The 56,312-nt window shown below is 66.8% G+C and carries 52 protein-coding genes and 1 tRNA gene (1 of these 53 running past the window's edge); 36 read left to right on the forward strand and 17 right to left on the reverse strand.

Translation table 11 applies throughout. The features are described 5' to 3' along the window. Positions 1-152: 152 nt before the first annotated feature. Positions 153-1,751 (forward strand): carboxyl transferase domain-containing protein, encoded by a 1,599-nt coding sequence (locus U1H82_RS01185; protein ID WP_375339476.1) that lies wholly within the window; start codon positions 153-155, stop codon positions 1,749-1,751. An 86-nt stretch (positions 1,752-1,837) separates the two neighbouring features. On the opposite strand, the gene U1H82_RS01190 is transcribed toward U1H82_RS01185, so the two are convergent. After that, on the reverse strand, positions 1,838-2,296 hold the full coding sequence (locus U1H82_RS01190) for an endonuclease domain-containing protein (protein ID WP_322963099.1): 459 nt from the start codon (positions 2,294-2,296) through the stop codon (positions 1,838-1,840). Between the two features lie 27 nt (positions 2,297-2,323). Here U1H82_RS01190 and U1H82_RS01195 point away from each other — a divergent pair, with 27 nt between their 5' ends. Continuing rightward, positions 2,324-4,177 (forward strand): acetyl/propionyl/methylcrotonyl-CoA carboxylase subunit alpha, encoded by a 1,854-nt coding sequence (locus U1H82_RS01195; protein WP_322963100.1) that lies wholly within the window; start codon positions 2,324-2,326, stop codon positions 4,175-4,177. Beyond that, a complete protein-coding gene (locus U1H82_RS01200) occupies positions 4,174-4,623 on the forward strand; it encodes a MaoC family dehydratase (protein WP_322963101.1) in 450 nt (149 codons plus the stop codon). The genes U1H82_RS01195 and U1H82_RS01200 overlap by 4 nt, the downstream gene beginning before the upstream one ends. Here the strand turns inward: U1H82_RS01200 and U1H82_RS01205 are convergent, their stop codons facing one another. Continuing rightward, positions 4,624-6,687 carry a TonB-dependent receptor gene (locus U1H82_RS01205; protein WP_322963102.1) on the reverse strand — a complete coding sequence of 688 codons (2,064 nt, stop codon included), beginning with the start codon at positions 6,685-6,687 and terminating at the stop codon, positions 4,624-4,626. It lies immediately after the preceding gene. A 258-nt stretch (positions 6,688-6,945) separates the two neighbouring features. Between U1H82_RS01205 and ccmC the strand changes: the two genes are divergently transcribed. The 6 genes from ccmC to U1H82_RS01235 all read left to right on the forward strand — a co-directional run bounded on the left by ccmC (position 6,946) and on the right by U1H82_RS01235 (position 11,658). Further along, the gene (gene ccmC / locus U1H82_RS01210; RefSeq protein ID WP_322963103.1) at positions 6,946-7,671 is read left to right on the forward strand and encodes a heme ABC transporter permease CcmC; all 726 of its coding nucleotides are present in this window, start codon (positions 6,946-6,948) and stop codon (positions 7,669-7,671) included. A gap of 97 nt (positions 7,672-7,768) precedes the next feature. Next, positions 7,769-8,203, forward strand: coding sequence for a cytochrome c maturation protein CcmE (gene ccmE / locus U1H82_RS01215; RefSeq protein ID WP_322963104.1), 435 nt, complete (start codon positions 7,769-7,771; stop codon positions 8,201-8,203). Next, the gene (locus U1H82_RS01220) at positions 8,200-10,134 is read left to right on the forward strand and encodes a heme lyase CcmF/NrfE family subunit (RefSeq protein ID WP_322963105.1); all 1,935 of its coding nucleotides are present in this window, start codon (positions 8,200-8,202) and stop codon (positions 10,132-10,134) included. Before ccmE ends, U1H82_RS01220 begins: the two co-directional genes overlap by 4 nt. Further along, positions 10,131-10,658, forward strand: coding sequence for a redoxin family protein (locus U1H82_RS01225; RefSeq protein ID WP_322963106.1), 528 nt, complete (start codon positions 10,131-10,133; stop codon positions 10,656-10,658). The genes U1H82_RS01220 and U1H82_RS01225 overlap by 4 nt, the downstream gene beginning before the upstream one ends. Then, positions 10,655-11,032: a cytochrome c-type biogenesis protein gene (locus tag U1H82_RS01230; RefSeq protein ID WP_322963107.1), complete on the forward strand. Its 378-nt coding sequence runs from the start codon at positions 10,655-10,657 to the stop codon at positions 11,030-11,032. Before U1H82_RS01225 ends, U1H82_RS01230 begins: the two co-directional genes overlap by 4 nt. Further along, positions 11,032-11,658 (forward strand): tetratricopeptide repeat protein, encoded by a 627-nt coding sequence (locus U1H82_RS01235; protein ID WP_322963108.1) that lies wholly within the window; start codon positions 11,032-11,034, stop codon positions 11,656-11,658. The genes U1H82_RS01230 and U1H82_RS01235 overlap by 1 nt, the downstream gene beginning before the upstream one ends. A 4-nt stretch (positions 11,659-11,662) precedes the next feature. Here the strand turns inward: U1H82_RS01235 and U1H82_RS01240 are convergent, their stop codons facing one another. Together U1H82_RS01240 and ald are read right to left on the reverse strand one after the other, a co-directional pair. Continuing rightward, positions 11,663-11,875, reverse strand: coding sequence for a DUF3072 domain-containing protein (locus tag U1H82_RS01240; RefSeq protein ID WP_219020562.1), 213 nt, complete (start codon positions 11,873-11,875; stop codon positions 11,663-11,665). 270 nt (positions 11,876-12,145) lie between these two features. After that, entirely contained in the window at positions 12,146-13,252 is a 1,107-nt protein-coding gene (ald, locus tag U1H82_RS01245; protein WP_307003119.1) for an alanine dehydrogenase, read from the reverse strand. Between the two features lie 128 nt (positions 13,253-13,380). On the opposite strand from ald, the gene U1H82_RS01250 reads away from it, so the two are divergent. The 3 genes from U1H82_RS01250 (at position 13,381) to U1H82_RS01260 (ending at position 16,835) form a co-directional block, all read left to right on the forward strand. Next, a complete protein-coding gene (locus U1H82_RS01250) occupies positions 13,381-13,824 on the forward strand; it encodes an Lrp/AsnC family transcriptional regulator (RefSeq protein ID WP_058734030.1) in 444 nt (147 codons plus the stop codon). Positions 13,825-14,001: 177 nt separating this feature from the next. After that, entirely contained in the window at positions 14,002-15,675 is a 1,674-nt protein-coding gene (locus U1H82_RS01255; protein ID WP_322963109.1) for an amidohydrolase, read from the forward strand. Positions 15,676-15,752: 77 nt separating this feature from the next. Continuing rightward, positions 15,753-16,835: a choice-of-anchor A family protein gene (locus U1H82_RS01260; protein ID WP_322963110.1), complete on the forward strand. Its 1,083-nt coding sequence runs from the start codon at positions 15,753-15,755 to the stop codon at positions 16,833-16,835. Positions 16,836-16,917: 82 nt separating this feature from the next. Here the strand turns inward: U1H82_RS01260 and ctrA are convergent, their stop codons facing one another. From ctrA to U1H82_RS01275, 3 genes are all read right to left on the reverse strand, one after another. Next, positions 16,918-17,619, reverse strand: a complete 702-nt coding sequence (gene ctrA, locus U1H82_RS01265; protein ID WP_322963111.1) for a response regulator transcription factor CtrA — start codon at positions 17,617-17,619, stop codon at positions 16,918-16,920. A gap of 99 nt (positions 17,620-17,718) precedes the next feature. After that, on the reverse strand, positions 17,719-18,813 hold the full coding sequence (locus tag U1H82_RS01270) for an AI-2E family transporter (protein ID WP_322963112.1): 1,095 nt from the start codon (positions 18,811-18,813) through the stop codon (positions 17,719-17,721). Next, entirely contained in the window at positions 18,810-19,733 is a 924-nt protein-coding gene (locus U1H82_RS01275) for a LysR family transcriptional regulator (RefSeq protein WP_322963113.1), read from the reverse strand. Before U1H82_RS01275 ends, U1H82_RS01270 begins: the two co-directional genes overlap by 4 nt. A 153-nt stretch (positions 19,734-19,886) precedes the next feature. On the opposite strand from U1H82_RS01275, the gene U1H82_RS01280 reads away from it, so the two are divergent. Together U1H82_RS01280 and wrbA are read left to right on the forward strand one after the other, a co-directional pair. Next, positions 19,887-20,621, forward strand: coding sequence for a pirin family protein (locus U1H82_RS01280; protein ID WP_322963114.1), 735 nt, complete (start codon positions 19,887-19,889; stop codon positions 20,619-20,621). Positions 20,622-20,650: 29 nt separating this feature from the next. After that, positions 20,651-21,253: an NAD(P)H:quinone oxidoreductase gene (gene wrbA / locus U1H82_RS01285; protein ID WP_042484900.1), complete on the forward strand. Its 603-nt coding sequence runs from the start codon at positions 20,651-20,653 to the stop codon at positions 21,251-21,253. Positions 21,254-21,333: 80 nt separating this feature from the next. On the opposite strand, the gene U1H82_RS01290 is transcribed toward wrbA, so the two are convergent. After that, entirely contained in the window at positions 21,334-22,104 is a 771-nt protein-coding gene (locus tag U1H82_RS01290; protein ID WP_322963115.1) for a M15 family metallopeptidase, read from the reverse strand. A gap of 49 nt (positions 22,105-22,153) precedes the next feature. Here U1H82_RS01290 and U1H82_RS01295 point away from each other — a divergent pair, with 49 nt between their 5' ends. Together U1H82_RS01295 and arfB are read left to right on the forward strand one after the other, a co-directional pair. Next, positions 22,154-22,798, forward strand: a complete 645-nt coding sequence (locus U1H82_RS01295) for an RluA family pseudouridine synthase (RefSeq protein WP_322963116.1) — start codon at positions 22,154-22,156, stop codon at positions 22,796-22,798. Positions 22,799-22,810: 12 nt separating this feature from the next. Next, on the forward strand, positions 22,811-23,236 hold the full coding sequence (gene arfB, locus U1H82_RS01300; protein ID WP_322963117.1) for an alternative ribosome rescue aminoacyl-tRNA hydrolase ArfB: 426 nt from the start codon (positions 22,811-22,813) through the stop codon (positions 23,234-23,236). Between the two features lie 213 nt (positions 23,237-23,449). On the opposite strand, the gene U1H82_RS01305 is transcribed toward arfB, so the two are convergent. Continuing rightward, on the reverse strand, positions 23,450-23,827 hold the full coding sequence (locus U1H82_RS01305; protein ID WP_322963118.1) for a hypothetical protein: 378 nt from the start codon (positions 23,825-23,827) through the stop codon (positions 23,450-23,452). 125 nt (positions 23,828-23,952) lie between these two features. On the opposite strand from U1H82_RS01305, the gene U1H82_RS01310 reads away from it, so the two are divergent. From U1H82_RS01310 to U1H82_RS01340, 7 genes are all read left to right on the forward strand, one after another. Beyond that, a complete protein-coding gene (locus U1H82_RS01310; protein ID WP_322963119.1) occupies positions 23,953-24,915 on the forward strand; it encodes an ArsR/SmtB family transcription factor in 963 nt (320 codons plus the stop codon). Then, the gene (gene metF / locus U1H82_RS01315) at positions 24,912-25,853 is read left to right on the forward strand and encodes a methylenetetrahydrofolate reductase (protein WP_322963120.1); all 942 of its coding nucleotides are present in this window, start codon (positions 24,912-24,914) and stop codon (positions 25,851-25,853) included. Before U1H82_RS01310 ends, metF begins: the two co-directional genes overlap by 4 nt. Positions 25,854-25,910: 57 nt before the next feature. Further along, positions 25,911-26,957 (forward strand): homocysteine S-methyltransferase family protein, encoded by a 1,047-nt coding sequence (locus tag U1H82_RS01320; RefSeq protein ID WP_322963122.1) that lies wholly within the window; start codon positions 25,911-25,913, stop codon positions 26,955-26,957. 143 nt (positions 26,958-27,100) lie between these two features. Further along, the gene (gene metH / locus U1H82_RS01325) at positions 27,101-29,719 is read left to right on the forward strand and encodes a methionine synthase (RefSeq protein WP_322963123.1); all 2,619 of its coding nucleotides are present in this window, start codon (positions 27,101-27,103) and stop codon (positions 29,717-29,719) included. A gap of 179 nt (positions 29,720-29,898) precedes the next feature. Then, positions 29,899-31,113: an EAL domain-containing protein gene (locus tag U1H82_RS01330; RefSeq protein WP_322963124.1), complete on the forward strand. Its 1,215-nt coding sequence runs from the start codon at positions 29,899-29,901 to the stop codon at positions 31,111-31,113. 73 nt (positions 31,114-31,186) lie between these two features. Further along, positions 31,187-31,906 carry a guanitoxin biosynthesis heme-dependent pre-guanitoxin N-hydroxylase GntA gene (gene gntA, locus U1H82_RS01335; RefSeq protein WP_322963125.1) on the forward strand — a complete coding sequence of 240 codons (720 nt, stop codon included), beginning with the start codon at positions 31,187-31,189 and terminating at the stop codon, positions 31,904-31,906. Further along, positions 31,903-32,517 (forward strand): DUF1989 domain-containing protein, encoded by a 615-nt coding sequence (locus U1H82_RS01340; RefSeq protein ID WP_322963126.1) that lies wholly within the window; start codon positions 31,903-31,905, stop codon positions 32,515-32,517. Before gntA ends, U1H82_RS01340 begins: the two co-directional genes overlap by 4 nt. A 97-nt stretch (positions 32,518-32,614) precedes the next feature. Here U1H82_RS01340 and U1H82_RS01345 read toward each other — a convergent pair whose 3' ends face one another. Then, positions 32,615-34,306 carry an alkaline phosphatase family protein gene (locus U1H82_RS01345; protein WP_322963127.1) on the reverse strand — a complete coding sequence of 564 codons (1,692 nt, stop codon included), beginning with the start codon at positions 34,304-34,306 and terminating at the stop codon, positions 32,615-32,617. A 67-nt stretch (positions 34,307-34,373) separates the two neighbouring features. Between U1H82_RS01345 and U1H82_RS01350 the strand changes: the two genes are divergently transcribed. The 4 genes from U1H82_RS01350 (at position 34,374) to U1H82_RS01365 (ending at position 39,812) form a co-directional block, all read left to right on the forward strand. Next, the gene (locus U1H82_RS01350; protein WP_322963128.1) at positions 34,374-36,395 is read left to right on the forward strand and encodes a protein-disulfide reductase DsbD family protein; all 2,022 of its coding nucleotides are present in this window, start codon (positions 34,374-34,376) and stop codon (positions 36,393-36,395) included. 209 nt (positions 36,396-36,604) lie between these two features. Beyond that, positions 36,605-38,098, forward strand: a complete 1,494-nt coding sequence (locus U1H82_RS01355) for a circularly permuted type 2 ATP-grasp protein (RefSeq protein WP_322963129.1) — start codon at positions 36,605-36,607, stop codon at positions 38,096-38,098. Then, positions 38,098-39,033, forward strand: a complete 936-nt coding sequence (locus U1H82_RS01360) for an alpha-E domain-containing protein (RefSeq protein ID WP_322963130.1) — start codon at positions 38,098-38,100, stop codon at positions 39,031-39,033. The genes U1H82_RS01355 and U1H82_RS01360 overlap by 1 nt, the downstream gene beginning before the upstream one ends. Continuing rightward, the gene (locus U1H82_RS01365) at positions 39,033-39,812 is read left to right on the forward strand and encodes a transglutaminase family protein (protein ID WP_322963131.1); all 780 of its coding nucleotides are present in this window, start codon (positions 39,033-39,035) and stop codon (positions 39,810-39,812) included. Before U1H82_RS01360 ends, U1H82_RS01365 begins: the two co-directional genes overlap by 1 nt. A gap of 161 nt (positions 39,813-39,973) precedes the next feature. Here U1H82_RS01365 and U1H82_RS01370 read toward each other — a convergent pair whose 3' ends face one another. Beyond that, positions 39,974-40,771 carry an arginyltransferase gene (locus U1H82_RS01370; protein ID WP_322963133.1) on the reverse strand — a complete coding sequence of 266 codons (798 nt, stop codon included), beginning with the start codon at positions 40,769-40,771 and terminating at the stop codon, positions 39,974-39,976. Positions 40,772-40,886: 115 nt separating this feature from the next. Further along, positions 40,887-42,143 (reverse strand): threonine ammonia-lyase, encoded by a 1,257-nt coding sequence (locus U1H82_RS01375; protein WP_322963134.1) that lies wholly within the window; start codon positions 42,141-42,143, stop codon positions 40,887-40,889. Positions 42,144-42,405: 262 nt separating this feature from the next. Between U1H82_RS01375 and U1H82_RS01380 the strand changes: the two genes are divergently transcribed. The 4 genes from U1H82_RS01380 (at position 42,406) to U1H82_RS01395 (ending at position 46,443) form a co-directional block, all read left to right on the forward strand. Further along, positions 42,406-44,301, forward strand: coding sequence for a potassium transporter Kup (locus U1H82_RS01380; protein ID WP_322963135.1), 1,896 nt, complete (start codon positions 42,406-42,408; stop codon positions 44,299-44,301). Further along, positions 44,298-44,810 carry a 2'-5' RNA ligase family protein gene (locus U1H82_RS01385; RefSeq protein ID WP_322963760.1) on the forward strand — a complete coding sequence of 171 codons (513 nt, stop codon included), beginning with the start codon at positions 44,298-44,300 and terminating at the stop codon, positions 44,808-44,810. The genes U1H82_RS01380 and U1H82_RS01385 overlap by 4 nt, the downstream gene beginning before the upstream one ends. A gap of 55 nt (positions 44,811-44,865) precedes the next feature. After that, a tRNA-Met gene (locus U1H82_RS01390) sits at positions 44,866-44,942 on the forward strand. 277 nt (positions 44,943-45,219) lie between these two features. Next, on the forward strand, positions 45,220-46,443 hold the full coding sequence (locus tag U1H82_RS01395; RefSeq protein ID WP_322963136.1) for a GGDEF domain-containing protein: 1,224 nt from the start codon (positions 45,220-45,222) through the stop codon (positions 46,441-46,443). A gap of 7 nt (positions 46,444-46,450) precedes the next feature. On the opposite strand, the gene fdhD is transcribed toward U1H82_RS01395, so the two are convergent. The 3 genes from fdhD to U1H82_RS01410 are packed head-to-tail and all read right to left on the reverse strand — an operon-like array spanning position 46,451 to position 50,045. Next, positions 46,451-47,257, reverse strand: coding sequence for a formate dehydrogenase accessory sulfurtransferase FdhD (gene fdhD, locus U1H82_RS01400; protein WP_322963137.1), 807 nt, complete (start codon positions 47,255-47,257; stop codon positions 46,451-46,453). After that, positions 47,254-47,760, reverse strand: coding sequence for a molybdenum cofactor guanylyltransferase (mobA, locus tag U1H82_RS01405; protein ID WP_322963138.1), 507 nt, complete (start codon positions 47,758-47,760; stop codon positions 47,254-47,256). Before mobA ends, fdhD begins: the two co-directional genes overlap by 4 nt. Continuing rightward, positions 47,757-50,045 (reverse strand): FdhF/YdeP family oxidoreductase, encoded by a 2,289-nt coding sequence (locus U1H82_RS01410; RefSeq protein ID WP_322963139.1) that lies wholly within the window; start codon positions 50,043-50,045, stop codon positions 47,757-47,759. Before U1H82_RS01410 ends, mobA begins: the two co-directional genes overlap by 4 nt. Positions 50,046-50,163: 118 nt before the next feature. Here U1H82_RS01410 and trxB point away from each other — a divergent pair, with 118 nt between their 5' ends. Next, a complete protein-coding gene (gene trxB, locus U1H82_RS01415; RefSeq protein WP_061781258.1) occupies positions 50,164-51,132 on the forward strand; it encodes a thioredoxin-disulfide reductase in 969 nt (322 codons plus the stop codon). A gap of 139 nt (positions 51,133-51,271) precedes the next feature. On the opposite strand, the gene U1H82_RS01420 is transcribed toward trxB, so the two are convergent. Beyond that, positions 51,272-51,727 (reverse strand): universal stress protein, encoded by a 456-nt coding sequence (locus tag U1H82_RS01420; protein ID WP_322963140.1) that lies wholly within the window; start codon positions 51,725-51,727, stop codon positions 51,272-51,274. A 131-nt stretch (positions 51,728-51,858) separates the two neighbouring features. On the opposite strand from U1H82_RS01420, the gene U1H82_RS01425 reads away from it, so the two are divergent. The 4 genes from U1H82_RS01425 to lpdA are packed head-to-tail and all read left to right on the forward strand — an operon-like array spanning position 51,859 to position 55,294. Next, positions 51,859-53,193 (forward strand): pyruvate dehydrogenase complex dihydrolipoamide acetyltransferase, encoded by a 1,335-nt coding sequence (locus tag U1H82_RS01425; protein WP_322963141.1) that lies wholly within the window; start codon positions 51,859-51,861, stop codon positions 53,191-53,193. Positions 53,194-53,213: 20 nt separating this feature from the next. Beyond that, positions 53,214-53,426, forward strand: coding sequence for a hypothetical protein (locus U1H82_RS01430; RefSeq protein ID WP_322963142.1), 213 nt, complete (start codon positions 53,214-53,216; stop codon positions 53,424-53,426). Next, entirely contained in the window at positions 53,423-53,821 is a 399-nt protein-coding gene (locus tag U1H82_RS01435) for an acyl-CoA thioesterase (RefSeq protein ID WP_322963143.1), read from the forward strand. Before U1H82_RS01430 ends, U1H82_RS01435 begins: the two co-directional genes overlap by 4 nt. A gap of 60 nt (positions 53,822-53,881) precedes the next feature. Beyond that, complete coding sequence (gene lpdA / locus U1H82_RS01440; RefSeq protein ID WP_322963144.1) at positions 53,882-55,294, forward strand: dihydrolipoyl dehydrogenase; 1,413 nt, start codon at positions 53,882-53,884, stop codon at positions 55,292-55,294. A gap of 511 nt (positions 55,295-55,805) precedes the next feature. On the opposite strand, the gene U1H82_RS01445 is transcribed toward lpdA, so the two are convergent. After that, positions 55,806-56,312 carry the 3' portion of an isochorismatase family protein gene (locus U1H82_RS01445; RefSeq protein WP_322963145.1) on the reverse strand. 63 nt of this gene lie beyond the right edge of the window, so only the last 507 of its 570 coding nucleotides appear in the window; its start codon lies off the right edge, out of view; it ends in the stop codon at positions 55,806-55,808.

Consider the following 56,312-nt stretch of genomic DNA (forward strand, 5'->3'; position numbering starts at 1 on the left):
CCAACGGGGGGCCAATCCACCCCCAGCCACCCCCCCCCCTCCGCGGTGGGGGGGGGGCCCCGCCGCGACGCGGTGGTGGAGGGGCGAGGGGCTTGCCCCTCCACCATGCTGCGCATGGTCCCCCTCCCCAAGCACAGCTTGGGGAGGATTTGATGGGGGCAGTTCTTTCTAGCCGCATTGCGCGTGACAATGCGGCCTTCCGTACCAATGCTGACCACAACCGCGCGCTGGCCGAACGTCTCCGCGCCGACGTCGCCAAGGCGGGGCTCGGCGGCAGCGAATCCTCCCGCGATCGCCATATGTCACGCGGCAAGCTCCTACCCCGCGACCGGGTGGAGCAGTTGCTCGACGCCGGTTCGCCGTTCCTCGAAATCGGCCAGCTTGCCGCCAACGGCCTTTACGACGATGCCGTCCCCGGCGCGGGGCTGATTGTCGGGATTGGGCGGGTCGAAGGCCGACAGGTGATGATCGTCGCCAATGATGCGACGGTGAAGGGCGGCACCTATTATCCGCTGACCGTCAAGAAGCACCTCCGCGCCCAGGAGATCGCGCTCGAGAACCGGCTGCCGTGCATCTATCTGGTCGATAGCGGCGGCGCGAACCTGCCGCATCAGGCGGAGGTGTTTCCCGACCGCGATCATTTCGGCCGCATCTTCTTCAACCAGGCGCAGATGTCGGCGGCGGGCATTCCCCAGATCGCCTGCGTCATGGGCAGTTGCACGGCGGGCGGGGCGTACGTCCCCGCCATGTCGGACGAGACGGTGATCGTGCGCGGGCAGGGGACGATCTTCCTCGCCGGGCCCCCGCTGGTGAAGGCGGCGACGGGCGAGGTCATCTCGGCCGAGGAACTGGGCGGCGCTGACACGCATGGCCGCAAGTCGGGCGTGGTCGATCATGTCGCCGAGAATGACGATCATGCGCTGTCGATCGTCCGCGACATCGTCGAGACGTTGCCGCCGCAGACCTTGCCTGAGGTGAACCTGGCCGAAGTCGACGAGCCGCTTTATCCGGCCGAAGAGCTTTACGGCCTGATCCCGCAGGACGTGCGCGCGCCCTATGACGTGCATGAGGTGATCGCCCGGCTGGTCGACGGATCGCGCTTCCACGCGTTCAAGGCGCTCTACGGCGCGTCACTTGTCTGCGGCTTCGCGCATATTCATGGCAAGCCGGTCGCCATACTGGCGAACAATGGCGTGCTGTTCTCGGAGAGTGCGCAAAAGGGGGCGCACTTCATCGAACTGGCATGCCAGCGGCGCATCCCCTTGCTGTTCCTCCAGAACATCTCCGGCTTCATGGTCGGTGGGCGCTACGAGGCGGAGGGGATCGCCAAGCATGGCGCCAAGCTGGTGACGGCGGTCGCGACGGCGCAGGTGCCCAAGATCACCGTGCTGATCGGCGGCAGCTTCGGGGCGGGCAATTATGGCATGTGCGGGCGGGCCTATGGCCCTCGTTTCCTGTTCACCTGGCCCAATGCGCGGATCAGCGTGATGGGCGGCGAACAGGCGGCGAGCGTGCTGGCGACCGTCCACCGCGACGCGGACAACTGGACGGCGCAAGAGGCGGAGGCGTTCAAGGCCCCCATCCGCCAGCGTTACGAGGATGAAGGCAATCCCTGGTACGCGACCGCGCGGCTGTGGGACGACGGCATCGTCGATCCGGCGCAGACGCGGGATGTGCTGGGCCTTGCGCTGGATGCGTGTCTGAACGCGCCGATCGCGGAGGCGCCCCGGTTCGGGGTGTTCCGGATGTGATGCGAGGGGGGATGCCCCTCCACCACCGCTTCGCGGCGGTCCCCCTCCCCAAGCATAGCTTGGGGAGGATTGAAGAAGAGCACACCTTAATCCTCCCCAAGCTGTGCTTGGGGAGGGGGACCGTCCGCAGGACGGTGGAGGGGCAGGCGGTCGCGAGCCTGTGTCATGATGTAACGGATGACTGTATCCAGATCGCGAAGCACGTCGCGGGCTGGGATCCGCAAGACGGCTACCCCATGCCCGGCCAGGAACGCATCCCGCCGCACGCCACGCTCCGGCTGGTCCCCGCGCTCATGGACTTCGCCATCCACCTCAACCGCCACCCGCGCCACCGGGCAGTAAAAGTCCAGCACATACGCCCCCGCCGGATGCTGCCGACGAAACCGCAGGTTATCGGGGCGCTCGCGCAGGACGCGCCACAATACGACCTCCGGCAGCGTCATGTCCCGCCGCAGTCCCCGTGCTTTCCGTACCGTCCGGCCCGGCTTCGTCGGTATTCCCATCGCCCCTCCACCATGCTCCGCATGGTCCCCCTCCCCAAGCATAGCTTGGGGAGGAATGAGGATTAAAGCATGTTCTCTTCCCTCCTCATTGCCAATCGCGGCGAGATCGCCTGCCGTATTATCCGCACCGCGCGGGAAATGGGCCTGCGCACCATCGCCGTTTACTCCGAGGCGGATGCGCAGGCGTTGCATGTCCGGTCGGCCGATGAAGCCGTCCTCATCGGCCCCGCCCCGGCACGCGAAAGCTATCTCGACGCCGCCCGCATCCTCGCCGCCGCCAAGGAGAGCGGGGCGGAGGCGATCCATCCCGGCTATGGTTTCCTGTCGGAAAATGCCGATTTTGCCGAGAAGGTCATCGCTGCGGGCTTGATCTGGGTCGGCCCCGACCCCGACAGCATCCGTGCCATGGGCCTGAAGGATGCCGCCAAGGCGCGGATGATCGCCGCCGGCGTGCCGGTCACCCCCGGCTATCTGGGCGAAGACCAAAGCCCCGACCGCCTCGCCGCCGAGGCCGATGCGGTCGGCTATCCCGTTCTTATCAAGGCGGTCGCAGGCGGCGGCGGCAAGGGCATGCGCCGCGTCGACGATCCCGCCGCTTTCGCCGAGGCATTGGCGTCGTGCCGTCGCGAGGCGGCGGCTTCGTTCGGTGACGACCGGGTGCTGATCGAGAAATATATTCTCTCTCCCCGCCATATCGAGGTGCAGGTCTTCGGCGATCGCCATGGGCATGTCGTCCATCTGTTCGAACGCGATTGCTCGCTGCAACGCCGCCACCAGAAGGTGATCGAGGAGGCCCCCGCGCCGGGCATGGACGAGGCGACCCGCCAAGCCGTGTGCGCCGCCGCCGTCCGCGCCGCGCAGGCGGTGGACTATGTCGGGGCGGGCACGATCGAGTTCATCGCCGACGCTTCCGAAGGCTTACGCGCCGACCGGGTCTGGTTCATGGAAATGAACACCCGGCTTCAGGTCGAGCATCCCGTCACCGAGGCGATCACCGGCGTCGATCTGGTCGAGTGGCAGCTGCGCGTCGCAGGCGGCGAGCCGTTGCCGATGGCGCAAGCCGACCTTGCCATCCACGGCCACGCGATCGAGGCGCGGCTCTATGCCGAGGACCCCGCCAAGGGCTTTCTCCCCGCGATCGGCACGCTGGAGGTGTTCGATCTGGGTGACGATCCCGCGATCCGCATCGACACCGGGGTCGTGGAGGGCGCGGAGATCACCCCCTGGTACGACCCGATGATCGCCAAGGTCATCGCCCATGCCGACACCCGCGACGAAGCCCGCGAGGCGCTGGCCGATGCGCTGGACGAGGCGGTGATCTGGCCGGTGCGTACCAATGCCGGGTTCCTGGTCGAGGCGCTCGACCATCCCGACTTCGCCCGTGGCAATGTCGATACCGGCCTGATCGCCCGCGAGGGCGAGGCGCTGATGCCGCCGACCGAGCCGTCCGAAGAGGCGCTAGCCGAGGCAGCTGTCGCGCTGATCGGGCAGGACGCGCTGTCGGGCTTCCGCCTCAATGCCCCATCCCGGCGGAGCGCGCGGTTCCTGCTCGACGGGCGGCCGATCACCGTCGATTTCAGCGAGGCGGGGGAGGTGCCCCCTTCGCCGACCGACGAAGTGCTGATCTCCGAGGGCGGGCAAAGCTGGTCCTTCACGCGCTGGCGCGCCGATGGGCTGGCGGCGGGCGGGGCAGGCGATGGTGCGATCCTGTCGCCCATGCCCGGCCGGATCATCGCCGTCGCCGTGACCGAGGGGCAGGCGGTCAGCGCGGGCCAGCCGCTCGTCACGCTGGAGGCCATGAAGATGGAGCATGTCCTGACCGCGCCTTTCGACGGCATCGTCACCGACCTGAAGGCGGACACCGGCGGTCAGGTGGCCGAAGGCGTCGCGCTGGTCCGTATCGTCGCGGAGGATGCGGCATGAGCGGGCGTTACTTCGACGAGTGGACGATCGGCGACCGGATCGAGCATCCCATCCGCCGCACGGTGACCGAGACGGACAATCTGCTCTTCTCGACCATGACCCATAATCCCCAGCCGCTGCATATCGATGCCGAGGCGGCGCGGGCCAGCGAGTTCGGGCAAATCCTCGTCAACGGTACCTTCACCTTCTCGCTGATGGTCGGATTGTCGGTGGGGGAGACGACGCTGGGGACGCTGGTCGCCAATCTGGGCTATGACGAACTGGTCATGCCCGCGCCGGTGTTCCTGGGCGACACGCTGCGCGCGACGAGCGAGGTGACGGCCTTGCGCGAAAGCCGCTCGCGGCCGGGCGCGGGCCTGGTGACGTTCCGGCATGAGGCACTGAACCAGCGGGACGCGGTGGTGTGTCGGTGCCTTCGAACGGCGCTGGTGAAGAAGCGCGGCTGATTACAACCGCGTTCGAACCCCGATCCACACGGTTCGGGGCGTCGCCCGCTCGATCAACCCTGCGCCGCTATAGGCCGCCTCGACTCGCGCATCGGCCAGATTTTCCGCCCGCGCTTCGATCAGCCAGCCGCGAACGACCGGCACCGCCGCATAGGCGTCCAGCGTCGTTGCGGGCGCGAGCGAGCGGCTATTCTGATCATCCTCGAACTGGCGGCCGACATGGCGGATGGTTCCGCTGAGCGCTGCACCGCGATGCGCGACCGCCAGCGTCGCGGATAGCTGGTCGCGCGGCGTCTGGGCGGGGCGCAACCCGTCGAGCGGCGCGGCGGCCCCCGACGCCTCGACCCGTGCATCGACGTGCGACCAGGAGCCGCGCGCGCTGATCGGTCCGGCGGTCCAGTTCGCCTCCAGCTCGAACCCGGCCGAGCGGATCGCGTCGAGATTCTGCCGCATCCGGTACACGCCGTTCGCCGCGACGAAGCCGACGCCGGGGAATGTCCCCGGCCCGCGTCCGATCGTCACATTGGCGATCGCGTCGGTCAGCCGGTTCAGGAAATAGGTCCCCGACAGCCGAAGGCCTGCCGCCGGGATCAGGTCGAAGCCGCCCTCGATCCCCTCGACCCGTTCCGGGTTCAGCGCGGCATTGGCGGCGGTCGCGTCGGCTCCGGCGCGGAACGGCCGGTACAGCTCGTTGAGCGTCGGCAGCCGCCACCCACGATAAGCCGCCGCGCGCAGGATTAGCGGCGCGACGGGCTTCACCGCCACGCCCAGCCGCCCGGTAAATTCCTGCCCCGACCGATCGGGAAAGCCGGTGTCGGTCAGCGCCGCGCCGGTCGCCAGCGCCACCTCGTCCAGCCGTCCATCCCGGATGCGCCAGTCGTCCACCCGCGCGGCGGCGGTGAGGGTCAGCATACCCGTCTCGGCACTGCCATCGGCGAACAACCCCATGGTGCGTGTCGCGCCGCCCGCCTCGCGCCGCCGGGTGGGAAGGCCCGCGACATAGGTGTAGAGTTCCTGCGTCCGCCCGCTGGTGTCGCGGATATCGCCGCCCAGCCGCAGCTTGACCGCGTCGCCCAGCGGCGGCGACACCTCCACCCGCGCGCCGAGCCCGGTGGCGGGGACATTATACTGGTCCAGCGTCAGCGCCGCCGTCGTCCGCGCGGTGTTGACGCTGGCATAGCGCGAGGCGAAAGCCCGTGTCTGCACATAGCCCAGCGCCGACCAGCCCCAGCCACCCCGCCCGACCAGCCGGATGCTGGCATCCGCGCCGTCCGAGCGATTGTCGGTGAAATCGGTCCCCCGATCACGCGCGTCATGGAAGGCGGCGAGCGTCATCTGCAATTCGGTCGAAGGCGCGATCCCGACCACGCCGCGCGCCGCGCCCGAATATTGTTCATAGGGGGCGGGACGATCGACCGGCCCGCGCTGGCCCGCGACGATCGGGATGAAGCCATTGCCGCGGGCATAGGCGCCCGAGACGGTCAGGAATCCACCACCCCGCACCAGCGAGGCCGAGCCTTGCGCATCGACCGAATTCCGGCTGCCATAGGCGACCGCCAGGTCGAGTGGGGCAAGCTGATCCGGCGTCGCGCTGTCCATCTCGATCGTACCCGCCAGCGCGCCGGGGCCCCAGAAGCCCGATCCGCCACCGCGCGTCACCCGGATGCGCCCCAGCCGCCCGGTGGCATAGGCGGGGAAGACGACCCAACCGCCGAACGGATCGGCCTGCGGCACACCGTCGAGGATCAGCAGCGCCCGGCTCGATGCATTGCCGCCCAGCCCGCGCAGCGTGATTCCTTGCGAGGTGGGATGCGCCGAGCGACTGTCCGAGCGGCGGAACTGCTGAAGCCCGGCGACATCGGCCAGGACATTCTCCAACCGCTGCGACGCGTTCTGGGTGATCCGCGTGCGGTCGATCGTGACCACGTCCAGCGCGCGGTCGCCCGGTTGATCCGCTAGACCCCGGCCGGTCACGATGATGGTTTCGGGTTCTGTGGTTTGGGCGAAAAGGGGCGTGGGGGCGAACGCGAGGGCGAGCAGCGGCAGGCGGCGGAATGTGGGCATGATGTGGCGGTGGTCCCCTTTGTTCCCCTGATAGGGATGTCGTGGAAGGAAGACGAATCAGGATATTAATGGGTTCATTCGCCAATGAGTCTCACGCCCCTCCCGTAAACGGGAGGGGATGGGGGAGGGTGGGCCACAAGCAACAGTCTCTGTGAGACCCCATGCCCTCCCCAAACCCCTCCCGCCTGCGGGAGGGGCTTAATAAGGAGGGAGAAGGCGGATGACGCGCTCGAAAAACCGCCTTACAGTCCCGTCATCGTGGCCACCCTGCACTCCCTTGCGAACCCTGCGCGTTTCCTGAAGATCGCTCGTCCGCTGACCGGGATTTTCCTGGGGGCGGGTATTGCGCTGATCGCAGTCGCGGTCTGGGCAGGACTGACCCAGACGCCGCCCGATTATCTTCAGGGCGAGACGGTACGTATCCTATATATCCATGTTCCCGCCGCCTGGCTGGGCATGGGCGGATGGAGCGGGATTGCGCTCGCCAGCCTGTCGCTGCTCGTCTGGCGGCATCCGCTGGCGCAGGTTGCGGGGCGTGCGATCGCCTGGCCCGGCGCGGTGTTTACGGCGCTCTGTCTGGCGACCGGATCGATCTGGGGGCGGCCGACCTGGGGGACGTGGTGGCAATGGGACGGGCGGCTGACCTCGATGCTGCTGCTGCTGTTCGTCTATCTCGGCTATATCGCGCTCGCTCGTGCCGATGCGGATCGCGGCGGCGACGGGCGTATTCCGGCGCTCTACGGCTTGGCGGGCACCGCACTCTTGCCGGTGATCCGCTATTCGGTGGTGTGGTGGAACACGCTGCATCAGGGCCAGTCGATCGGGCTGACCGGCTCCAGCATCGACAGGTCGCTGCTCTGGCCGCTGCCGATCAGCTTGAGCGGCTTTACCTTCCTGTTCGCCGCGATCGTGCTGATGCGGATGCGCACCCTGCTCGCCAGGGCCAAGGCCGAGGCGCGGATGCGGCGGATGGCGCGCGCATGAACCAGATGGCGTTCGTCGCGGCCGCCTATGCGGTCATGCTGGGGGGCGCGAGCGTGCTGACCCTCGTCAGCTATCTGGCGATGAAGCGCGCCGAGAAATGACGCCCAAATCCCAACGTCTCACGCTGGCGCTGCTGGCGCTGGCCGCGATCGTCGCGGCGGTGCTGCTCGCTATGTCGGCGATGAAGGACCAGGCGGCGTTCTTTTACACCCCCTCCGATGCGCAGAAACAGGGCCTGCCGCTGGGCCGCGCGGTCCGGCTGGGCGGGATGGTCGAGGCAGGGTCGGTCCACCGCGCGCCCGATGGGGTGACGGTGCGTTTCGTCGTCACCGACGGCAAGGCGACGACGCCCGTCACCTTCGCCGGGATCACGCCCGACCTGTTCCGCGAGAAATCGGGCGTGGTGGCGGAGGGGCAGTTCCAGCCCGATGGCCGCTTCGTCGCGACCAACCTGCTCGCCAAGCATGACGAGAAATACATGCCTCCCGAAATCGCAGGCAATATGCACGAGAGCCGGAGCCTGGAGCCGTGATCGCCGAAGCGGGCCTCGCCGCACTCTGGTTCGCCGCGATGCTGGCCGGGTTGCAGCTGCTGCTCGGCGTCCTTGCCTTGCGGCGCAAGGATGCGGCGGGCGAGCAGGCGATGACGGCGATCGGGCCGGTCGCGATCGTGCAGGGTGCGCTGGTCGCGATCGCCATGGCGGCGCTGATCGCTGTGTTCCTGAACACCGATTTGTCGGTCAAGTTGGTCGCCGAGAACAGCCATTCGGCCAAGCCCTGGATCTATAAATTCGCTGGAGCCTGGGGCAATCACGAAGGATCGATGCTGCTCTGGGTGACGATCCTGGGCGCGGGCGGCGCGCTGGTCGCGTGGAAGGAGCGCACGCTCGACCGGGCGACCCATGTCGCGACGCTGGCGGCGCAGGGGGCGATCGCGCTGGGCTTCTATGCCTTTCTGCTGTTCGCCTCCAACCCGTTCGCGCGGCTGAACCCCGCGCCGATCGAGGGGCAGGGGCTCAACCCGCTGTTGCAAGACCCCGGTTTGGCCTTCCATCCACCGACGCTCTACGCGGGCTATGTCGGGCTGTCGGTCGCCTTTTCCTTTGCGGTCGGCGCGCTGGTCACGGGGCAGGTGGGGCCAGCCTTTGCCCGTGCGATGCGGCCCTGGGTGCTGGGCGCCTGGGTGCTGTTGACCATCGGGATCACGGCGGGGTCTTACTGGGCCTATTATGAGTTGGGCTGGGGTGGCTGGTGGTTTTGGGACCCGGTCGAGAATGCCTCGCTGATGCCGTGGCTGGCAGCGACCGCCCTGCTGCATTCGGTCAATGTGCTGGCGGCGCGCGATGGCCTGCGCGCCTGGACCGTCATGCTGGCGGTCGTGGCGTTTTCCATGTCGATGATCGGCACCTTCCTGGTCCGCTCGGGCATATTGACCAGCGTCCATGCCTTTGCCGTCGATCCCCGACGCGGGGCGTTCATCCTGGGGCTGCTGGGTCTCTATATCGGGGGGGCGCTGGCGCTGTTCGGCGCGCGCATCGGGCAGGTGCGCGCGGGCCGCAGCTTCGCCTTTGTCAGCTGCGAAGGCGGGCTGGTCGTCAACAATCTGCTGCTCTCGGTGATCCTGGGCATCGTGCTGATCGGCACGCTCTATCCGCTGGTCGCGGCCGGGTTCGGCGTGCGACTGTCGGTCGGGCCGCCCTTCTTCCACGCCGCCGCCGGGCCGATCGCGCTGGTGCTGGTCGCGGTGATGGCTGTCGGGCCGTCCTTGCGCTGGCGGCAGGATGACGCCGAGGCGGTGCTGATCCGCATGTTGTGGCCGATGGTCGCGGCGGCGGGGACCTTTGCGCTGATGCTGACCCTGACCGGCGGCATGAGCGTCTTGTCGCTGCTCGGACTGTCCTTCGGCGTCGGCCTGATCGTCGCCAGCGTGTTGCCGATCGCCCGGCGCAACTGGCGGCGCACGCCCCTGCCGATCTGGGGCATGGTCGTCGCGCATGTCGGGCTGGGCGTCAGCATGATCGGCATGGCCTGCGACAGCGCCTTTACCGCCGAGCGGCTGGTCGCGCTCTATCCGGGGCAGGCGACGATCGTCGGCCCGTGGCGGGTGCAGCTCGACCGCATCTATCCCAATGTCGGGCCGAACTGGTCGGCGCTGGAGGCCAGGCTGACCGCGACGCGCGATGGCAACGGCGCAACGCTGCGCCCGCAACAGCGCTTCTTTACCGATCCGCCGACCACGACCAGCGAAAGCGCGATCGCCACCCGCTGGGACGGCCAGCTCTATACCGTGCTGGGCCAGCGGGACGCCGCGACCGGGCGCTGGCAGTTGCGGCTGTGGTGGAAGCCGTTCGTGACGCTGATTTGGGCAGGCGGCGCGCTGATCGCGCTGGGCGGGGCGCTGGCGCTGTTCGGGCGCTGGTTCAAGGGATGGCAGCAGCGGCGACGGGAGGCCCTGTGGGGATGAAGCGCGGGTTGATCTGGTTGCCATTGGGGCTGTTCGGGGTGTTGTTCGCGGTGGTTGCGGCCGGGCTGATGCGGCCTGCCGATACGACCGTCCATTCGACGCTGGTCGACAAGCCGCTGCCCGCCTTCCGCCTCGACCCGATGGTGGCGAGCAAGCCGGGCCTGTCGAGCAGCGATTTCGGCCATGGCCGCCCGCGCCTGCTCAACGTCTTTGCCAGCTGGTGCATCCCCTGCATCGCCGAGGCGCCGCAACTGATGGCGTTGAAGGCGCGCGGCGTGCCGATCGACGCCATCGCGATCCATGACAAGGGCCCCGCAATCGCCGCTTTCCTGCGTCGCAACGGCGATCCTTACGGCGCGATCGGCGATGACAGCCGCAGCCGGGTACAGATGTCGCTCGGTTCGTCGGGGGTGCCGGAAACCTTCCTGATCGACGGGCGCGGGCGGATCGTGCGGCAATATATCGGCGATATCCGCGCCGATCAGGTCGACCAGATAGTCCGCGACGTGGCCGCCGCGCGATGAGCCTGTCGCTCGCTCTGTTGCTGGCCGCGGGGACGCCTGCGGTCGATTACGGCAATACGCAGCTGCCCGACCCCCGTGCCGAGGCGCAGGCTCGTGCGCTGATGGGCGAACTGCGCTGCGTCGTGTGCCAGGGCCAGTCGATCGCCGACAGCGACGCCGACATGGCCGCCGATATGCGCGCGCTGGTCCGCCAGCGGATCGCGCGCGGTGAGAAGCCCGAGGCGATCCGCCACTGGCTGATCGAGCGCTATGGCGATTATGTCAGCTATGACCCGCCCTTGTCCGGGGCGACGGCCCTTCTCTGGGCCGCGCCGCTCCTGCTGCTGGCGATCGGGGCGTGGATCGCGCGGTCGAGCTTTCGGAAGGGGCGCTGATGGGCTGGCTGATCCTGCTGCTGCTTGCCGCGGGGGCGATGGGCGCGGCGCTGTGGCTGCGCTTTCCCCGGCCGCTCTGGACGATGCTGGGGGCCGCGCTGGCGCTGGGCGGGGTCGGCTATGCGTGGCAGGGGCGGCCGACTTTGGCCGCCAGTCCGCCCGCGCCGCGCCCTGATTCGCTGCTGGACAATGACTCCATCGCCGAGCTGCGTGGCCAGCTGATCGGGCGTTATGGCGACGAGGCGGCGATGTTCACCGCCGCCGATGCGCTGTCCCGGTCGGGGAATAAGCGGACGGCGGTGCAGATCATGCTGGGCGCGGTCGGCGGCAAGCGGGACAGCGTTCCCTATTGGACCGAACTGGGCAATGTCCTGTTCGCGCATGACGGTTATCAGATGTCGCCCGCCGCGCAATTCGCCTTTCGCCGGGCCCGCACGCTGGGGCCGAGGGACCCTGCGCCCTTCTTCTTCGAAGGGCTGGCCTGGATGCGGGTGGGCGACTTCCGCAAGGCGCGGACGTTCTGGGCCCGCGCCCTGCAACTGTCGCCTGAGAACGCCCCCTATCGCCCGGCGATCGCGCAGCGGTTGATGCTGCTCGACCAGGCGATACGGATGATGGGGGAATAGGGGCTTACTGGCCCCGGCCGGTCTTGGCCTGAAGCGCGTCGATGCGCTTGGATGCGTCCGCCTTGGTCAGGGTATCGTCGAACGGTTCGCCCGCCTCTTCGGACAGGGTCTTCAGATAGCTGGCCTGCGCACCGGTCATCTTTTCGTCGCCGGTGGTCCAGTCATCGGGGTCCTTCTCGGCGTTGGAGAAGGGTTCGGTCTTGGGGTTGTCGGTCATCGAGTGATCCTTTCAGGGGGATCAACGGCGATGTTCCAGTTTTGTTTCTTTTTGTTCGCGCGGAGGCGCGGAGACGCGGAGATGGTGCATCCAGCCGCAAGGCTGGCCTCCAACCGCCAGGGTGAGGAAAATCCGTCGGCGGAACAGACACCGGCCGCCGACCCCATCCCGAACCCCTCTGCGTCTCCGCGCCTCCGCGCGAACTTAATCGTCTTGCCCTGTGGCGGATGGCGGGGCTTGCGCTTCGACTCCGCTCAGAGCGAACGGGGTTTAGCCCGCCCAGGCCTCGAACGGCAGGTCGAGCGCTTCGGCGACCGCTGCGTGGCGGATCTTGCCGCCTGAGACGTTCAGGCCGTTCGCCAGGTGCGCGTCCGCCTTCATCGCGGCCTCGGCGCCCATGTTCGCCAGCTTCACCGCGAAGGGCAGGGTCGCGTTGTTCAGCGCGAAGGTCGAGGTGCGGGCGACAGCGCCGGGCATGTTGGCGACGCAGTAATGGATCACGCCGTCGACCTCGAACACCGGGTCCTGATGGGTGGTGGCATGGCTGGTCTCGAAGCAACCACCCTGGTCGATCGCGATGTCGACCATCACCGAGCCGCGCTTCATCGTCTTCAGCATGTCACGGGTGACGAGCTTCGGGGCCGCCGCGCCGGGCACCAGCACCGCGCCGATGACGAGATGGGCGTTCTTCACCGCCGCCGCGATTGCCGCCTTGGAGGCATAGGCGGTCTTGATCTGGCTGGAGAAGAACATGTCCAGCTCGGCCAGACGGTCGTTGTTGATATCATAGATGGTGACATCGGCGCGTAAGCCCACGGCCATCTGCGCTGCATTCACGCCCGAGACGCCGCCGCCCAGGATGGCGACCTTGGCAGGCGCCACGCCGGGCACGCCGCCGAGCAGGATGCCACGGCCGCCCTGCTGCTTTTCGAGATAGTGGGCGCCGACCTGCACCGCCATGCGGCCCGCGACTTCCGACATCGGCTTCAGGAGGGGTACGCCGCCACGGGGGCTGGTGACGGTTTCGTACGCGATGCAGGTCGCACCCGACTTCATCAGGCCTTCCGCCTGTGGCTTGTCGGCGGCGAGGTGGAGATAGGTGAACAGGACATGGTGCGGGCGCAGCATCGCGACCTCGACCGCCTGGGGCTCCTTGACCTTCACGATCATCTCGGCCTGGTCGAACACCTCGGCGGCGGTCGCGACGATGCGCGCGCCCGCGTCGATATAGTCCTGGTCCTCGAAATCGATGCCGCTACCGGCCTTGGTCTCGACGATGACCTCATGCCCGGCGGCGACCAGCTCGGCGACCGACGGCGGGGTCAGGCCGACGCGATATTCGTGGTTCTTGATTTCCTTGGGAACACCGACGCGCATGCTGCACTCTCCTGAAAAATGTTGCCCCGATAATAGCGCCGACGGGGCGGGAGAGGTGTGCAAAGCGGTCCCGCAGCATCGTATAATTTGGGATATCCGTGCGTGGATCGGCGGTATATCGGGATGAAATGTCCGACGCGATCGACCGCCGCATCCTGGCCCAGTTGGCCCGCGATTCCGACCTGACCAGCGCCGCGCTGGGCGAAAAGGTCGGCCTGTCGGCCAGCGCCGCGCATCGCCGCGTAGCGCAATTGCGCGAAAGCGGGGTCATCACCGGCTATCGCGCGATCCTGAGCCATGAAGCGCGCGGGCGGCCCTCGACCGTGATGGTCAACGTCACGCTGAAGGACCAGCGGCAGGACACGATGGCCGCGTTCGAGCGCGAAATCCTGCGCTGTCCCGAGATCGTCGAATGTTTCCTGATGAGCGGCGAGGCGGACTATATGATCCAGGTCGAGGTGCGCCGCGACGACAGTTACGAGCGCATCCACCGCGAGACGCTGGCGCGGTTGCCGGGGGTGACGCGGCTGGCCTCGCACTTCGTGATTCGCGAGGTGGTGCGGCGGTCGTGATGCAATAATTCCTCCCCTGCAAGGGGAGGTGGCAGGCCGAAGGCCTGACGGAGGGGTGTCGCCCTCTCGATAGCGGGACACCCCTCCGACGCGCTGCGCGCGCCACCTCCCCTTGCAGGGGAGGAATGATGATGCCTGGTGCTTCCCACCCTTCCATTCTCCCGATAGGGAACGGCCATGGTAAAGCAGGCTTTCTCCTCTCGCATCCTCCGCACCGCGCTCGCCACGCTGGCGATCGTGCTGACCCCCGCCGCGGCGTTCGCCGATGCGCTGATCGATAACGTCACCGGCCTGACGCTGGACAAGGATGGCAAGGTCATCCGCTTTACCGGTCTGCTGCTGACCCCGGACGGCAAGGTCGTGAAGCTGCTGGGCGCGAAGGACAAGCGGCCCGAAAAGCTCGACTGGCGCGCGGACATGAAGGGGCGGGTGCTGCTGCCCGGCTTCGTCGATTCCCATGGCCATGTCATGGGGTTGGGTTTCCGCAAGATCGAACTCGATCTGGCTGGCACCAAATCGCTGGACGAAGCGCGCAGCCGGATCATGGCCTATGTCGCGGCCAACCCGGAGCGGAAATGGATTCTGGGCGGCGGCTGGAACCAGGAAAGCTGGGCGCTGGGCCGCTTCCCGACCGCCGCCGATCTGGACGCCGCCGTCTCCGACCGCCCGGTCGTGATGGAGCGGGCGGATGGCCATGCGCTCTGGGCGAACGGCGCGGCGATGAAGGCGGCCGGGATCACGGCCAAGACGGTATCCCCCGCAGGCGGCCGGATCGAGAAAGTCGGCGGACAGCCCTCCGGCGTGTTCGTCGATGCCGCGATGGCGCTGATCCAGAAGGCGATCCCGCAGCCGCTCGCCAAGGACCGCAACGCCGCGTTCCTGAAGGCGCAGAACGAGTTGTTGGCGCATGGCATCACCGCGACCACCGACATGGGCACGACGCTGGACGACTGGATGACCTATCGCCGGATGGGCGACCTGGGAAATCTGCGCGTGCGGATCATGAGCTATGGTGGCGGCGTCGACGATAGCGTGCGGATCGGCGGCACCGGGCCGACGCCGTGGCTGTACAACGACAAGCTGCGGCTGGTGGGTGTGAAGCTGTACGGCGACGGCGCACTGGGATCGCGCGGGGCGTGGTTGAAACAGCCCTATGCCGATGCGCCCGGCCAGTCCGGCCTGGGCTTCATGTCGGACGACGTGATCCGCAACCTGATGAGCCGTGCGGCGATGGACAAATATCAGGTCGCGGTTCACGCGATCGGCGACAAGGCCAATGCCCAGGTGCTGGGCGCGATCGAGGAACTGGCCGAGACCTATAAGGGCGATCGGCGCTGGCGGATCGAGCATGCGCAGATCGTCGATCCGGTCGACCTGCCGCGTTTCGGCAAGCACGGCATCATCGCCTCGATGCAGCCGGTCCATGAAACCAGCGACCGCCAGATGGCCGAGGCGCGGCTGGGCCCCGCGCGGCTGGCGGGGGCCTATGCGTGGAATTCGATGCTGAAGAACGGCGCGACCCTGGTGTTCGGTTCGGACTATCCGGTCGAGAGCCCTGACCCCTTTGCAGGCTGGGCGGCGGCGATCACCCGGCAGGGCCCCGACGGCCAGCCCTATGGCGGTTGGCAGCCGCAGGAGATTGTCGGGCGTGAGGCGGCGTGGCGCGCCTTCACGATGGACGGCGCCTATGCCGGGTTCGCCGAGACTGTGTTCGGTCGGCTGGGGCAGGGGCAGCAGGCGGACTTCATCATCGTCGACCGCAACCCCCTCGACATCAACCCCAGCGAATTGCGCGGCACCAAGGTCGAGGAAACCTGGATCGGCGGGCAGAAGGTGTGGGAGCGCCGCTGAAGACGCTACCCGAAACGGGACAGGCGTTAATCAGCAAGCTAATGATTTGGCAGGATTTTCTGCCTATCGCGGGTGTCATGAAACATCGCCTTCTCTTCGCCGGGCTGGTTGCGGCCGCCATTCCGTCGCTCGCCGCCGCGTCGCCGGTGGTCGGGATCGACGCGCTGAAGGAATGGAACCTCATCGTGCTGGGCGACCTGACCTCCAGTTCGGAGGTCGAGGGGCGGACCTTCGTCGGCGGCAACCTCAGTGGCAATGCGTCCAATTATCAGATTCGCAACCTAACCACCTCAAGCTATGCGGTGCCCGGCCTGACGGTGGTCGGCGACGTGCTGGGCGGCGCGAAGAATCTGAACAACGGTTCGGGTGCGCTGGTCGGGGGTAATGTCGCAAGCGGGTTCAACCTGAACGGCGGCGTCCAGACGGTGAAGGTGGGGGGACTGCTGTCCAACACCAACATCAACCAGAATATCGTCCATTCGGGCCTGGGCCTGAGCGATCCGGGCTTCGTCACCGGGCTGGCCCAGCAGAAGACGTTGCTGACCAGCAGCATGATCGACCTGTCGAACAGCTATGCCGGGTTGGCGGCGACCGCGCAGGTGGCGATCAGCGGCAACCGCGCGACCTTCAATGCGGTGGCGGGGACCAATGGCGTCGGCGTGTTCAACCTGACCGCCGCCGACCTGTCCCGCTTTGGCGAGATCGCGTTCAACACGGGCGGCGCGGATACGGTGATCGTCAATGTCCGCGGCACCGCGATCCGGCTGGACGACAATTTCCTGAACACTGCGTCGGGGCTGGGCGAGCATGTCATCTGGAACTTCCCCGACGCGACCAGCCTGGAACTGACGACCGCCTGGAAGGGATCGGTGCTCGCCCCCGAGGCGGCGGCGGTGACCGGTAATTATATCGAGGGCTCGGCCGTGTTCGGCAGCCTGATCCAGAATGGCGAGTTCCACCTGGGCACCTATATCGGGACCTATTCGCCGACCGCGCCCAATCCGCCGAGCAGCTCGGGCGGCACGGGAAGCAGCGGCGGATCGCCCACATCCATACCCGAGCCTGCAAGCATGGCGTTGATGGCGGCGGGTCTGGCGTTGCTGACGATGGCGATACGTCGGCGGGGCCAGGAACGCCGCTTCGTCCTTGCTGCAAGCTGAAAGGCGCTTGCCCGGCCCAGCCCAAAGAAAAAGGCCGGTCCGCCCCCGCGAACCGGCCTTTTCGCTATCCTGAGACCGAGGATCAGGCGACTTCGGCCTGCTCCGCCTCGTCGGGCTCGCGCAGCACATAGCCGCGGCCCCAGACCGTCTCGATATAATTCTCACCGTCGCAGGCCAGGCTCAGCTTCTTGCGCAGCTTGCAGATGAAGACGTCGATGATCTTCAGTTCCGGCTCGTCCATCCCGCCATACAGGTGGTTGAGGAACATTTCCTTGGTCAGCGTCGTGCCCTTGCGGAGCGAGAGCAGCTCAAGCATCGCATATTCCTTGCCGGTCAGGTGGACGCGGGCATTGTCCACCTCCACCGTCTTGGCGTCGAGATTGACCGCCAGCTTGCCGGTGCGGATGATCGACTGCGAATGGCCCTTGGACCGGCGGACGACTGCATGGATGCGCGCGATCAGCTCTTCGCGGTGGAAGGGCTTGGTAACGTAATCGTCGGCGCCGAAGCCGAAGCTGCGCACCTTGGAATCCATCTCGTTGATACCCGACAGGATCAGCACCGGGGTCGAGACGCGGGCGACGCGCAGGCGCTTCAGCACGTCGTAACCGTGCATGTCGGGCAGGTTCAGGTCGAGCAGGATGATGTCGTAATCATACAGCTTGCCCAGATCGAGGCCTTCTTCGCCCAGGTCGGTCGTGTAGACGTTGAAACCTTCGCTGCCGAGCATCAGCTCGATCGCTTTGGCCGTCGTCGGTTCATCCTCGATCAGCAATACGCGCATCGACAGTCCCCATTTGCGAGTGATCGCCCCCGTGCCCCGGCGATCGGACGCTTCAATCATTAACCAAGGTGGGTGTGAACGTAAAAGGTTAATTCGTCCCTAACCCGGATTAACTTCCTCTTCTTTCACGCGGGCGCCGGGACCCAACAGCGTCTGATGTCGCACTGCGGGAATATTTTCTCCCAGAACTTCACGCAAATACAGGCTGCGGATCAGGGTGAAGACCACGATCAACAGGGCAGCCGAAAAGAACAGGCCGAACAGGCCGAAAATGGTGCCGATCCCGACGATCGCGAACAGGGTGACGGCGGGCGGGATGGCGACCACCCGGCTGGTGACGAAGGGCGTGATGGCGTTGGTCTGGATCAGGCGCACCACCGCAAAGGTCACGAGCGTCCCGATGATCGCCCCGTTCCCGCCCTGCGCCGCCAGCCCGAGGGCCGGCAGCATCGCGGCGATCGGTCCGACATAGGGGACGAACTCGCTCAGGCCCGTCAACAGGCCCAGCGCGGCGGCCGACGGCACCCCCGCGATCGCCAGGCCGACGCCGACCAGCACGCCCATCGTCGTCATCTGGATCAGCTGCGCCCGCAGCCACAACCGCAGGGTCGATCCCGTATCGAACAGCGCGTCCTCCATGGCGGGGCGCATCGAGGGTGGGATCAGGAGCAGGAAACCGCGCTCGTATATCTTCGGATCGGCGGCGAAGAACAGCGCACCGACCAGCAGCAACAGGCAGTTGAGCACGAACTCCCCCGCGCCCGACACGATGCCGCCGATATCCTGCGCCACGCGGCTGCCCGCATAGGCGGCGCGCACCGCGTCGACGACCTTGTCCCCGACCGGCGATTGCGAGGCCCAGGCGGCCAGCTGGTCGATCAGGATCGGCAGCTGGGTGACCAGCGTGTTCAATTGCTGGCGAAAGGCGACGCCGAACAGCCACGCCAGGAACCCCAGCACCGCCAGCACCGTCGCGACCGACAGGGTCAGTGATCGCTTCGGCCCGATTGGCAGGTGATCGGCGTAAAGATCGGCGATCGCATGGATCACGATCGCCCCCAGGATCGATCCGAAGGCCAGGATCAACAGGTCGCCCGCGCGGAACAGCGCGGCGGTGATGCCCAGGATCAACAGGGTCAGGACGATCCGGCGGATGAACCGCGCATCGCTCTCGTCGGGACGTAGCCGGTTCATCGCATCGCCTCCGTCGCTTGCGCGGTCAGGCAGGGGTCGCGCACCCGGTCAGCCAGCCAGGCGATCAGCGCCTCGACCCGTGCGGGGCGCAAGGGGCTGGGCGGGGTGAGCAGGTGCAGCCCGATCGGCGGCGGCGTCCAGTCCTCCAGGATCGCGACCACCCGGCCGGAGGCGAGATGCGGCCCGATGATGAAGCCGGGCAGCCGCGCGATGCCGATCCCGGCGGCGACGGCGGGGACCAGCGCATCGCCGCTATTGGCGGTCAGCGGCCCCTGCGGTCGCACCGACACCTCGGCGCCGTTCGGGTGGCGGAAGCGCCAGGGGCCGGTGACGTTGGAATAGCTGAGCAGCCGGTGCTCACCCAGTTCGTTGGGATGGCGGGGCGTGCCATGCTCGGCCAGATAGGCGGGCGAGGCGATGATATGCGTCGAAATCCCGCACAGCCGCCGCGCACGCAGCGAACTGTCGGGCAGGTCGGCGATACGCAAAGCGATGTCATAACCCTCCGCGACGATATCGACCCGCGCGTCCGACAGGCTGAGTTCGATCTCGATTCCCGGATGCGCCGCCAGGAAGTCGGCGATGACGGGGGCGATATTGGCCACCCCGAACGACATGGGCGCGGCCAGCCGGATGCGACCGGCGGGTGCACTGGCGGCGTCGCGCGCGGCTTCCTCGGCGGCGCGGGCTTCAGCCAGGATGCGTGCGGCATGCTCGGCCAGCGGCTTGCCCGCCTCGGTCAGCGCCAGGCGGCGCGAGGTGCGGTGGAACAGCGACTGGTTGAGCTGCGCCTCCAACCGGGTGATCGCCTTGGACACGGTGGCCTTGGACAGGCCGATCGCATCGGCGGCGGCGCTGAACGAGCGATGCTCGACCACGGCGGCGAAGATGGCCCAGGCTTCCAGATCCGGCAGACGCATCGATACCCCTTATGGCCCCGCGTTATGGCCCAGCGCGACGCCATGGCGGCCCGGCTTCGCGCTACAATGAACGTGGAAACGATCGGTTTCCAGCGTTTCCGTTTACGCGACCATAATCGACCTTATCTTGTGGGCAACCAAGGGAGAAATTCCATGACTGCCATTACCGCTGGCGCCGACATCGATCGGGGCATCGACCGCCGCAGCTTCGAAAGCCTGGGCCATGCGAACCATGGCTGGCTGGACGCGCGGCACCATTTCTCGTTCGCCAATTATTATGACCCGGCCCGCATGGGCTGGGGTGCGATCCGGGTATGGAATGACGACGTCATCGCCCCCAATGCAGGCTTTCCGCCGCATCCCCATGCCGACATGGAGATCATCACCTATGTCCGCACCGGCGCGATCACGCACCAAGACTCGATGGGCAATGTCGGCCGCACCGCGGCGGGCGACGTTCAGGTGATGAGCGCGGGCTCGGGCGTGCGCCACGCCGAGTATAATCTCGAAGCCGAACCGACGACGCTGTTCCAGATCTGGATCGAGCCGCGCAGCCGGGGCGGCCAGCCGAGCTGGGGCGCCAAGCCGTTCCCCAAGGGCGAGCGCTCGGGCAAGTTCGTGACGCTGGCCAGCGGCTTCGACGAGGATGGTGACACACTTCGCATTCGTGCCGATGCCCGCGTGCTGGGCGCTACCTTACGCGCCGGGGAAAGCCTGACCCATGCGCTGGGCGAGGGGCGTCATGCCTATCTGGTCCCGGCCACGGGACGGATCGAAATCGACGGTGTGCCGTTCGCGGCTCGCGACGGTGCGGCGCTGACAGGTGGCCGGACCGTGACGATCACGGCGATCGAGGATGCCGAGATCGTTCTGGTCGATTCCGAATAATTTGCGTTTTCTGGAAGGGAGTATCTGACATGGCCAAGGTTCTGGTCCTTTATTATTCGTCCTATGGTCACATCGAGAAGATGGCCGACGCCATCGCCGAGGGTGCGCGCGCCGGTGGTGCCGAGGTGGATATCCGCCGCGTCGCCGAAACCGCGCCCCCGGAAGTGGTCGCCGCCGCGCACTTCAAGACCGACACCGCGCACCCCGAGATCGAGGGCCCCGACGCGCTGATGAACTATGACGCGATCATCGTCGGCACCCCGACGCGCTATGGCCGCATGGCCAGCCAGATGGCGGCCTTCTGGGACACGACCGGCGGCGTGTGGATGAAGGGCGGTCTGGTCGGCAAGGTCGGCGGCGCCTTCACCTCGACCGCCAGCCAGCATGGCGGGCAGGAAACAACGCTGTTCTCGGTCCTGACCAACCTGATCCACCACGGCATGACCATCGTCGGGCTGGATTACGGCTTCCAGGGCCAGATGGGCGTGAAGGAAGTCCATGGCGGCACGCCCTACGGCGCCTCGACCCTGGCCGATGGCGACGGCAGCCGCCAGCCGAGCCAGGTCGATCTGGACGGTGCCCGCTATCAGGGCAAGCGCATCGCCGAAACGGCCGCCAAGCTGTTCGGATGATGTGACGCGACGGGGGTGCCGATGGGTGCCCCCGTTTCGCCGATCCATGCCTCCCGCGATAGCAGGGGCAGCAAAAACATTTAGCGCCGCTTGCCCTTCTTGACCGGCGCAGGCGGCTGAACCACCGGCACCGGCGGCTGGGCCGTCACCACGACCTTCAACGGATCACGTATCCCCGGATCGGCGGGAAACTGCGCCCGCGCCTTGGCGAAGATCGCCCGTGCCTGTGCTGCGCCCGGTTCGGAAGGACTGGTGCCGACCCAGCGCCAGTGCCAGGGCTCCCACTTCACCCGCTGCTTGTTGCCCGCGGGAAAACTCATCTCGAACCCGAAGCGCGGGGCATTGGCGATCAGCCAGCGTGCGGCGGGCGAGGCGGCCATGCACGCCTCGGCATCCGGGCAACCATGTGCCGGGCGCACCGCGAAGTCGATCGCATAGCCCGTCGCATGCTCGCTATGCCCCGCAGGCGCGACCGAGATGGCGCGCTCGGCGGCGGACACGCTGTGGTCGCGGCAGAAGATGTTGCGTTGGCGCGCGACCTCGCGGTGGCAGGATAACCCGCGCAAGGTGCCGCCGACCGCAGGATCGGCCTTTGCGGCGGCCAGCAGCCGCTGCAGATCGGCGATCATCGCGCGGTGCACCCGGCAATAGGGCTTCAGTTCGAACCCGGCCGGGGCCGGAACGATGTCACCGGGCGGCGCGTCGCCATAGGGGAAATGCCCGGCGACCCGGCCATCGGGGCCGGGCGGGGGCAGTGCCCCGTCGCAGGTCTGCGCCTGCGCGACGACGGGCATCGCGATGAGCGACAGCAGCCCCAAAAGGCGGCAGAAAGCGGCAAGAGCGGTGGGCATGACGCGCGCGCCTCTGGCATGTCGGCGCTGGCGGTGGCAAGGGAGCGCGATGCACGGAGATCGCGTTCTATTCATCGACGGCGAAGCGCTGGTGATCGACAAACCGGCGGGCTTGCCCGTCGATCGGCCCCGCGACGGGTCGATCAGTCTTGAAAACCATCTGGAATCGCTGAAATTCGGGTTCAAGCGCTGGCCGCATGCGGTGCACCGGCTGGACCGCGACACCAGCGGCTGTCTGCTCCTGTCGCGCAATCCCAAGGCGCATGCCCGGTTGCAGCAGGCGTTCGAGACCGGGCTGGTCGAGAAGCGCTATCTGGCGGTGCTGGCGGGAATCGTCGAGGGCGAGGGGATGATCGACCTGCCGCTGGCCAAGGTGTCGACTCGCGAAACGGGCTGGCGGATGGTTGCTGATCCGGCGGGCAAGGCGGCGCGGACCGGCTGGCGGGCGCTGCGTCATGCCGACGGGCGGACATTGGTCGAGTTTCGTCCCGAAACCGGGCGGACCCACCAGATTCGCGTCCACGCCGCCACCGGCCTGGGGGCGGCGGTCGTCGGCGATCAAGTCTATGGTGCGGGCGAGGCGGGCGGTATGCTGCTCCACGCCGCCAGCCTGACGGTGCCGCGCGGGGAAACCAAGGACCCGATCATTGCCGAGGCGCCGATCCCCGACCGCTTCGGCGCGTTCCGCGATTAGGGCGGACCGGCGATGGCGCTGATCCCCGTCACCCGCGCCATCGCGATCGACGAGCGCGAAATCGCCGAGAGCTTCACCCGCGCCTCGGGGCCGGGCGGGCAGCATGTCAACACGACCGACAGCGCGGTCCTGCTGCGCTTCGATGTGGGAGGCTCGCCGAGTTTGCCCGAAGCGGTGAAGCTGCGCCTCGTCGTGCTGGCGGGGCAGCGGTTGAGCAAGGACGGCGTCCTGACCCTGCGCGCCGATGCCAGCCGATCGCAGGAAATGAACCGGCGCGAGGTGCGCGAGCGGCTGATCGACCTGATCCGCGAGGCGACGATCGTGCCGAAGAAGCGGCGACCCACGAAACCGACGCGGGCCTCGCAGACCCGGCGGGTGGATGCCAAGAAGGGCCGCGCCCAGGTCAAGGCGGGGCGGGGGAAGGTCCGGATCGACTGAACGCGCTGGGGCGTGACCTATTCCTCCCCAAGCTCGCTTGGGGAGGGGGACCGCTCGCGTGAGCGAGTGGTGGAGGGGCATTCGCGCAGCAGCCACCGACGACACCCCTCCGTCAGGCCTTCGGCCTGCCACCTCCCCTTGCAGGGGAGGAATGAAAAACGGGCCGACGAAACCTCGCCGACCCGCTTCCACAATCCGAAAGGGAAAAGCCCTTTAGCGGCGGACATCCTCGCCTGCGCGGACCAGCGCGTTGCCGGTCGCCTCGCGGGCCTTGGCCGTGCCGTTTTCGATCTTGTCGCCGGCACGGTCCAGACTGCGATCGATATCGTCGCCCGCCCGATCGGCATGGGCAGCGGCGCGATCACCGGCGCGGTCCAGCTTGTCGCCGGCGCGGTCCATGGCGTTCTCGGCCGAGTTCAGCGCCTTGGCCGTCGCCGCCTCGACATCGTCGGAGGCGTTCTGCGTCGTCGCCTTGACGTCCGAGCCGATCGCGTCGGCGGCCTCCTTGGTCTGCTGCTGGCTGTTTTCGCTGCATGCGGCCAGCGACATGGCGGCGGCACCGGTCAGGGCGAGGATCAGGGCCTTCTTCATGGCAAACACTCCCGTTTCAAACATATGATCGGCGTGCCAACGCAGATTATCCGTTTCGGGTCCGTGTCGGCCGAAATCTGTTCGCTGCGTTGACCGCATATAAAGATATCTTTATATCGTGATCCATGGCGAATGCGCTCGAAATCTTTCGCGCTCTGGGCGATCCGACGCGGCTGCGCATATTGGCGCTGCTCCGCTCGATGGAACTGTCCGTCGGCGAACTGGCGCAGGTGCTGGGCCAGAGCCAGCCGCGCGTCAGCCGCCATGTGAAGATCCTGGTCGACGCCGAACTGGCCGAGCGGCGCAAGGAAGGCAGTTGGGTCTTCGTCGCGCTGGGCGACCGGGAGGCGGTGGAGCCGGTGATGGCGGCGCTCGACCGCTGGACGGCGGAGACGCCCGACCCCTGGGTGGTGGCCGATGTCGCGCGCCTCGCGGCGGTGCGCGCCGACCGGGCGGCAAGTGCGGCGGCCTGGTTCGAGGATCATGCGGGCGAGTGGGACGCGATCCGCTCGCTCCATGTCGCGGACAGTGAGATCGAGGAGGCGATGGCGGGCCTGATCGGCGAGGGCGATCTGGGCGCGCTGATCGATATCGGCACCGGCACCGGGCGGATGCTGGAATTGTTTGGCGAGCGGGCGGAGAGCGCGCTGGGCATCGACCGTTCGTCGGAAATGCTGCGGCTGGCGCGCGCCAAGCTGCATGGCCGCGCCAACACCGAATTGCGGCAGGCGGACCTGTACGCGCTGCCCATGGGCGACGGTGCGGCGGACATCGCGATCCTGCACCATGTCCTCCACTTCGCACAGCAGCCGGGGGCGGCAATCGCCGAGGCGGCGCGGGTGCTGGGGCCGGGCGGGCGCTTGCTGATCGCCGACTTCGCCCCGCATGATCGCGAGGAATTGCGGCAAAAGGCGGCGCATAGCCGTCTGGGCTTTGCCGATGAACAGATGGCGAGCTGGTTCGGCCCCGCCGGGCTGACGCTGGCCGAGACAAGGACGCTGGAGGGCGGCGAGCTGACCGTCAAACTCTGGCTGGGTGTGAAGAAGGGGCTGCGGCCCGTCGAGACGAATAGGGTGAGGGCGGCATGACGAACACGATTCTGACGCAGGCAGAGGCCGCGCTGGCGCATGACGAACCGCTGTTCGCCGATGTCGGCGGCGACATCGCGGTCAGCTTCGAATTCTTCCCGCCCAAGACGGAGAAGATGGACGCGCAGCTCTGGGATGCGATCCGTACGCTGGAGCCGCTTGGCCCCCGCTTCGTCTCGGTGACCTATGGGGCTGGCGGCTCGACCCGCGAGCGGACCCACGCCACCGTCGCGCGTATCCAGCGCGAGACGACGATGGACGCCGCCGCGCACCTGACCTGCGTCGAGGCGACCCGCGAGGAGATCGATCAGGTTGCGCAGGAATATTGGGCGGCGGGCGTGCGGCATATCGTGGCGCTGCGCGGCGATCCGCCCGCCGAGGGTGCGCGCTTCGTCAGCCATCCGGGCGGATACGAGAATGCCGCCGATCTGGTCGCGGGCCTCAAGAAGCTGCACCCGTTCGAGATTTCGGTCGCGGCCTATCCCGAATGCCATCCGGACTCGGCCGACAGCCAAGCGGACATCGATAACCTCAAGCGTAAGATCGACGCGGGCGCGACCCGCGCCATCACGCAGTTCTTCTTCTCGCCCGAAGCCTATTTCCGTTTCCGCGATGCCGCCGCAGCGGCCGGGATCACGGCGGAGATCGTGCCGGGCATCCTGCCGGTGTCGAACGTCGCGCAGACCCGCAAGTTCGCCGCCATGTGCGGTGCGCGCATCCCCGACTGGATGGACCGGCTGTTCGAGGGGCTGGACGACCATCCCGCCGCGCGCCAGCTGGTCGCCGCGACCATCTCGGCCGAGATGTGCCGCCGGTTGTACGCGGGCGGGGTGAAGGGGTTCCACTTCTACACCCTCAACCGCGCCGAACTCGCCTATGCGATCAGCCATTTGCTGGGTGTGCGCGGCAAAAAGGCCGAGGCGGTAGCGGCGGCGTAACCTCTGCGCCCTAGACGAATGCCAATAGGCTCCTCACGCGAGGGGCAGGAGTAGATCATGACGACCCGCGACACGTTCCTCGCCGAAGCCGCCAAGCGCATCCTCATCACCGACGGCGCGTTCGGCACCGAGATCCAGAACTGGAAGCTGGACGAGGCGGCCTATGCGGGGACACTGGGCCTGTCCCACGACCAGAAGGGCAATAACGACATCCTGGCGCTCACCAAGCCCGAGGTGCCCGAGTCCATCCACCGCGCCTATTTCGAGGCGGGGGCGGACATCGCCGAGACCAACACCTTCTCCGCCAACCGGATCAGCCAGGCCGATTACGGGGCCGAGCATCTGGTCCGCGAAATCAATATCGAGAGCGCGAAGCTTGCCCGGCGTCTGGCGGACGAATATCAGGCGAAGGATGGCCGCCCCCGCTTTGTGGCAGGTGCGATCGGGCCGACCAACAAGACGCTGTCGCTGAGCCCGGACGTCAATGATCCGGGTTACCGCGAGATCGACTTCGATTTCCTGAAGGACGTGTACCGCGAGCAGATCGACGCGCTGGTCGAGGGCGGCGCGGACTTCATCCTGATCGAGACGGTGTTCGATACGCTGAACGCCAAGGCCGGGATCATGGCGACGATCGAGGCGGGCGAGGCGCTGGGCCGCGAGATTCCGATCATGCTGTCGATGACGCTGACCGACCTGTCGGGGCGCAACCTGTCGGGCCATACGGTCGAGGCCTTCTGGCATGCGGTGCGCCATGCCAAGCCGCTGACCATCGGGCTGAACTGCTCGTTCGGCGCGGAACAGCTGCGCCCGCATGTGAAGACGCTCTCCGAGATTTGCGACACGCTCATCATGATCTACCCCAATGCCGGGTTGCCCAACGAACTGGGCGCCTATGACGAGGCGCCGGTGACGACCGCTGGCCTCGTCGGCGAATGGGCGGTCGAGGGACAGGTCAATGTGCTGGGCGGCTGCTGTGGCTCGACGCCCGCCCATATCAAGGCGATTGCCGACAAGGTTCGCGGCATGAAGCCCCGCGCCATCCCGACCCCGCCGGTCGTCACCCGCCTCGCGGGGCTGGAGCCGTTCACGATGGCGGCCTGACCTAATAGCCCTCTCCCCACCGGGGAGAGGGTTGGGTGAGGGGAAGGTGTCTCGCAGAGACCGGCCTCTCGACAGCGTGACACCCCTCCGTCAGGGCTGCGCCCTGCCACCTCCCCTTGCAGGGGAGGAATAGAGATCGAGATATGACCCAGACCGCATCCTCCACCAATTTCGTCAATGTCGGCGAGCGGACCAACGTCACCGGATCGGCGGCGTTCAAGAAGATGATCCTGGCGGGCGATTACACCCGCGCGGTGGAGGTGGCGCGTAGCCAGGTCGAGAATGGCGCGCAGGTGGTCGACGTCAACATGGACGAAGGGCTGCTCGACGCCGAATACGCCATGACCACTTTCCTCAAGCTGATCGCCGCCGAGCCGGACATTGCGCGCGTGCCGATCATGATCGACAGCTCGAAATGGAGCGTGATCGAGGCGGGGCTGAAATGCGTGTCCGGCAAGCCGATCGTCAATTCGATCAGCATGAAGGAAGGCGAGGAGGCGTTCCTGCATTATGCCCGCCGCTGCATGGCGTACGGCGCGGCGGTGGTCGTCATGGCGTTCGATGAGGTCGGGCAGGCGGATACCAAGGAGCGCAAGGTCGAGATCTGTTCGCGCGCCTACGACCTGTTGATGGGCATCGGCTTTCCCCCTGAGGACATCATCTTCGACCCCAATGTCTTCGCGGTCGCGACCGGCATCGAAGAGCATAACAATTACGGCGTCGACTTCATCGAGGCGTGCCGCGAGATCAAGGCGCGCTGTCCGCACGTCCATATCTCGGGCGGCCTGTCGAACCTGTCGTTCAGCTTCCGCGGCAACGAGCCGGTGCGCCGCGCCATGCACTCGGTCTTCCTCTACCACGCCATTCCGGCGGGCATGGACATGGCGATCGTCAATGCGGGCCAGCTCGACGTGTACGACACGATCGACCCCGAATTGCGCCAGGCGTGCGAGGACGTGGTCCTCAACCGCGACCCGGAAGCGGGCGAGCGGCTGGTGGCGCTGGCCGAGCGCTATCGCGGCACCGATGCGGTGGCCGAGAAGCAGGCCGCCGAATGGCGCAGCCTGCCCGTCACCAAGCGGCTGGAATATGCGCTGGTCAAGGGCATCGACGCGCATGTCGTCGATGATACCGAGGAATGCCGCCAGCAATTCGCCCGCCCCATCGAGGTGATCGAAGGTCCGCTGATGGACGGCATGAACGTCGTCGGCGACCTGTTCGGCTCCGGCAAGATGTTCCTGCCGCAGGTGGTCAAATCCGCCCGCGTCATGAAGAAGGCGGTCGCGCACCTGCTTCCCTTCATCGAAGCGGCCAAGGAGCCGGGCGCCAAGGGCAAGGGCAAGATCGTGCTGGCGACCGTGAAGGGCGACGTGCACGATATCGGCAAGAACATCGTCGGCGTCGTGCTTCAGTGCAACGGCTTCGAGGTGGTCGACCTGGGCGTCATGGTCCCCTGGTCGAAGATCATCGCGGCGGCGAACGAGAATGACGCCGATATGATCGGTCTGTCGGGCCTCATCACGCCTTCGCTGGACGAGATGGTGACGGTGGGCGAGGAGATGCAGCGGGCGGGCATGACCATGCCGCTGCTGATCGGTGGTGCGACGACCTCCAAGGTCCACACCGCGCTGCGCATCGCGCCTGCTTATTCGGGGCCGGTGGTGCATGTCCTCGATGCCAGCCGCGCGGTCGGCGTGGCGACGACGCTCGTCTCCGATACCCAGCGCGACCCTTATGTCGCGCAGGTCGCGGCCGATTACGAAGCGGTCCGCAAGGCGCGCGAGGGCAAGGGCGCCAATGCGCTCCTGCCGCTGGAGGAGGCGCGCGCGCGCGGCTTCGTCGCCGACATGGCGCTGAAGGCGGGTGAGCCGAAGCAGCCGGGCGTGCATGTCTATCAGGACTGGGACCTGTCCGATCTGCGCGACTATATCGACTGGACGCCATTCTTTCGTGCCTGGGAACTGGCGGGTAATTTCCCGGCGATCCTGACCGACGAAGTCGTGGGCGAGAGCGCCAGCGGGCTCTATGCCGATGCGCAGGCCATGCTCGACACGATGATCGCCGAGAAGTGGCTGACCGCCAAGGGCGTCGCTGCGCTCTGGCCCTGCCGCCGGGACGGCGACGATGTGATCCTCACTCCCTCTCCCCTGCGGGGTGAGGGGCGGGGTGAGGTCCGCATCCCCTTCCTGCGTCAACAGATCGCCAAGCGCGAAGGCCGCGCCAATATGTGCCTGGCCGACTTCATCGATCCGGCGGGCGACTGGATCGGCGGTTTCGCGGTCGGCATCCACGGCATCGACGCGCATATCGCGCGGTTCCGTAGCCAGCATGACGATTATAACGACATTCTGCTGAAGGCGCTGGCCGATCGTCTGGCGGAAGCCTTTGCCGAGCGGCTGCACGCGCATGTCCGCACCGACCTGTGGGGCTATTCGGCGGGCGAGCAGCTGACCAACGACGCGCTGATCCGCGAGCAATATCGCGGCATTCGCCCGGCACCCGGCTATCCGGCCTGCCCGGAGCACAGCATCAAGCGGACGCTGTTCGATTTGCTGGGGGCCGAAGAGGCGGTCGGGCTGGAGCTGACCGACAGCTTCGCGATGCTGCCGACCGCGGCGGTCAGCGGCTTTTACTTCGGCCATGCCCAGGCGGAGTATTTCGGCGTCGCGCGGATCGGCGAGGATCAGGTCGTGGACTACGCCGCCCGGCGCGGTGTCGACGTTGCCCAGGCGACGCGGTGGCTTCGCCCTAATCTGGATTGATGATGATGTATAAGATGATGATCGGTTTGTGTCGTAAGTTCTTATAAAATCTATAAATCGTGGTTAATGATCGCCATGGTGTCTTGCAAGGGTAAGACGATCCGCTAACCCTTTGCGCCAGATTGGGAGCATCGCCAGGCGCATGAAAGCCGTTGCGATGCGCTCGCTGACGGAGGGGCATGGTATCGGTGCCGATCGAGCCATTTGAGATCGAGATCAGCAATCTCGAACTGATCGCGGCATGTTGGGGGCCGGACGTGGCGGATCATGTCGCGCGCCGGATCGCGGTCCGGCTGCGCGAGAACGGGCTACGGATCGAACAGGATACGACCCAGCGGCGGTTTCGTATCGCCTCCGACGCGCATCATGATCGTCCGGTCCCGTGGGAACGCCTGTCCGACCTGTCCTGTCGCCTGACCGCCGAGCCGATTTCGATCGCGCCGATCACCGGCGAGGCGGGCGCGGCGGTCCATGCCGTCATGACCTGGCAGAATGACGCGCCGCTGCGCTATCGCGGACCGCGCGACGTGCGCCGCGATCATGGCGATGGCTGGTTCGCGCTTTACCGGAGCGACATGCAACAGGTCGCCCAGGCTTTTCGCTGTGCGGGTGAGGGGCGGATGACCGCCCACTGGCAACCGGTCCGTCATTATGCCGAGCCGTCGCGAATCCTCTATCATGAAGGGCTGGCCCGCTTCGACGATCCCGGCGCGGCGCTGTCGCCCGCGACGATCTTTACCGCGCTGGAGAGGATAGGGACGGCGACCACCTTCGACTGGCTGATGGTGCGTCATGTGCTGGCCGAATTGCGCGCGCATCCGGAGGCGGTGCTGGCGGTCAACATCTCGGCCAATTCGGCGCATCTGAACGGCTGGTGGCGCGGCGTGCTGGCTGATTTGGTCGACCAGCCCGCTCTCGCCGCACGGCTGGTGGTGGAGATCACCGAGACCGAGCCGATCGTGCATATCGATGATGCGGTGGCCTTTGCGCAGGCGCTTCGGGCCACCGGCGCGACGCTGGCGCTCGATGATTTCGGGGCGGGCTTCACCTCGATCCGCGAGTTGATGGACCTAGTCCCGGCACTGGTGAAGATCGACGGCCTGTTCCTTCGGCGTGCGACCCGTGAGGAAGCGCCCTGTCACAGCCTGCCGCATCTGATCGGCCTGATCCGCGAATTGGGCGGGACGGTGATCGTCGAGGGGGTCGAGAGCCAGGCCATGGCCGACCTCGCCTTTGTCAGCGGCGCGGTCTGGCAGCAGGGCTATCACCATGGCCGCCCGGCGGCCGCCCGCAGCGACGGCGACCAGAGGGAATCCCTGTCACGGGTGATGTCCGGCAAGGCCCGAACATGGTCCACCGAAGCCGCCAACTTGATCCCTATCAATATGCCTTAGAAACGATCGCCAATCATTTGGTATTACGGCATCTTTCGGAACGTCCTTCGGCTTCGCGGCGTTGGGGCATCCCATGTCAGACACTGCAAGCAGTTTATTTCCCGCCCATGACCCCAGCGAGCCGGAATCGGCCGCGCTGCTGCGCGAACATATTGCGGCGGCGGACTTTCCGTGCGTCGGGGCCAAGGCGGCGATGGCGCGGGGGACGCTGGAAATCCTGGGTGCCCGCGATATTGCCAGCGCCTGGGACGATCTGCGCATTCACGACACGCTGCGCCGCTTCGCCGAACGCTATCGCGCCGAGCCGCAGCTGTTCCGCAGCCTGGCGGTGGTGTTCGCCGGGCCCGACGAACTCGACGAGGCGTCGTTCGAGCGCGCGGTGTGGTCGCGCATCCAGTCGCTGTCCGACAAGGATGTCTGGCTGGGGCAGGATTGGGATACGCGCGTCAGCGCCGACCCTGAAGATCCGCATTTCTCGCTGTCCTTCGGCGGCGAGGCGTTCTTCGTGGTCGGCCTCCACCCCAATGCCAGCCGCCCCGCACGACGCTTTCCGCGCCCGGCGATGATCTTCAACCTGCACGACCAGTTCGAGACGCTGCGCGCGCAGGGCAAATATGAGACGATGCGCGAAAAGATCATGATGCGCGACGAGGCGCTGGCGGGCTCGCGCAACCCGATGCTCGCGCGGCATGGCGAGATGAGCGAGGCGCGCCAATATAGCGGCCGCGTGGTCGAGGAGGGCTGGCGCTGCCCCTTCCACTATGCGGGCGCGCCGGGAGAGGCCAAGCCGTGACCAGCCGGACCGTGGAAATTCCGCCGCGGAGCGGGGACGCCTTTCGCATGGCCAAGGGCGACAGCCTGACCGTGATCGATCCGCGCGGGCGGCAGGTGGCGGACCTGCTCGCCTTCAATGCCGAGGATATGGACGAGGTCATCTCGTCGGGCCGGACGCTGGATTATGCCGAGACGATCCGGCTGACCAAGGGGCATAAGCTCTATTCCAACCGGTCGCGGGTGATGCTGGAGATCGTCGAGGATACGGTCGGCATGCACGATTTCCTGCTGACGCCGTGCTCGGTCGATACGTTCGACCATTTCTATCCCGACCTGCCACGTCACCGGGGCTGCTTCGGCAATCTGGCGGCGGCGCTGGAGCCCTATGGCGTGGTGCCGGACCGGATTCCGGTGGCGTTCAACTGCTTCATGAACGTGCCGGTCGATGGGGCCACCGGCAAGCTGGAGGTGCTGCCGCCGCTGAGCGGGCCGGGGGACCATATCCGCTTCGTGGCGCATATGGACCTGGTGATCGGGCTGACGGCATGTTCGGCGCCCGCCTCGAACGGGGGGAGTTTCAAACCGATCGAGTATCTGGTGGAACACACCCAGGAAATTCCTCCCCTGTAAGGGGAGGTGGCAGTCCGTAGGATTGACGGAGGGGTGTACCCATCGGCGGGGACACCCCTCCACCACCGCTTCGCGGCGGTCCCCCTGGAATAGCGGATTACCGCTTGCACGTATCCGCCGCACCTGGGTCGAGGTCCAGGCAACGCCCGTCCACGCCCGGCATCGGCAGGCCGATCGTCGCCGCCAGCGTCGGCGCGATGTCGACGGTTTCCACGGACAGCGGCTGTTCGAACCCCGCCATGCCCTTGCGCCAGAACAGGATCGGTACGCGCCGGTCATAATCCCAGGGCGAGCCATGGGTCTCGACATAGCCGGGGATCGGTTCTTCGATGGTCGTCACGCGCGGCTTGAGCAGGATCAGCAGATCGCCCGAGCGCGTCGGATCATAGGAGGACCGCGCCCTTTCCTTCAGCGTCCAGGTTTCCGGCGGCGTGGTCGGCCAGGGGGGCGCGGCGATTTCGTCGCGGGTCAGCGCGGCGGCGACCTGTGGCAGGGCTTCGTAACGGCGCTTGGCCTCGGCCAGCACCTTGGCGCGGGTCGCGGCGGGCAGGTTGCGGTTGATATAGATGTCACCCTCCGCGCTCATCAGGAGCGGCGGATCGTTGGGCAGGCCCAGCGCCTTGGCGATGGCAGCCGACATCGCCTTGGTCTTGGCCTCGGGCGCGACATGGCTTTCCATCGGCATGGCGCGTTGCTGCTGCCGCTCGGTCATGTCGTGCGCGCCGTGGTCGGCGGTCAGCATCACCTCATAATCCACACCGGTCGCATCCAGCACGTCGAAAAAGCCCGCCAGCGAGCGGTCGAGCTCGGCCATCTGGATGCACATCTCGGTGCCCTGGGTGCCCAGCGCATGGCCGATATAGTCGGTCGCCGACAGGCCGACCGACAGGATGTCGGTCTGCGGGCCCTGGCCCAGCTTCATGTCCTGGACGAAGCCCGCCGCCATCGCCAGCACTGCCGCATCCGACGCGGGTGAGACGCGGAACGCCTTCAGGTCGCCCGCCGCGCGCTGGAACCGGCCGGTGCCGATCGTCTGGCCGCCGACCGTGATCGGCCGGTCGAGCGGCTTGCAGTAACCGGGCAGGGGCAGGGCCGCCTGCGGCTTGGCGATCAGATCGGCGACCGCCTTGCGGGTGCGCTCCACAACCGGGGGTACGGCGCGTCCGGCATAGGAGACATAGGTCTTGCCGTCCCACCACCAGATCTCGTCCATCTTGTGCCCGCCCATCATCACGGCGGCGCGATCCTTGCCTGCAACCGAGACGGTACGGACGCGGATGTCGGCATTCTTCATCCGCTCGCCCAGGGTCGGCACCTTCAGATGCTTGTCCGAGACGATGTAATTATTGTGGTCCATGCCCGCGACGCTTTCGTCCTCCGAGCAATAGACGATCTTGTCGGGGCGGTTGACCGACTGGTCGACCCAGTTGTTGGCGATGATTCCGGTATGGGCGGGGCGATAGCCGGTCAGGATGGTCGAGTGGCCGGGGCAGGTTTCGGTCGCGGCATGGCTCTGATAGCCTGAGGGGAAGACCGCGCCGGTCAGCAGCCGCGCCATGCCGCCGGTAAAGTGGTTGCGATATTGCTGGAATAGGTCGGCCGAGAACTGATCGACCGAGATGGCGACGATCAGCTTGGGCGGCTTGGTCGGAAAGGGGGGCAGCGGCGTCGCAGGGGTGGCGGCGACGGGCGTGGGCGCGCCGCCCGGCTCGGGGCTGGCCGTCTGGGCGAGCGCCGGTGTCGTGAACAGGGCGGCGGAGGCCAGAAGCGCGGCAGTCAGGGAGTTCATGGGCAACCTTGATGCAAAGCGGGGACAGGGGCGCTATGGAACGCGAAAGCGGGTGAGGGCAAGGTCGATGCGCGGTTGGTTTTACATCCTGATGACGGCTCTGTTCATGCTGGTGGCGGCAAGCCCCGGCATGGCCGAAAGCGCGCCTGCGCCAGGCGCGATCCATCTGCCGATGCGTCTGGTCGCCGAGAGCGCAACCCCGGCGGCGGGAAGCCATACTACGCTCGCCATCGTCGCGACGCCGGAAAAGGGCTGGCACGGCTATTGGAAGAATGGCGGCGATGCGGGCCTGCCGACCGAGGCGCATTGGACGCTGCCCAAGGGCGTGACGGCTGGTGAATTGCGTTATCCGGTGCCGGGGCGGCTGAAGATCGCCGGGCTGATGAACTATGTCTATGAGCGGCCCTTCACGCTGCTCGTCGACCTGTCCGTGCCCGCCGGGCTGGCCAAGGGGACGCCGCTGCCGATCAGCGTCAAGCTCGATTACCTCGTTTGCACCGACACGATCTGCGTGCCGGAAAGCCAGACGCTGTCGACCAGGCTGACGGTCGGGGACGGCGTGGTGGACCCCGCCACCCGTGCGGCGTTCGACCGCTGGCGCGCCGCTCTGCCCCGCCCGCTGGGCGGCGACGGGGTGATCGAGACGCAAGGAAAGGGCGTGCGGATCGCAGTGCCGCTGCCCGCCTCGGTCGCGGTCAAGGACGTGTATTTCTTCCCCGAGCGCAGCGGCGTGATCGACCATGCCGCCGCGCAACTCCTGACGCGCAAGGGCGACCAGTTGATCCTCGCCATCCCCGCCGCCGCCGTGCCCACACCGGGCCCGGTGTCGGGGGTGTTGTCGATCGGTGAAGGCAGGGGCCTGTCCTTCGCCGCCAAGCCGGGTGCGATTGCCGAGGCGAGCGGCGGGACGGACAACGGGGTCGGCGCGGTGGCGCTGGCGTTTCTGGGCGCGGTGCTGGGCGGTTTGCTGCTCAACATCATGCCCTGCGTCTTCCCGATCCTGAGCCTGAAGGCCTTGAGCCTCGCCAGGGGCGGCGGAGACGAGCGGCATGCGCGGATCGAGGCGCTGGCCTATACGGCGGGCGTGGTGCTGGTCTGTGTGGCGCTGGGCGTGATCCTGCTGGCGCTGCGGGCGGGCGGGCAGAGTGCTGGCTGGGCCTTCCAGCTTCAGGACCCGCGCGTGATCGGCATATTGCTGCTGCTGGTTGCAGGCATCGCCTTCAATCTGGCGGGGCTGTTCGAACTGCCGACGCCCGCTTTTGCCGGGGGATCGGGCGCGATGGGGTCGTTCGCGACCGGCGCGCTGGCGGCGTTCGTCGCCACGCCCTGTTCGGGGCCGTTCATGGCGGGCGCGCTGGGGGCCGCGCTGGTCCTGCCTGCCGCCGCCGCGCTGGCGGTGTTCGCAGGGCTGGGGATCGGCATCGCCCTGCCGTTCCTGGCGATCGGCTTCGTGCCCGCGCTGCGGCGGCGTTTGCCCAAGCCGGGCATGTGGATGGTGCGGCTGCGCCATATCCTGTCAGTGCCGATGTTCCTGACCGCGCTCGCGCTGGCGTGGATTTTGGGGCAGGAGGCGGGGGTGACCGGCATGACGCTGGGCCTTGCCGCCGCGCTGCTGGCCTCGCTGGGTTTCTGGTGGACGGGTCTGCGCCAGCATGGCGGCAAGGGGCGGGCGGGCTGGCCCGCGATCCTGGCGCTAGTGCTGGCGGTCGCGATCGTCGTCACGGTCAAGCCCGCTGCCGCAGTGGCCAAGACGACGGCCGACACGGCCTTTACCGAGGCCAAGCTGGACAGTCTGCGCAAGCAGAACCGCCCGGTCTTCGCCTATTTCACCGCCGACTGGTGCCTCAGTTGCAAGGTCAACGAAGCCGCGGCGATCGAGCGTTCGTCGGTGCGGGACGCGTTCGATCGCAACAAGGTGGCGGTGCTGGTCGGCGACTGGACCGATGGCGATCCGGTATTGGGACGCTTTATCGAGCGGCATAACCGGGCGGGCGTGCCGTTGTACCTCTATTACGCGCCGGGTGCGAAGGAGCCGCAGGTCCTGCCGCAGGTGCTGACCCCGTCGATGCTGGAGAAGCTGGGGGCGTAACTATCTCAAATTCCTTCCCTGCAAGGGGAGGGGGACCATCCGTAGGATGGTGGAGGGGTGTCCCGCTATCGAGAAGGGCGACACCCCTCCGTCGCGCTACGCGCGCCACCTCCCCTTGCAGGGGAGGAATTGATGGAAGACCCCCCTTGCGCACCCCCATCATGCGGTGCAGCATGGAACCCTGACACTGGGGGGAGCGTAACGACCGGATGGGGACTATCGCCGCGTTCGACGAAATCATGGGGGCTTCCGGCGCTGCGACGCCACGCCCCGAACTATCCGCCCTGCAACGCTGGCTCGATCTTACCCCCGATAGCGAACTCCGCCGCCGCCAGCAGGCGGCCGAGGCGACCTTCCGGCAGCTCGGCATCACCTTCGCCGTCTATGGCGAGAGCGATGCGGCCGAGCGGATCATCCCCTTCGACATCGTGCCGCGCGTGTTCCTGCCCGACGAATGGGCGCGCCTGTCCGAAGGGCTGGTCCAGCGGGTCGAGGCGATCAACGCCTTTCTCGACGACATTTATGGTGAGCGGAAGATCCTGCGCGACGGCATCCTGCCGCCCGACCTGATCTTCGGCAATCCGCAGTTCCGCCCCGAAATCGCCGGGATGCGTCCGCCGCACGGGGTCTGGGCGCATATCTGCGGCATCGATCTGGTCCGCACCGGGCCGGACGACTTCTTCGTGCTGGAGGACAATGCCCGCACGCCGTCGGGCGTCAGCTATATGCTGGAGAACAGGGAGGCGATGCTGCGCCTCTGCCCTGAGCTGTTCCGCCAGTTTCGGGTGGCGGCGGTCGACAGCTATCCCGATCGGCTGCTCGCCACGATGAAGTCGGTCGCGCCACACGGGGTGGCCGAGCCGACCTGCGTCGTCCTGACGCCGGGCCATTTCAACTCCGCCTATTACGAGCACAGCTTCCTGGCCGACTCGATGGGCGTAGAGTTGGTCGAGGCGGCCGATCTGGTGGTCGACGACGACATCGTCTGGATGCGGACCATTGCCGGGCGGGTGAAGGTCGACGTCATCTATCGCCGGGTCGATGACGATTTCCTCGATCCTTTGGTCTTCCGCCCCGATTCGATGCTGGGCGTGCCCGGCCTGATCGCGGCCTATGCGGCGGGTAATGTCGCCATTCTCAACGCGCCGGGCAACGGCATCGCCGACGACAAGGCGATATACAGCTATATGCCCGACATCGTCCGCTATTATTCGGGCGCCGAGCCCAAGCTGAAGAATGTCGAGACGTGGCGGTGTCGCGAACCGGAAGCCCTGTCCTATGTCCTCGATCACTTGAGCGAACTGGTGGTCAAGCTGGTCGACGGTTCGGGCGGATACGGCATGCTGGTCGGTCCGACCGCCAGCGCGCGCCAGATCGAGGAATTCCGCGCCGCCCTGATCGCCGAGCCGCATCGCTATATCGCGCAGCCGACGCTGGCGCTGTCGACCGTGCCGACGCTGGTCGAAAGCGGGGTTGCGCCGCGCCATGTCGATTTCCGTCCTTTCGTCCTCACCGGCCGCAATGGCGTGGAGGTGACGCCGGGCGGCCTGACCCGCGTGGCGCTGCGCGAAGGCTCGCTGGTCGTCAATTCCAGCCAGGGCGGTGGCACCAAGGACAGCTTCGTCCTGCTGCCCGCCGAACGCGACAGCTGGGTTCAGGTCCAGGGCCAGCAATCGCAAATCCAGACGCAGGGGGCGCACTGATGCTCTCGCGGACCGCATCCTCGCTCTACTGGCTGGGGCGTTATTTCGAGCGGGCGGACTTCATCGCCCGGCTGGTCGAGGCGACCGTCCGGCTCGACGTGCTGTCGCCGCGTTCGGCGGGGTTGGCGGCCTGGGGATCGGCGCTGGCCGTCACCGACACGGCCAGCGCCTTTGCCGAGGGCGGGCGCGAGATGCGACGGCGCGAGGTCGCCCGCTTCCTGACGGTCGAGAGCTGCCATCCCGGCTCGATCGTCCGCTGTGTCGATATGGCCCGCACCAACGCCCGCGCAGTCCGCACCGCGCTGACCCGCGAGGCGTGGAGCGCGATCAACCGCGCCTGGCTGCATTTCGAGGCCAAGCCCGCCGCCGACGACCCGACCGCCGTGCTCGGCCTGGTCGAGGCGGTGAAGAACGAGACGCGCGGGTTCGAGGGCGCGGTCCACCGGATGCTGCGCAACCAGACGACCTGGTTCATCCGGCTGGGCCAGGCGGTCGAGCGTGCGGATAACACGGCGCGGCTGCTCGACGTGAAATACCATATCCTGCTGCCGGCGGGCGAGCGGATCGGCGGCGTCGTCGACCGCGACCAGTGGACGACGATCCTTCAGACCGTGTCTGCCGTCACCGCCTATCGCTGGCTCTATTCCGACGGGCTGAAGCCCGCCAACGTCATCGACCTGCTGATCGCGCGCGCCGAATTGCCGCGCAGTCTGGCGGCGTCGGTCGAGGAAACGGTGGACGTGCTGGGGCAACTCGCCCGGCGGACGGGACAGCATGGGGAGGCGGATCGTATGGCAAGGGTGCGCGCCAATCGGATGACGAAGACGCGGTCGGGGGACGTGATCGCGGGCGGGCTTCACCAATATCTCGAAGCCTTTATCCAGGAGAATGCCCTGCTGCACGGCGCGATCGGCCGTCAGTTCAAGTTCGCCTGATGCGGATCGCGATCGAGCACCAGATCGTCGCCCGCCCCCATCCGGGGCGACCGACGATGGTCCAGATGCTGCGGCTGACCCCGGAGAATTTCGACGACCAGACGGTCGCGCATTGGCGGATCGACGTGGATTGCGACGCGCGGCTGCGGCACGGACAGGACGGGTTCGGCAATGCCGTCACCATGCTCTATATCCAGGATGCCCCGGCGACGGTGACGATCACCGCGACCGGCGAAGTGCTGACCAGCGATGCGCATGGCATGGTGCGCGGCACCACCGAGACGCTGCCGCCCGCCCTGTTCCTGCGCGCGACCCCGGCGACCCCCGCCGATGCCGCCATCGCGCGCTTTGCCGGGGCGGCGACCCAGGGGACGGACGGCCCGCTGGCGGCGCTCCACGCGCTGAACGCGGCGCTTCACCGGCGCTTTGCCAGCGACGCGCGAAGCCCGGCCGCGGACGCGGCAGCGGCCTTCGCGGCGGAGTCGGTAGGCGCGTGCGACCTGGCGCATATCTTCTGCGTGGCGGCACGATCGCTCGGCGTGCCCGCTCGGTTCGTCTCGGGCTTTGTGTCATGGAACGACGCAGCGGGGGCCACCGCGCATTGCTGGGCGGAAGCCTATGTCGAGGGTCTGGGCTGGATCGGCTTCGATCCCAGTATCGGCCTCAGCCCGCAGGACCGCCACGTCCGGGTCGCGGTCGCGCTGGACGCCGCCGGGGCGACGACGGTGTCGGGCGAGGCATGGCGCGCGGCGGTTTCGGAGGACGGTGAGGCGCAATAGGGCCGGTACGAGTGACGTCCTTCTTTCCTCCCCTGCAAGGGGAGGGGGACCAGCGAAGCTGGTGGAGGGGGTCCCGCTATCGAGAGCCCGACACCCCTCCGTCAGGGCTTCGCCCTGGCACCCCCCCTTACAGGGGAGGAATGGGGGGCGTCGATTCCCGGTCAGACTTCCCCGGCCTCGATCGCCGTTTCGACCGCTGGCGGCCCCGCTATGGCGGGGTCGTCGCCGGTAAAGGGGGCCCAGCCGCGCGCGCTCAGCGCTTCCAGCGGCTGATAGCGGGTCTTGTACGCCATGCGTGGCGATCCCTTCACCCAATAGCCGAGATAGACGAAGGGCAGTTCGGCGGCGCGGGCGCGCAGGATATGATCCATGATGATGAAATTGCCCAAGCCAGGGCGGCTTTCGTCCTGCGTCTCGAAAAAACTGTAGATCATCGACAGGCCGTCGCCCTGCCGGTCGGTCAGGCAGCACCCGACCAGTCGCCCGCGTGACCCGTCGGGACCGGTCGGTTCGCGATATTCGACCAGCACCGACTGAACCGGCGACAGTTCGACCATGTCGGCATAGTCGCTCTCGTCCATCGCCGCCATGCCGCCGCCGGGATGCCGTTCGCCCAGATAGCGGCGCAGCAGCGCGAACTGCTCGGCGGTCGCCCAGGGCTGGCAGGCGGTGACTTCCAGATCGGCGTGACGGCGCAGCAGCTTGCGCTGGGTCGCATTGGCGCGGAAGCCGCCGGCCACGACCCGCACCGACACGCACGCGCTGCACCCCGCGCAGGAGGGGCGATAGGCGACCCCCTGGCTGCGGCGGAATCCGATACGGCTCAGCGCTTCGTTGAGTTCGTCGGCATGCTCGCCGTTCAGCTCGGTGAACACCTTGCGCTCGTCACGCCCCGGCAGATAGGGGCAGGGGGCGGGGCTGGTGACGAAGAAGCGCGGGAAACGAAAAGGCGCGGTCACCGCCGGGCAGTTCCTTACGAGTAGGGGACGATAACCCTCTTTACCGATCTTCCCGGCCGAAGCGATGGGGCAGCATCGTTCGGAAACGGGACGATCGGCTGAAAAAAGATGGGTGTCAGGCGAGTTCGACCTGAGTCGTCTCGTAACCGCCCGCGCGCAACGCCTCGATCAGCCGGTGCAGGTGCAGCGCGTCGCGCGTCTCGCACTCGATGTCGGTGATCAGGCCTTTGGCGGGCAGGGTGGTGAAGACGCGCTGGTGATAGACCTCGATGATGTTCACCCGCTCGCGGTCGAAAATGCGCGCGACGTTGAACAGCGCGCCCGGCTGGTCCTGCAAGCGGATGCGCAGCCGCGCCAGCCGCCCCGACCGCGCCAGGTCGCGCAGCAGGACATTGGCGAGCAGCCGCGTGTCGATATTGCCGCCGCACAGCACGATGCCGACCGTCTTGCCCCGGAAGCGTTCGGGGTGGGACATGATCGCGGCCAGGCCCGCCGCGCCCGCCCCCTCGACCACGGTCTTCTCGATCTGGAGCAGCGCGCTGACCGCTTCCTCCAGATGGCGCTCGTCGACCAGCAGGATCTCGCGGACCAGTTGCGCGACCAGCTGCGAGGTCAGGCCGCCCGGCACCTTGACCGCGATCCCCTCGGCCAGCGTATCGCCCGCGCAGGGCAGGTCGGTGCCGTTCAGCTTGTTGTACATGGATGGGAACAGCTCGGCCTGCACGCCGACGACCTCGACCGGCGTGTCCGCCGCCGCCGCGACGGTGGCGATGCCGGAGATCAGGCCGCCGCCGCCGATCGGCACGATCAGCGTGTCGATGTCGGGCGCATCCTCCAGCATTTCGAGCGCGACCGTGCCCTGACCCGCGATCACCCGCGCATCGTCGAACGGGTGGACGAAGGTATAGCCACGCTCGGCCTCCAGCACGCGGGCATGGGCATAGGCCGCGTCGAAGGTGTCGCCCTCCAGCACCACGGTCGCGCCGTGGCCTTCGGTCTGGACGACCTTCACGATCGGCGTCGTGCGCGGCATCACGATGGTCGCAGGCACGCCCAGCCGGTTGGCGTGATAGGCCAGACCCTGCGCATGATTACCCGCCGAGGCGGCGATCACGCCCTTGGCCTTGGCGTCGTCGGACAGCTGGAGCAGCGTGTTGAGCGCGCCGCGTTCCTTATAGGCGGCGGTGAATTGCAGGTTCTCGAACTTCAGATAGACGGTCGCGCCGGTCAGCTTGGACAGCGTCCGGCTGAGCAGTGTCGGCGTGCGGACGATCCGGTCCGAAATTCGCGCATGGGCGGCGCGGACATCGTCGATGGTGACGATCGGGGACGGGATTTCCGAAGCGGCCTGAGCGGGGGTGCGACTAACCATGGTTATGCCCTAGCCGATCGGAAGCGGGAGGTGAACCGTCCTCGCCATGCCCGCGCCACTGTTGCATCGCCGCATCGCTCGTTCCCCGAAATCATGCGCCGATGCAACAAGCGTCATGGGTCCGCGTTGCTGGCCTTTTGGGGGCATGCTAGGGGCGCGCGATGATCGAAGGGTTGCCACCGATGTTGCCGATGATCCTCCCCATCGTCGGCGCGATCGCGCGATGAGTGTCGCTCCGACCGGGATCGCCACCACGAACCCCATGACCAACCCTGACGACGAGCATCAGCACCACCATCCCCAGGGCATGGCCCGGCTGGCGCTGGGGGCGATCGGCGTCGTGTTCGGCGATATCGGGACCAGCCCGCTTTACGCCTTTCGCGAAACCTTCGCCAATCCGCACCATCCCTTGCCGCTCGACAATGCCCATATCCTGGGCGTCATCAGCCTGATCTTCTGGTCGATGATGATCGTCGTGTCGGTCAAATATGTCGCGATCATCATGCGCGCCGATAATAAGGGCGAGGGGGGCAGCCTGGCGCTGCTCGCGCTGGTGTCGGGACAGACCAAGACGCGGCGCTGGTCGCGCGGGATCGTCCTGCTCGGCGTCTTCGCCACCGCGCTTTTCTATGGCGACAGCATGATTACCCCGGCCGTCACCGTGCTCAGCGCGGTCGAGGGTTTGGCGGTCGCCGCCCCCGCCTTTGGCGGCTTCGTCCTGCCGATCGCGATCACCATCCTGATCGTGCTGTTCAAGATCCAGCGTTCCGGGACCGAGCGGGTCGGCCTGTTCTTCGGACCCGTGATGCTCGTCTATTTTTCGGCGATCGCGGTCCTGGGCATCATGAGCTTCGTGCAGACGCCCGAGGTGTTGCAGGCGCTGTCGCCGCATCATGCGGTGCGGTTCTTCTTCATCGATCCGGTGCGCGGCTTCCTGGCGCTGGGATCGGTGGTGCTGGCGGTGACGGGCGCGGAGGCGCTTTATGCCGATATGGGGCATTTCGGGCGGCGGCCGATCGGCCTGTCCTGGCTGGTCTTCGTGCTGCCCGCGCTGATGCTGAACTATATGGGGCAGGGCGCGCTGCTCTTCCGCGAAGGCGCGGCGGCGCTGGAAAGCCCTTTCTATATGCTGGCGCCCGAGGGATTGCAGTTGCCGCTCGTCATCCTGGCGACGGCGGCGGCGGTCATCGCCAGCCAGGCGGTCATTACCGGCGCTTTTTCGGTGACGCAGCAGGCGATCCAGCTGGGCTTCATGCCGCGCCTGCGGATCGAGCATACGTCGGCCGCGACCGCCGGGCAGATCTACATCCCGCTCATCAACTGGATGTTGATGGTAATGGTGATCCTGCTCGTCCTGTTCTTCCGCTCCTCGTCCAACCTGACCTCGGCCTACGGCATTGCGGTGACGGGGGCGATGCTGATCGATACCTGTCTGCTGGGCGTCGCGCTGACCCGGTTGTGGAAATGGCCGCTCTATGCCGCGCTGCCGCTGCTCGGCCTATTCTTCCTGGTCGACGGCGCCTATTTCCTCGCCAACCTGACCAAGGTGCCGTCGGGCGGCTGGTTCCCGCTGCTGGTCGGGTTCATCATCTTCACCTTCCTCACCACCTGGTCGACCGGCCGCAAGCTGATGATCCAGCGGTTGCGGGAAGGGACGATGCCGATCCACATCTTCATCGATTCGGCGGCGGGTGCGGCGAGCCGCGTGTCGGGCACCGCGATCTTCATGACCTCTTCGCCCGAGGGGGTGCCGCATGCGCTGCTCCACAACCTGAAGCACAACAAGGTGCTGCACGAACGCATCATCCTGTTGACCGTCAAGATCATGAGCCAGCCCTATTGGCCCGAGGGCGACCGTGCCAAGCGCGACGATCTGGGCCATGGGTTCCACCGCCTGGTCCTGCGCTTCGGTTTCATGGAGGAAGCCGATGTGCCTGCCGCGCTGAAGCGGGTCGAGATGGAGGGCGGCGCGTTCAAGATGATGGACACCAGCTTCTTCCTGTCGCGCCAGACGCTGCTCGCGGCCGAGCGGCCCGGCATGTCGATGTGGCGCGAAAAGCTGTTCTCCTGGATGCTGCGCAACGCCGAAAGCGCGATGGAATTCTTCCGCCTGCCGACCAACCGCGTGGTCGAACTGGGCAGTCAGGTGGAAATCTGAGCCAGCAGCCAGCGCCCATCATCGTCACCGCGCTGTTCGGCCGTGCCGATCAGGGCTGGTTCGATGGCCTGCGCCGCCAGCATTTTCCTCCCGAGCGCAACGTGCTGGATGCGCATTGTACGCTGTTCCACCATCTGCCGCCCTCGGTCGAGGCGGAGCTGAAGCATCGCCTGAACGGCCTGACGCGCGGCGTGCGCGCGCCCGAGACGCGCGCGGGCGGGCTGATGTCGCTGGGGCGGGGCGTCGCCATCCGGATCGAATCGCCCGGCCTTGTCGCCATTCGTCGCGAACTGATCGATGCCTTTGCGGGCCTGCTGACCCCGCAGGATGCGGGCGGCTGGCGACCGCATGTGACCATCCAGAACAAGGTGACGCCCGCCACCGCCAAGCTGCTGCTGGCGCAGATGGAGCGTGATTTCCATCCGCGCAGCATCGAGCTGATCGGGCTGGGCGCCTGGTGGTATCGCGGCGGGCCATGGGAAATGCTGTCGCGTCATTTGTTCGCTTGACGCCCGAAAACAGCCTGTCTATAGGCGCGCCTCCACCGGGTGGAACGCCTAGCATGGCGAAGTAGCTCAGCTGGTTAGAGCAGCGGAATCATAATCCGCGTGTCGGGGGTTCAAGTCCCTCCTTCGCTACCACCCGGTGTATTCCCCCCCATCATCACGACGGCCACGGGCAACCCCAGCGCCGTGCCAGCCAGTCGGTGCGGCCGATCCGGTGCGATTTACCGATATCCCCTTGAATATCCTCTTCGCCGGCATAGCATTCGGGGCGCTTCTGCTTTATCGTGGTCGATAGGCGAAGGCGGGAGGGGGCTCCGCGCATCGGCGGGTTGTTGCATTCCCTTAACCTCTTCTTCGCCTCTGCTCGATTAGGTCTGCGTCACGATTTCCAGGGGGGCTTCGGATCTACGCCGTGAATGCTGCTGTCTATGCCTTGATAGCCAATAGCTGCATGGCGGCGCTGTTCGTCGTAACCTACGGCGTGGTCGCGCTATCCTATTCGCGACAGCGGGCGGCGACCTGGTTCATGGTCAGCTATCTCCTGGGTTTTTTCGCCCCGATCTGCCATTTGCTGGTCCTCTATACCGGGCAGGTCGCGCTGTTCTCGCTGGTCGGCTATGGGGCCTTTCTGGGCGGCATCCTGGTGATGGCGGTGGGGATACAGGCCTTTGTCGGACGTTGCCCGCAATCGCGGCTGGCGTTTCTGCTATGGGGGGCCGGGATGGCGCTACGGCTCGCGATATGGAACGGCCCGCGCGCCACTTTGCCCTATGAGATCCTGTTCCAGCTTCCTTTCGCCATCGCATCGCTCCTGGTCATGCTGACCGCGCGCCAGATCGGACAGGCCGGGCCGATCCGGGCGATGCTGATCGGGATATTCGGTGTGATCGGCGTGCATTTCCTGATCAAGCCGTTCCTGGTGCTGTCGCTGGGGTCGGGGCCGACGCCCCAATCCTATGTGGGCAGCATCTATGCCGTGGTGTCGCAGGTTTCGACCGGCGTGCTGCTGGTCGCCGCCGGGCTGTGCCTGATGCTGCTGGTGATCCAGAAGGCGCTGGAGGAGACGATCATGGATGCGGAGACCGATCCGCTGACCGGCCTCACCAATCGTCGCGGGCTGAACCGGATGGGCCCGCGGATGCTGATCGAGGCGGACATGCGGGGCGAGGAGCTCCATGCCGTCGTCCTCGACCTGGATCATTTCAAGCGGATCAACGACCAATATGGCCATGCGACCGGCGACAAGGTGCTGGTCGCCTTTGCCCAGGTGCTGCAAAGCCTGACCACGAAGGACATGCTGGCGGTGCGCATGGGGGGTGAGGAATTCGCGATCCTGATCCCCGATGTCGCGACCATAGCCGCCGCGCCCGACAATCGCGCTACCCGGTTGAGCGATGCGATCCGCGTCGCGCTGGCGCCCTTTGCCGATCGCGGCTTGCCCGCCCTGACGGTCAGCGGGGGGATTTCGCGATATGACACGGGCGAGACGCTGGACGGGCTGATCGCGCGGGCCGACCAGCTGGCCTATCGCGCCAAACGGGCGGGGCGCGACCGAATCCTGCACGATCCGATCGACACGCCGCCCGAACGAACCGGCGTCTGCTGGTCGGAGGCGGCGCGGCGCGCCACCGCCTGACTCCCTATCAGCCGAAGCGGTGGTGCGGATCGTGCGCGACGAGCATCGCGTCGGACCGGGCCAGCGCGATCAGGGTCAGGCCATGGGCGCGGGCATGGTCGATCGCCAGGCTGGTTGGCGCGGATATCCCGACCAACAGGCCGACCCCGGCCACCAGTGCCTTGTCGACCATCTCGTAACTAATCCGCGAGGTCACCAGGATGAAGTCGGGGGCCAAGCCGCTATCCCGCGCCAGCGTGCCGACCAGCTTGTCGAGTGCATTGTGCCGCCCGACATCTTCCGCCGCCGCCAGCACCGCACCCTGCGCGTCGCAGGCGATGGCGGCATGGACCGCGCCGGTCTGGGCATTGAGCGGCTGATGCGCGCGAACCTGGCCCAGCACGGCGAACAGCGTTTCCGTCCGCGTCTTGGGCGGGGGCGGGCGGTTGGCGACCGGACGGGCGATCTGCTCGAGCCCCGACAGGCCGCACAGCCCGCAACTGGTGTCGCTGGTCCGGTGGCGCACCCGGTCCTGCATCCGGCCACGCAGCCGCCCGGCCAGAGTCACGCGGACGATCCAGCCCACCTCGGCGGCAAAGGGGTCTATCGCGATTATATCCTCGGTCCGGTCGATCAACCGCTCGGTCAACAGGAAGCCGGTGGCGAAATCCTCCAGCCGTTCGGGCGTCATCATCATGACCGCATAGCCGAAGCCGTCGACCTCGATCGCGACCGGGCATTCGACCGCGACCGCGCGCGTGATCGTCTCGTGCTGGCCGTCCGACGTCAGGCGGATCAGCGTCAGCGGAAGGACAGGATCGTCTTGCGCGCTCACAGCGCGGCAAGGTCGGCGGGGGTGTTCACATTGGCGATCGGTTCGGGCGAGGCGATAGGGATCGCCCCGATCGCGCGCACCCAGCCGCGCACCGAACGGTCGTGGCCGAGTGACAGATGCGCCATCAGATGCGCGCCGAGTGCGGCAGGCCAGAGCCCCAGTACCGGCGCGTCCTGGCAATAGCTGGGCTCGCGCCGCAGGATCGCCTCGATCAGCCCATCCGGCAGGCGCGGCATATCGCAGCCGATGGTCAGGACGCAGCGAAACCCGTTGCCGGCCGCATAATCGAGCGCACCGGCAATGCCGCCCAGCGGGCCCAGGCCGGGGGCGGGCATGTCGGGCACCCCCTCGGGTCCACCCACCTGCACGACCCGTGCGCAATGGGGGGCGATGGTGGCACGGGCATGTGCCACCAATGTCCGGTCGCCCAGCATCGCAACCGCCTTGTTCGATCCGAAGCGCGACGATCGCCCTCCGGTCAGGACCGCTCCCAATATGCTCATGAGGGCGCGCGGACCCTGACCGGCACCGACTTGCCCGCCGGAACATGGCTTTCCAGCGCATGATGTTCGAGCGGGATCAGATAGTTGAGCTCGGGATAATAGCCACCGATACAGCCTTCGGGGATATTGTACTCGACCACGCGGAGCCCCTCGACCACGCGTTCCTCACCATCATCGGCATCGCCTTCCAACGCGATGGTCTGGCCGTCGGTCAGGCCCAGTTTGGCAATGTCGGCCTTGTTCATCATCGCCACCATCCGCGTGCCGCTGATCCCCCGGAAGCGATCGTCATAGCCATAGATGGTCGTGTTGAACTGATCGTTCGAGCGTAGCGTAATGAGCCGCATCCGGCCCTCGGCGGGGGTGATGCCCGACGCGTCCATCGCGCGGGGCACGTTGAACTCGGCCTTGCCGCTTTCGGTTTCCCATTGGCGATGCGCGGCGGGATTGCCCTTCCAGAAGCCGCCCGGCTCAAACAGGCGCTCGTTGAAATTGGCGAACTTGTCCGGATAGACATTCTCGATCGCATTGCGGACTAGTCCGTAATCGCCGACCCATTCGTCCCACGGCACGTTCGGGTTAGGCGGCAGCACCGCCTTGGCGATCCCTGCGACGATCGCGGGCTCCGACAGCAGCGTGTCGGCGGCGGGCGTCGCCTTGCCGACCGAGCCATAGATATGGCTGAACGAGTCCTCCATCGACACCGCCTGGCGACCGCCCGCCTGCATGTCGGTTTCCAACCGGCCGAGGCAGGGGAGGATGTAGCTTTCCTCGCCGGGCACCAGATGGCTCTTGTTGAGCTTGGTCGCGATATGGACCGTGATGGGCAGCTTGGCCCAGGCCTTCTTCATCTTGGCATGTTCGGGCGTGGCGCGCAGGAAATTGCCGCCGAGCTGGACGAAGCCCTGGCAGGTCCCGGCGATGATCTGGCGGCAGGCCTCGACCGTGTCCCAGCCGTCTTCGGTCGGCGGCTCGAACTCGAACAATTCCTTCAGGCGTTCGACGGGGGCGAGTTCGGTCTTTTCGGTGATGCCGACGGTGCGCTGGCCCTGCACATTGCTATGCCCGCGCACCGGCCCCGGCCCCGCGCCCTCGCGCCCGATATTGCCGCGCAGCAGCAGCAGGTTGACGATCATGTGCAGCGCGTCGATGCCGTAGCGGTGCTGGGTGATGCCCATGCCGTACACCGCGATCACGCGTTCCGCTTTCATATAGACGCGCGCCGATTGTTCGATCGCGTCGCGGGTCAGGCCGGAGTCGCGAATGATGTCGCTCCAGGCGGCGTTGCGGCAGTAATTGGCGAAATCCTCGAACCGCGTCGTGTGCTGTTCGATGAAGTGATGGTCGAGGACGCGCTTGGTGCCCTTGGCGATGGCGCGGTCATCCTCCTCGATCACCAGCTTGCAGATGCCGGTCAGCGCGGCGATGTCGCCGCCCGCTTTCACCTGATGATATTGGCTGGAAATATTGGTCGAGCTGCCGGTCAGCATCTGCACCGGATTTTGTGGCGAGGCGAATCGCTCCCAGCCGCGCTCGCGCAAGGGATTGAAGGTCACGATCTCCACCCCGCGCTTGGCGCAGGCTTGTAGATTGTGGAGCATCCGGGGGGCGTTGGTCGCGACATTCTGCCCGAAGGAGAAGATCGCGTCGCACTTGTCGTAATCCTCCATCTGGATCGTCGCGACGGGCGATCCGATGGCGGACTTCAGGCCGACCGAGGTCGTCTCGTGACACATATTCGAGCTGTCAGGCAGGTTCTGCTGCCCCCACATCCGCGCGAACAGCGAATACATGAACGAGGTTTCGAGCGAGGCGCGGCCCGAGGCGTAGAGCACGACCTTGGTCGGATCGCAGGTCTTCAGCTTGGCGCCGATCGCGGCGAACGCCTCGTCCCAGCTTACCGCGACATATTTGTCCGACGCGCGGTCGTACCGCATCGGATGGGTCAGGCGGCCCGCCTGCTCCAGATCATGGTCGGGCCAGGCCTCCAACTCCGTCACACTATGCTTGGCGAAGAAGTCGGGCGTGACGCGCAAGGAGCTGAGTTCCCAGGCGGTCGCCTTAGCCCCGTTTTCGCAGAACTCGGCGATATGCGGCTTGGCCGGTTTGCCCCAGGCGCAGCTGACGCACATGACGCCGCCGGGCTTGTTCTGACGACGCAGCGTATCGAGCGTCTCCGGCCCCAGACCCTCTTTGGGCAGGATCTTGGCCATGCCCTTCATCGAACCCCAACCGCCGGCGGGGGCAGTATATTCGGTGATCTTCACATCGTCGTCGTCGCGCATCGGGCAAATCTCCACTTGAAATGCCAACGCAGCAACCGCCGATTGGCCGCATGAGAAGCAGTTCATTTTTGGACGAGCAGCGCCTATCTGGAGGCAAATCGTTTCACAGGACTCGGACATGACCACCCACACCACGCGTATGCTCATCCTCGGCTCGGGCCCCGCCGGGCTGTCCGCCGCCATCTATGGCGCACGGGCAGGCATGCAGCCGATCGTGGTGCAGGGCATCCAGCCGGGCGGCCAGCTGACCACCACGACGGATGTCGAGAATTATCCCGGCTTCGCCGACGTCATCCAAGGGCCCTGGCTGATGGAGCAGATGCAGAAACAGGCCGAGCATGTCGGTGCGCGGATGATGTGGGACACGATCACCCAGGTCGATCTGACCAACCGCCCGTTCCGCCTGATCGGCGACGGCGGCGACGTGTATGAGGGCGAGGTGCTAGTCATCGCGACGGGTGCGCAGGCCAAGTGGCTGGGCCTGGACAGTGAAGACGCGATGAAGGGCAAGGGCGTGTCGGCCTGCGCGACCTGCGACGGCTTCTTCTATCGCGGCAAGAAGGTCGCGGTAATCGGCGGCGGCAACACCGCGGTCGAGGAGGCGCTGTACCTGACCAACCATTCGGACGACGTAACGCTGATCCACCGCCGCGATTCGCTGCGCGCCGAGCGCATCCTGCAGGAGCGGCTGTTCGCGCATCCCAATGTGAAGGTGTTGTGGAACAAGGAAGTCCGCGAGTTCGTCGACGGCGGCGGCAATGCGGGCCTCGTCGCGCTCGATCTGCTCGACACGGTGACGGGCGAGCATAGCCGGTTGGATGTCGAGGGCGGCTTCGTCGCGATCGGCCACCATCCGGCGACCGAGCTGTTCCGGGGGCATCTCGAGCTGGATTCGGACGGCTATATCGCGGTCGAGACGGGTTCGACCCGGACCAGCGTGCCCGGCGTCTTCGCTTGCGGCGACGTGGCGGACAAGGTGTACCGCCAGGCGGTCACGGCGGCGGGCACCGGCTGCATGGCCGCACTGGACGCCGAGCGCTTCCTGGCGGCGGCCGAGTTCGAGGACATGGCCAAGGCGGCGGAGTAATCCTCCAGAATTCCTCCCCTGGAAGGGGAGGGGGACCGCCGCGAAGCGGTGGTGGAGGGGTGTCACCCTATCGAGAGAGGGACACCCCTCCGTCAGGCCTGGCGGCCTGCCACCTCCCCTTGCAGGGGAGGAATTTGTTTTAGCTCAATCGATCGATCGCTTCCGGCGTCAACGACCCCGGAATAATCATCACCGGCACCGGCAACGCACCCGCATCGGTCCCGGAGAAGTGGCTGACCAGCGTACCCGGCGCACCGCTCGCCGCCGCGCCCAGCACCAGCGCGGCGATGTCGGGATTGGCCGCGATCATCTCGCGGATCACCTTCGGCCCGTCGCCCTCGCGCACCGTGATCGAGGGGCGCAGGCCCGATTCGTCCAGGATCGTCCCCGCCGCGCTGGCCAGCAGCGCCTCGGCCTGCTGGCGCGCTTCGTCCTCGATCGTCGCCTGTACGCCGCCGAACGCGATGAACTCCTGCGGGGGCAGGACGGTCAGGATTTCCACGCCGCCGCCGGTCTTTACCGCACGCCGGGCGGCGAAGCGCAGGGCGATCCGGGATTCCGGACTATCGTCGATCACGACCAGATAGATACGCATCGCAAGGCCCCCTTATTCCGTCCCATCGATGCCGTTACATAGTATTTCATGCAAGGCCATGGCTTGACCGAGCGCAATTCGGGCGCAAGAGACGGGCCGCTACGGAATTCGTTTTCCCCGAGAGGACCTCCATGTCGATCGAGATTAAGATGCCCGCGCTGTCGCCGACCATGGAGGAAGGCACGCTGGCCAAATGGCTGGTGAAGGAAGGGGACACGGTGAAGTCCGGCGATATCATGGCCGAGATTGAAACCGACAAGGCCACCATGGAATTCGAGGCGGTGGATGAAGGCGTCATCGCCAAGATCCTCGTCGCCGAGGGTTCCGACAATGTGAAGGTCGGCACCGTCATCGCGATCCTGGCCGAAGAGGGCGAGGATGCGTCGTCGGTCCAGGCCCCGACCAAGTCGGAAACCCCGGCACCGGCCAAGCCGATGCCGACCGACCCGACCGATCCCAACAAGACCGGCAGCGAGGCCAAGCCCGTCGAGCGCACGCTGACCCAGGCCGAGGATCACGGCAAGCCCGTCGATTCGGGCAAGCAGGGTGGTAATGGCGGCCGCGCGATCGCCAGCCCGCTGGCGCGCCGTATCGCCTCGCAAAAGGGCATCGAGCTGTCGGCGCTGACCGGCTCGGGTCCGAACGGTCGCATCGTGAAGGCCGATGTCGAGAATGCGCAGCCGGGCCAGGCCAAGGCTGCCGCTCCCGCCGCTTCGGCTGTGGCGGAAACCGCATCGGCTCCCGCCGCCGCGCCCAAGCCCGCCCAGGTGCCGGATATCCCGCACGAAGCGTCGAAGCTGTCGAACATGCGCAAGACGATCGCGCGTCGCCTGACCGAATCGAAGCAGCAGGTTCCGCACATCTACCTGACGGTGGACATCCGCCTCGACGCGCTGCTCAAGCTGCGTGGCGAGCTGAACGCCGGTCTCGAATCGCGCGGCGTGAAGCTGTCGGTCAACGACATGCTCATCAAGGCGCTGGGTGTCGCGCTGATGGCGGTGCCGAAGTGCAACGTCATGTTCACGCCAGACCAGCTCATCAGCTTCAAGCGCGCCGACATCTCGGTCGCGGTGTCGACGCCTGCGGGCCTCATCACCCCGATTGTGTCGGAGGCCGATACGCGCTCGCTATCGTCCATCTCGACCACGATGAAGGATCTGGCCACCCGCGCCCGCGACAACAAGCTGCAGCCGCATGAATTCCAGGGCGGCACGGCCTCGATCTCGAACATGGGCATGTTTGGCATCAAGCAGTTCGAGGCGGTCATCAACCCGCCGCAGGGCATGATCCTGGCGATCGGCGCGGGCGAGAAGCGTCCGTACATCGTCGACGACCAGCTGGGCGTGGCGACCGTCATGTCGGCGACCGGCAGCTTCGATCACCGCGCCATCGACGGGGCCGACGGCGCCGAACTGATGAAGGTGTTCAAGGAACTGGTCGAGCGTCCGCTCGCCATGCTGGCCTAAGCAGCGAAGGAGCGGGGGCCATGCGGGTCGGGATCGAGCTGTTCTATATCGGCCTGGGGCTGGTGGCGGCGCTTGTCATGACCTGGGCCGCCGCCTGGGCCTATCCGCTCGCGCGCACCGAGATCTGGTGGTGCGGCATAGGCGCGGCGATCGCGACGGTGGCGATGGGCATCGGCCCGCTCCACCGCGCGCGCATCGCCGACCGCATGGCCCGCAGGCATAGCGAACAATGAGCGCGCTTCCCGATCAGCATCCCACCATCCGCGTCACCGCCATGCCGTCGGACGCTAATCCCTATGGCGACATCTTCGGCGGCTGGCTGATGGGCCAGATGGACTTGGCGGCGGGTTCGGTGGCGTCGCGCCATTCGGGCGGCCGGGCGGTCACGATCGCGGCGGAGGGCATGAAGTTCCACGCCCCCGTGCTCGTCGGTGACGAGGTGTCGGTCTATGCCACGCTGGTCCGCGTCGGCAACACGTCGATGACCATCGAGGTCGAAGCCTGGCGTCGCGCCCGCCATATGGAGGACGCGACCAAGGTCACGCAGGCGCGCTTCGTGTTCGTCGCGACCGACAAGGATCGCAAGCCGCGTATCGTTCCGCCGATGGCCCCGGCGCAAGACAAGTAACAATCTCTCGGGGGCGAACCCCACGCACCGCCAAGGCGCGCGTTCAGAAGGAAGAGCAAAGTGGCTGACACGTACGACCTTATCGTCCTCGGCTCGGGTCCCGGCGGCTATGTCGCGGCGATCCGCGCGAGCCAGCTCGGCCTGAAAGTCGCGATCGTCGAGCGCGAGCGGCTGGGCGGCATCTGCCTCAACTGGGGCTGTATCCCGACCAAGGCGCTGCTGCGCTCGGCCGAGGTCTATCATTACATGACCCATGCCGCGCAATACGGCCTGTCGGTCGAGAAGCCCTCGTTCAGCCTGGAGAAGGTGGTCGATCGCAGCCGCAAGGTGGCGGGCCAGCTCAACGCGGGCGTCAAGGGCCTGATGAAGAAGAACAAGGTCGCCGTCCATGAGGGCGTCGGCACCATCACCGGCAAGGGCAAGCTGTCGGTCGTCCAGGGCGACAAGACCACCGAACTGACCGCCAAGCACATCATCGTCGCCACCGGCGCCCGCGCCCGCGACCTGCCCTTCGCCAAGGCGGATGGCGAGCGCATCTGGACCTATCGCCACGCGATGGTCCCGCCCGCCATGCCGACCAAGCTGCTGGTCATCGGCTCGGGCGCGATCGGCGTGGAGTTCGCCAGCTTCTACAACGACATGGGCGCCGAAGTGACCATCGTCGAGATGCTCGACCGGATCATGCCGGTCGAGGACGCCGAAGTCAGCGAGTTCATGACCAAGCAGCTGACCAAGTTCGGCATGACCATCAAGACCAAGACCGGGCTGGAAAAGCTGGAAGCCACGGCATCGGGCGTGAAGGCCGCAATGAAGGGCCCGGACGGTAAGGTCGAGACCGCCGAGTTCAGCCACGCGATCGTCGCCATCGGCATCGTCCCCAACACCGAGAATATCGGTCTGGAAAAGCTGGGCATCGAAACCGATCGCGGTCACATCAAGACCGACGGCTATGGCCGCACGAACGTCGACGGCATCTGGGCGATTGGCGACGTGACCGGCGCGCCCTGGCTGGCGCACAAGGCGAGCCATGAGGGCGTCATCGCGGCAGAGGCCATCGCCCAGGCGCTGGGCAACAAGGATGTCCACCCGCACGCGATGGACAAGGGCAACATTCCGGGCTGCACCTATTCGCGTCCGCAGGTCGCCAGCGTCGGCTTCACCGAGGCGAAGGCCAAGGAAGCCGGTTATCAGGTGAAGGTCGGCAAGTTCCCCTTCATCGGCAACGGCAAGGCGATCGCGCTGGGCGAGGCGGAAGGCTTCGTGAAGACCGTGTTCGACGCCAAGACCGGCGAACTGCTGGGCGCGCACATGGTCGGCGCGGAAGTGACCGAAATGATCCAGGGCTATGTCGTCGCCCGCCAGCTCGAGACGACCGAGGCCGAGCTGATCGAAACGGTGTTCGCGCACCCGACTATTTCGGAATCGATGCACGAATCGGTGCTGGCCGCCTATGGGCGCGCGCTGCACATCTGATCCGGGTTCCCGGTTTCGGTATAGGGAAGGGGGCTCGCGGTGGCGGGCCCCCTTTTCGCGTTTGGGGAAAGACGAAATGGAATTGGCAGACGGCTATAGCCTGCATCACGAGACGCCTAGCGCCTCCGATTAAAGACGGATGACATGAGATGGATTCGTCATTGCGAGCGCAGCGAAGCAATCCAGTGTCCGGGCAAGACGCCCTGGATTGCTTCGCTGCGCTCGCAATGACGGATTGGATCAAACCGACGTCATCACGTTCTAGCGGCGACTTCGTGCGATCAGTGGTCTGACCCCGCGCCGCGCGACGGCTGTCGGGGCGGGGCTGCCCAACACGATCCCGATCATCAGGGGCACGGGCTGGGCAAGGCGATCATGCGTACGCTGATCGCGCATATCAGCGCCACCGTGCCAGCCGAGGCCTTATCAGCCTGATCGCGGATGGCGATGCGCATCGACTCTATGCCGCGTTCGGCTCGCGCCGGTCGGTCCCTATGCGATGGGCATGGCGCTATGGACGAACGGGGTCTGACGAAAGCGTTCCGATTACCACGGCGCTGTCGCGGAGCGTGGCGAAGTCCGCTGCCAGCAACCCCATGGTCACGTCGAAGATCGTCTGTGCGTCGAGCCCGGCCGAGGGGAGGTCGAAACCGATCACCGCATCACGCACCACCGTCACTGCAAACCCCAGGTCGCTGGCCGAGCGCACGGTCGAATTGACACAGAACCCGGCCACCGCGCCAACCACATACAGGTCCGTGATCCGTCGCTCGCGCAGATACGCTTCCAGCCCTGTGCCGGGAAAGGCGGACGAGGTCGTCTTCACGAACACCGGCTCACCCGGCAGGTCGGCGGCACAGGGCATCGCCGGATAGCCCACCGCATCCGGATGGAGCGGGGAGGCCGGATCGGCCTCGGCATGACGGACATGGATCACGGGAAGCGCCGCTTCGCGGAAGGCGACGGTGAGTGCCGCGACGGCGGCGGGTGCGTTCGGGTTGACGTGCGGGCGTCCCGC

It is taken from the genome of Sphingomonas fuzhouensis, assembly GCF_034659795.1.
GTDB lineage: Bacteria > Pseudomonadota > Alphaproteobacteria > Sphingomonadales > Sphingomonadaceae > Sphingomonas > Sphingomonas fuzhouensis.

Bases quoted from the DNA above. Each gene is read 5' to 3' on its own strand.
- U1H82_RS01185 (WP_375339476.1), top strand. From the start codon at position 153: ATGGGGGCAGTTCTTTCTAGCCGCATTGCGCGTGACAATGCGGCCTTC.
- U1H82_RS01190 (WP_322963099.1), bottom strand. From the start codon at position 2,296: ATGCTTGGGGAGGGGGACCATGCGGAGCATGGTGGAGGGGCGATGGGA.
- U1H82_RS01195 (WP_322963100.1), top strand. From the start codon at position 2,324: ATGTTCTCTTCCCTCCTCATTGCCAATCGCGGCGAGATCGCCTGCCGT.
- U1H82_RS01200 (WP_322963101.1), top strand. From the start codon at position 4,174: ATGAGCGGGCGTTACTTCGACGAGTGGACGATCGGCGACCGGATCGAG.
- U1H82_RS01205 (WP_322963102.1), bottom strand. From the start codon at position 6,687: ATGCCCACATTCCGCCGCCTGCCGCTGCTCGCCCTCGCGTTCGCCCCC.
- ccmE (WP_322963104.1), top strand. From the start codon at position 7,769: ATGACGCCCAAATCCCAACGTCTCACGCTGGCGCTGCTGGCGCTGGCC.
- U1H82_RS01225 (WP_322963106.1), top strand. From the start codon at position 10,131: ATGAAGCGCGGGTTGATCTGGTTGCCATTGGGGCTGTTCGGGGTGTTG.
- U1H82_RS01230 (WP_322963107.1), top strand. From the start codon at position 10,655: ATGAGCCTGTCGCTCGCTCTGTTGCTGGCCGCGGGGACGCCTGCGGTC.
- U1H82_RS01235 (WP_322963108.1), top strand. From the start codon at position 11,032: ATGGGCTGGCTGATCCTGCTGCTGCTTGCCGCGGGGGCGATGGGCGCG.
- U1H82_RS01240 (WP_219020562.1), bottom strand. From the start codon at position 11,875: ATGACCGACAACCCCAAGACCGAACCCTTCTCCAACGCCGAGAAGGAC.
- ald (WP_307003119.1), bottom strand. From the start codon at position 13,252: ATGCGCGTCGGTGTTCCCAAGGAAATCAAGAACCACGAATATCGCGTC.
- U1H82_RS01250 (WP_058734030.1), top strand. From the start codon at position 13,381: ATGTCCGACGCGATCGACCGCCGCATCCTGGCCCAGTTGGCCCGCGAT.
- U1H82_RS01255 (WP_322963109.1), top strand. From the start codon at position 14,002: ATGGTAAAGCAGGCTTTCTCCTCTCGCATCCTCCGCACCGCGCTCGCC.
- U1H82_RS01260 (WP_322963110.1), top strand. From the start codon at position 15,753: ATGAAACATCGCCTTCTCTTCGCCGGGCTGGTTGCGGCCGCCATTCCG.
- ctrA (WP_322963111.1), bottom strand. From the start codon at position 17,619: ATGCGCGTATTGCTGATCGAGGATGAACCGACGACGGCCAAAGCGATC.
- U1H82_RS01270 (WP_322963112.1), bottom strand. From the start codon at position 18,813: ATGAACCGGCTACGTCCCGACGAGAGCGATGCGCGGTTCATCCGCCGG.
- U1H82_RS01275 (WP_322963113.1), bottom strand. From the start codon at position 19,733: ATGCGTCTGCCGGATCTGGAAGCCTGGGCCATCTTCGCCGCCGTGGTC.
- U1H82_RS01280 (WP_322963114.1), top strand. From the start codon at position 19,887: ATGACTGCCATTACCGCTGGCGCCGACATCGATCGGGGCATCGACCGC.
- wrbA (WP_042484900.1), top strand. From the start codon at position 20,651: ATGGCCAAGGTTCTGGTCCTTTATTATTCGTCCTATGGTCACATCGAG.
- U1H82_RS01290 (WP_322963115.1), bottom strand. From the start codon at position 22,104: ATGCCCACCGCTCTTGCCGCTTTCTGCCGCCTTTTGGGGCTGCTGTCG.
- U1H82_RS01295 (WP_322963116.1), top strand. From the start codon at position 22,154: ATGCACGGAGATCGCGTTCTATTCATCGACGGCGAAGCGCTGGTGATC.
- arfB (WP_322963117.1), top strand. From the start codon at position 22,811: ATGGCGCTGATCCCCGTCACCCGCGCCATCGCGATCGACGAGCGCGAA.
- U1H82_RS01305 (WP_322963118.1), bottom strand. From the start codon at position 23,827: ATGAAGAAGGCCCTGATCCTCGCCCTGACCGGTGCCGCCGCCATGTCG.
- U1H82_RS01310 (WP_322963119.1), top strand. From the start codon at position 23,953: ATGGCGAATGCGCTCGAAATCTTTCGCGCTCTGGGCGATCCGACGCGG.
- metF (WP_322963120.1), top strand. From the start codon at position 24,912: ATGACGAACACGATTCTGACGCAGGCAGAGGCCGCGCTGGCGCATGAC.
- U1H82_RS01320 (WP_322963122.1), top strand. From the start codon at position 25,911: ATGACGACCCGCGACACGTTCCTCGCCGAAGCCGCCAAGCGCATCCTC.
- metH (WP_322963123.1), top strand. From the start codon at position 27,101: ATGACCCAGACCGCATCCTCCACCAATTTCGTCAATGTCGGCGAGCGG.
- U1H82_RS01330 (WP_322963124.1), top strand. From the start codon at position 29,899: ATGGTATCGGTGCCGATCGAGCCATTTGAGATCGAGATCAGCAATCTC.
- gntA (WP_322963125.1), top strand. From the start codon at position 31,187: ATGTCAGACACTGCAAGCAGTTTATTTCCCGCCCATGACCCCAGCGAG.
- U1H82_RS01345 (WP_322963127.1), bottom strand. From the start codon at position 34,306: ATGAACTCCCTGACTGCCGCGCTTCTGGCCTCCGCCGCCCTGTTCACG.
- U1H82_RS01350 (WP_322963128.1), top strand. From the start codon at position 34,374: ATGCGCGGTTGGTTTTACATCCTGATGACGGCTCTGTTCATGCTGGTG.
- U1H82_RS01355 (WP_322963129.1), top strand. From the start codon at position 36,605: ATGGGGACTATCGCCGCGTTCGACGAAATCATGGGGGCTTCCGGCGCT.
- U1H82_RS01360 (WP_322963130.1), top strand. From the start codon at position 38,098: ATGCTCTCGCGGACCGCATCCTCGCTCTACTGGCTGGGGCGTTATTTC.
- U1H82_RS01365 (WP_322963131.1), top strand. From the start codon at position 39,033: ATGCGGATCGCGATCGAGCACCAGATCGTCGCCCGCCCCCATCCGGGG.
- U1H82_RS01375 (WP_322963134.1), bottom strand. From the start codon at position 42,143: ATGGTTAGTCGCACCCCCGCTCAGGCCGCTTCGGAAATCCCGTCCCCG.
- U1H82_RS01380 (WP_322963135.1), top strand. From the start codon at position 42,406: ATGACCAACCCTGACGACGAGCATCAGCACCACCATCCCCAGGGCATG.
- mobA (WP_322963138.1), bottom strand. From the start codon at position 47,760: ATGAGCATATTGGGAGCGGTCCTGACCGGAGGGCGATCGTCGCGCTTC.
- U1H82_RS01410 (WP_322963139.1), bottom strand. From the start codon at position 50,045: ATGCGCGACGACGACGATGTGAAGATCACCGAATATACTGCCCCCGCC.
- trxB (WP_061781258.1), top strand. From the start codon at position 50,164: ATGACCACCCACACCACGCGTATGCTCATCCTCGGCTCGGGCCCCGCC.
- U1H82_RS01420 (WP_322963140.1), bottom strand. From the start codon at position 51,727: ATGCGTATCTATCTGGTCGTGATCGACGATAGTCCGGAATCCCGGATC.
- U1H82_RS01425 (WP_322963141.1), top strand. From the start codon at position 51,859: ATGTCGATCGAGATTAAGATGCCCGCGCTGTCGCCGACCATGGAGGAA.
- U1H82_RS01430 (WP_322963142.1), top strand. From the start codon at position 53,214: ATGCGGGTCGGGATCGAGCTGTTCTATATCGGCCTGGGGCTGGTGGCG.
- U1H82_RS01435 (WP_322963143.1), top strand. From the start codon at position 53,423: ATGAGCGCGCTTCCCGATCAGCATCCCACCATCCGCGTCACCGCCATG.